Origin of the sequence: Bacillus cereus group sp. N12, from assembly GCF_016483575.1 — a bacterium.
In the GTDB taxonomy this organism is placed as follows: Bacteria; Bacillota; Bacilli; order Bacillales; family Bacillaceae_G; genus Bacillus_A; species Bacillus_A toyonensis.
Genome location: NZ_JAEHBO010000022.1, coordinates 1 through 57,671 on the forward strand (window position 1 = coordinate 1; position 57,671 = coordinate 57,671).

Here is a 57,671-nt window from a genome sequence, read left to right on the forward strand (position 1 = left end):
CCATTAGCTCAGTTGGTAGAGCATCTGACTTTTAATCAGAGGGTCGAAGGTTCGAATCCTTCATGGCTCACCATTTTCGCGGAAGTAGTTCAGTGGTAGAATACAACCTTGCCAAGGTTGGGGTCGCGGGTTCGAATCCCGTCTTCCGCTTTATTACTACGGGGCCTTAGCTCAGCTGGGAGAGCGCCTGCCTTGCACGCAGGAGGTCAGCGGTTCGATCCCGCTAGGCTCCATATAAATAGAGAAAGCGTACATCATATGATGTACGCTTTTTTTTTGTTTAAAAAGACAACTTTCATATTTGTCGTTTAAAATGAAGAAAACGTAAAAATAAAGGATGGGGGATAATTGTGAAAGTTGTCATTGCATCTGATTCATACAAAGAAAGTCTAAAGGCTATAGAAGTATGTGAAGCTATTGAAAGAGGTTTTGGAGCAATTTTTCCTAAAGCAGAGTATGTAAAAATACCAATTGGAGATGGTGGTGAAGGAACTGTTGATTCACTTGTTGATGCCACAGGAGGAAGCGTTGTATCACTTTATGTGACAGGACCGCTTAGAGGAGGCGTACAAGCTTTTTATGGCATTTCTACAGATAAAAAGACAGCGTTTATTGAAATGGCATCGGCATCTGGATTACAACACGTTCCGGTTGAAAAGCGAAATCCATTCATTACAACGTCAAAAGGAACAGGAGAGCTTATATTACATGCGCTAGACCAAGGAGTTAAGCATATTATTTTGGGGCTTGGAGGAAGCGCTACAAATGATGGTGGGGCAGGTATGTTATCGGCTTTAGGAGTAAGGTTTATAGATGAAAAGGGTGAAGTAATAGATCCATCTGGAGGAACATTACATTCGATTGTCACGATTGATTTTTCACGAATGGATTCACGCCTAAAGGAGATAACGATAGAAGCGGCGTGTGATGTAAATAATCCATTAGTCGGAATGAGAGGGGCATCTTTCGTATTTGGTGCTCAAAAGGGTGCGGATGTAGAGATGCTGAAAAGGCTAGATGAGAATTTAAAGCATTATGCGACTATTCTTAAACGATATGTATCTTTGGATGTATCTGAAATACCTGGTGCAGGAGCGGCAGGAGGTATGGGAGCAGCTGTTATTGCGGTGTTAAAGGGAAGCTTACGAAAGGGTATTGAAATTGTATTGGATCATACAAATTTTGATAAGCATATAGAAGATGCGGATTTAATTATAACTGGTGAAGGTAGAATAGATGAACAAACAGCATATGGAAAGGCTCCTGTTGGTGTCGCGGGGCGAGCGAAACGTCTTCATATTCCTGTGATTGCTATAGGAGGATCGGTATCTCCAAATTATCCAGTTGTTTACGAAAAGGGAATCGATGCAGTATTTAGTATTACGCCTTTTCCAATGGCACTAGAAGAGGCATATAAGATGGCAAAAGAGAATATTGAAATGACAGCAAGAAATATTGCAGCAGTATGGAAAATTGCATCGAAAAAACACTTCTAAATGTAGAAGTGTTTTTTATTATTATCTAATAATAATGATAGCAGTTGTTTCATTAAGTTAACTTTATACATAAAATGGTCTTAAAATTTGGATTTCAACATAAATATAAGTGAATAAATTGTATATCCATACAGAAAAATGTCGAGTTGAGTCAGAGTATATAAAAGATTTAAAATATTTAGTGAAGGCATAAAAGGGGGATACTATCTATGAAAAAAGAAATCTCAGTTATTGGAGTTCCAATGGATTTAGGACAGATGCGTCGTGGAGTTGATATGGGCCCGAGCGCGATCCGTTATGCAGGGGTAATTGAAAGAATTGAAGAAATTGGATATAACGTTAAAGATATGGGAGATATATGTATAGAGAGAGAAAAAGAAGTTGATGAAAATACAAAATTAAGAAACCTTACACAAGTTGCGACTGTATGTAATGAATTGGCAAGTAAGGTGGATCATATTATAGAAGAAGGTCGTTTTCCACTTGTATTAGGTGGTGACCATAGTATCGCAATTGGTACACTAGCTGGCGTGGCAAAACATTATAAAAATTTAGGTGTTATTTGGTATGATGCACATGGAGATTTAAATACGGAGGAAACTTCACCATCTGGTAATATTCATGGAATGTCACTTGCAGCAAGTTTAGGCTATGGACATCCCACGCTTGTAGACTTATACGGGGCATATCCAAAGGTGAAAAAAGAGAACGTTGTAATTATCGGTGCACGTGCATTGGATGAAGGAGAAAAAGACTTTATTCGCAATGAAGGTATTAAAGTATTCTCGATGCATGAAATTGATCGTATGGGTATGACGGCTGTTATGGAAGAAACAATTGCTTATTTATCTCATACTGATGGTGTACATCTATCATTAGATTTAGATGGTCTTGATCCTCATGATGCACCAGGAGTTGGAACGCCTGTAATTGGTGGTCTATCGTATCGTGAAAGTCATTTAGCGATGGAAATGTTAGCGGAAGCTGATATTGTTACATCTGCTGAGTTTGTTGAAGTAAATACGATTTTAGATGAGAGAAATAGAACGGCAACAACCGCGGTTGCTTTAATGGGTTCTTTATTCGGTGAAAAACTAAAATAAATGTAAGAAAAGCAACTGAGAAGTTGCTTTTTTTATTTGAAAATAGGCGTATAATAATGATTTATATTATACTGTACGATAAGATTGTTTGACATCTTACCAATTTGATCTAAAGGGGGTTGTTTGTAATTGTCGTTTGTTTCATGTATGGTATAATTAACTAGTTGTTGGAAATACATACAGATAGAGCATAAAACAATATTTCAATATATGGATAGAATTGCTCGTAAGTAGGAGGAAGGGTTAGCATGCCTTTTGAAGATACGACCATTTTGAAATATCTTAGTACGGTATTAGATATTGCCGTTGTATGGTTTATTATATATAAGCTAATTCTTATAATCCGAGGGACAAAAGCTGTTCAACTTTTAAAGGGGATTACAGTTATTATTGTCGTTCGGATGATTAGTATTTTCCTTGAATTGCATACGCTTTATTGGCTAACGGAACAAGTATTAACGTGGGGATTTTTAGCCGTTATTATTATCTTCCAGCCAGAATTGCGAAGAGCACTTGAGCAGCTAGGACGCGGAAGTTTATTTTCGCGTGTTGGAACTCAGGAGGATGATGAACCTGAAATTGTTGCAACATCGATAGCAAAAGCAACGGAATATATGGGAAAACGTAGAATTGGTGCATTAATTACGTTGTCAAAAGAGACCGGAATGGGTGATTATGTGGAAACGGGTATTCCGTTAAATGCAAATGTATCATCGGAGTTACTCATTAATATTTTCATTCCAAATACGCCTCTTCACGACGGAGCCGTAATTATGCAAGGAAGTACAATTAAAGCAGCGGCTTGTTATCTTCCATTATCAGAAAGTCCCTTTATTTCTAAGGAGTTAGGAACAAGGCATCGTGCTGCAATGGGAGTTAGTGAAGTCACTGATAGTATTACAGTAGTTGTATCTGAAGAAACAGGCCAAATTTCTTTAACGAAAAATGGTAAGTTGCATCGTGATTTGAAGACGGAACAACTGAAGGATATGTTATTAGCAGAATTTAGTGGGAACGAAAAAACGACTTCTTCGTCTTTATGGAATTGGAGGAGAAAGCGTCATGGATAAGTTAATGGAGAATCATTGGTTTTTAAAAGGAATCTCATTACTATTGGCGTGTATGCTTTTTATGTCCGCAACATTAACTGAAAAGAATACGACATCGGGTATATTACCTTTCGCAAATGATACGAAAGAAACATTAACTAATCATGCTATTAACCTTAAGTATGATGAAGATAAATATATTGTAAGTGGTATTCCGGCAGAGGGCGTTAAGGTGAAGTTAGAAGGTCCAAAAGCAGCAGTTGCTACAGCAAAAGCAAAAAAACAATTTGATATAACGGTTGATTTGCGAGATAGTCCAAAAGGGACTTATGAAGTTTCTTTGAAAACGAACGGGCTTCCAGATGATGTGAAGGGAACAGTTCAGCCATCAACAATTAAAGTTACTCTTCATGAAAAAGCGAGAAAATATGTTCATGTAGACTTAAAGTTATCAAATGAGGATCAGATGCCAGCGGGTGCTACTCTCGAAAAATCAAACATTAAACCTGATACTGTTGAGGTAGTTGGGACGAAAGAAGAAATCGAAAGTATTTCATCTGCTAAGGCGTATATTGATTTAAAAGGTGTTAATAAAACTGTTACAAAAACAGCTGAAGTTACATTATACAATAAAGAAGGAAAACGTTTAAATGTAAGAACAAGTCCATCTAAAATTAGTGTAACGTTGAATGTGGCGACGCAAGCTACGGCCAATAATACGGAAAAAACTGTTCCTGTAACGTATACGAAAAAGGGGAGTTTACCAGAAGGATTGGCCGTTACAAATATTAGCGTTGAACCGAGAGAAGTAACGATAGCGGGTCCAAAAGATATTTTGGATAATATACAATCAATAGAGGGGGTCGAAGTAGATCTTAGCCAATTGACTGAGTCTACAACATTCGATACCTCTGTTTTATTGCCAAAGGGTGTAACGAGTTCTAAACCAAATCAAGTGAAGGTTTCCGTAGGGGTACAAAAAGTAAAACAAACGAAAACTAGAACAATTGAAGGTGTCTCGATTCAAAAAAATGGAGTTTCTAAAGATGTCACTGCTCAGTTACTTTCGCCACAGGATGGAAAGATAAGCGTTGATATTTCAGGAGAAGCAAGTATAGTAGATAAAATAACAGCTGCTCAAATAACAGCGGTAATTAATTTGCAAAATGTATCGCCAGGGACGAAGGATGTTTCGATTCAAGTGAGCGGTCCTGGTAATATTTCAATAGAGCCAAAACAAAAAAGTGCTAAAGTTACTATTGTGAAGAAAGAAAAGCCAGATCAAGAAGTACAGGGTAATGGTGAACAACCAAATTCAAATAATAATCAAGATAATCAAACTGAAAAACCAAAAGATCCTGAAACTAATCCAGAAAAAGACCAGGAAAAAGAAAAAGACAAAGACAAAGATAAAGATAAAGAACTTAGTCAAGAACCAACAGTAGATAATCAAAAAGAGCAAGAAAAAGGAGCGAATCATAATGGGTAAATATTTTGGTACAGATGGAGTACGTGGAGTTGCGAATGAGGAATTAACACCTGAATTAGCTTTCAAAATTGGACGTTTTGGTGGTTATGTATTAACAAAAGATACAGATCGTCCAAAAGTAATTATCGGTCGTGATACACGTGTATCTGGTCATATGTTAGAAGGAGCTTTAGTAGCAGGTCTATTATCAACTGGAGCAGAAGTAATGCGCCTTGGTGTTATTTCTACACCGGGTGTTGCTTATTTAACAAAGGCGTTAGGTGCACAAGCAGGTGTGATGATTTCTGCATCTCATAATCCGGTACAAGATAACGGAATTAAATTCTTCGGTTCAGACGGTTTTAAATTAACAGATGAGCAAGAAGCAGAAATCGAAGCTTTATTAGACAAAGAAGTTGATGAATTGCCACGTCCAACAGGTACTAACCTTGGACAAGTGAGCGATTACTTTGAAGGTGGACAAAAATATTTACAATACATTAAACAAACTGTAGAAGAAGATTTCTCTGGTTTACATATCGCTTTAGATTGTGCACATGGTGCAACGTCTTCTTTAGCGCCGTACTTATTTGCGGATTTAGAAGCTGATATTTCAACAATGGGAACTTCACCGAATGGTATGAATATTAACGCTGGAGTAGGTTCTACGCATCCTGAAGGCCTAGCAGAATTAGTGAAAGAAAAAGGTGCTGATATCGGTCTTGCTTTTGATGGTGATGGTGACCGTTTAATCGCTGTAGATGAAAAAGGAAACATCGTTGATGGCGATCAAATTATGTTTATTTGTGCGAAGTACATGAAAGAAACTGGCCAACTAAAGCACAATACAGTTGTTTCAACTGTTATGAGTAACTTAGGTTTCTACAAAGCACTTGAAGCAAACAATATTACAAGTGACAAAACTGCAGTTGGTGATCGCTACGTAATGGAAGAAATGAAACGCGGTGGTTACAACTTAGGCGGAGAACAATCAGGTCACATCATCTTACTTGATTACATTACAACTGGTGATGGAATGTTAAGTGCACTTCAACTTGTAAACATCATGAAAATGACGAAAAAGCCATTATCTGAGCTTGCAGGAGAAATGACGAAATTCCCACAATTACTAGTAAATGTTCGTGTAACAGATAAAAAATTAGCATTAGAAAATGAAAAAATTAAAGAAATTATTCGTGTTGTAGAAGAAGAAATGAACGGTGATGGCCGCATTCTTGTTCGTCCATCTGGAACAGAACCGCTTATTCGTGTAATGGCAGAAGCACCGACACAAGAAGTTTGTAATGCATATGTACATCGTATTGTAGAAGTTGTTAAAGCTGAAGTTGGCGCTTAATAATTTGTTGAATTTATTTTAAAAGGAGCACAAGAAGTGCTCCTTTTTCATATGTTTTAAAGACGATGAAAAAAATTTCATTGACGGTTTATAATGTTTGTTATAAGATTGTCTTGTTCTTTTTCTCAAAGTAAATGTTGTAAATTATAAAAGCGCCAGAACTACAAGTAGTGTAGTTGACGAGGTGGAGTTTTATCGAGATTTCGGCGGATGACTCCCGGTTGTTCATCATAACCGCAAGCTTTTACTTAAATCATTAAGGTGACTTAATGGACAAAGGTGAAAGTGTGATGAGAGAAAAGGAACGGATGAAAACTAGCTGTATAAGTATATACGGACTTAAACCCAATCGAGAGGAAGGTGAAAGCCGTTACAAGCTTACAGGGCTAGCAATATGTAATCCGTTTTTTAGTATAAATAAAAATGGTATCGGACTATGTCGTTACATGTTCGCAGAGCAGTGTAAGCATTTGTAACGGCGACTAAACATGTGTGGAATCGTAGGATTTATTGGAGAACAAGATGCAAAGGAAATTTTATTAAAAGGTTTAGAAAAACTAGAATATCGTGGATATGATTCAGCAGGTATTGCAGTACAAGCAGAGAACGGTGTTGTTGTGTACAAAGAAAAAGGCCGTATTGCAAAACTTCGCGAAATCGTAGATGAGAACGTAGCAGCAAGCGTAGGTATCGGACATACACGCTGGGCTACACACGGTGTTCCAAGTAAGGTAAACGCGCATCCGCATCAAAGTACATCAAAGCGCTTTACACTAGTTCATAACGGTGTAATTGAAAACTATGAATTAGTGAAAAAGGAATATTTACAAGATGTAACGTTCGTAAGTGAAACAGATACAGAAATTATCGTACAGCTTATGGAACAACAAGTGAGCACAGGATTAAGTGTAGAAGAAGCGTTCCGTAATACGCTATCTCTTTTACATGGCTCTTATGCAATCGGATTACTTGATGCTGAAAATCCAAACATGATTTATGTTGCTAAAAACAAAAGCCCGCTATTAGTAGGTGTTGGTGACAACTTTAATGTTGTGGCGAGCGACGCTATGGCGATGTTACAAGTTACAGATCAATTTATTGAGTTAATGGATAAAGAAATCGTAATCGTAACGAAAGAAAGCATTACAATTAAAAACTTACAAGGTGAAACGATTGAACGTGCACCGTTTACAGCGGAATTAGATGCAAGTGACATTGAAAAGGGAACATACCCTCATTTCATGCTTAAAGAAATTGATGAGCAACCACTTGTAATCCGTAATATTATTCAAAAGTATCAAGATGAAAATGGCGAAATTGAATTAGATCAAGATATCCGCAACGCGATTTTAGATAGCGATCGTATTTACATCATTGCATGTGGAACGAGTTATCATGCAGGTCTTGTTGGAAAACAATTTATCGAGAAGTTTGCAAAAACACCAGTTGAAGTACACGTAGCAAGTGAATTCTCTTACAACATGCCATTATTAACAGAAAGACCATTCTTCATTTACATTTCACAAAGTGGTGAAACAGCTGATAGCCGTGCAGTACTTGTGCAAACAAATGAAATGGGTCATAAAGCATTAACAATTACAAACGTACCTGGTTCTACGCTTTCTCGTGAAGCTGACTATACACTTCCACTATACGCTGGACCAGAAATTGCGGTTGCATCAACGAAAGCTTACACAGCACAGCTTGCAGTACTTTCAATCTTAGCGGCTGACATTGCTAAAGCAAAAGGTGAAGTTCTTGATTTCGACTTAACACACGAACTAGGAATTGTAGCAAATGCAATGATAGAACTTTGTGATCAAAAAGAAGAAATGGACGCATTAGCAAAACAATTTTTAGCAACAACGCGTAACTGTTTCTTCATCGGACGTAGCGTAGACTTCTACGTAGGATTAGAAGGTGCGTTAAAACTAAAAGAAATCTCTTACATCCAAGCAGAAGGATTTGCTGGAGGAGAATTAAAACACGGTACAATCGCTTTAATCGAAAATGGTACACCAGTTATCGCACTTGCTACACAAGAGCACGTAAACCTTGGAATTCGCGGTAACGTGAAAGAAGTAGTAGCACGCGGAGCTAACCCATGTATCATCTCAATGAAAGGCTTAGAAATGGAAGGAGACAGCTTCGTATTACCAGCTGTACACGAAGCACTAGCACCGCTAGTAGCAGTTATTCCATTACAACTTATCTCATACTACGCAGCACTTCACCGCGAGTGTGACGTTGATAAGCCACGTAACTTAGCTAAGTCTGTTACGGTTGAGTAGAAGATTGGTAGATTTGAAATAAATTTGTGAAGCCTCACCCCTTTGGATATTTTTATCTAAAGGGGTGTTTTTGTGTCCAAAAGAAAAAGAACATTTAAAATCGATAAGTGGACTGGACTAAAGAGGAGTGAGGAACTAGCAGTGGGGATGGGCAGAACCCTACTAATTAAAGGTTCACTTTATCGAGTTTGGAACGAAACTACTTTTGTTTATCTGAATTTTCTAGTAATATTTTAAGTATTCATGAACAGTTTTCTTTATTACTACAAGAAAAGACGATTGTTATTGCTGAAGGGCTTGGGATGAAACACCTAGCTGATCCAATTGAACGGGAATCTTGGGAGTGTAGATGCATTAATTGACTAGACATGACGAGGGGTGTTTATTAATGAAAGTGAAAGAAAAAACATATTTAAGTATAGAAGAGATTATTTCATTACCGGCCTTATCAAGTACAAATATAAGTGATGATGGCAAAAATGTAGCGTTTGTTAAAAAGAAAGCTAACTGGAAAGACAATACATATAGAAATCATGTATGGATATATGAAAAGGAAAAAGGGAAGAGTTACCCATTAACAATTGGAGATATAGATAGTACATATCCATTATGGTCTCCAGATTCTAAGGGTATCGCATATCTTAGCCCTGTTGGAGATGGGAAAAATCAGATCTTTTTTAAGTCAATAGACGGCTATAGTGAGGTTCAAATTACTGATGAGAAAGAAGGAGTCAGTAATTTCAAATGGGAGCCTACTGGTAAAGGTTTTTATTATATTGCACAGTCAAAAGAATGTGAGGAGATAAAGAAACGTAAGGAACGATATGGAGATTTCCATCATGTAGGTAAGGAACATCAGAATAATTGTTTATACTACATTGAAATAGAAAAAGTGAAACAAAATGATAAACAGGAACGGAAGGTTAGCGGTGTTTATCAACTAACGGACGGTAAGGATTTTTATATACATAACTTTGATATTTCAAATGATGGGAAAAAGGTTGTATGTATGGCTACACCAAGCCTAAACGATTATATGAATGGTGATCTATATATATTAGATGTTGAAGCTGGGGAACTACAAAAGATGAGTATAGATACGTTGTTAGGAGCGAGCATCTGCTTTTCTCCTGAGGGCGATAAAATATGTTACTCAGCAAGCATAAGAGAGAAGGATTACTATAGAAATCATATACAAGATAATACATTAGAGATATATGATATGAATACTGGAGAGGTAATTCAGCCTCTAACAAACTTTGATAGTACGGTTACGCCATTACAGTGGACAGCTAAAGGGATTTTAATTAGATGGCAGGATAAAACGAATTATCGTATTGGATTACTAGCTGAAGATGGCACTGTGGAAGCATTAAGCGACAAGGTAGATGGCTTTATAATGGATGCCTCTATAACAAAGGATGGAAATCATATAACCTATAATAAGGCTATAACAAATGAAACCTTTGAAATCTATTTGGATGATAAAAAAATAACGAATGAAAATAGCTTTTTCGAAGACAAGCTTAAAAGTAATAGGGAAATCATCTCATGGAAAAGTAGTGATGGCCTTGAAATTGAGGGTGTGTTATCAACCCCAGCAGAGTTTGACTCAAATAAAAAATATCCTTTATTAGTAGTAATTCATGGTGGCCCGGCTTGGGCATCCTTTCCGATATTTTCAGACTGCTTCAATGAGAAATATCCGATTGAACAGTTTATCGAAAAAGGCTTTATCGTTTTAGAGCCAAACTACAGAGGAAGCTCAGGTTATGGTAATGAATTCTTAAAAGCAAACTACAGAAAACAGGGAATCGCTGACTATGATGATGTTATATCAGGGGTGGATAAACTAGTTGATCAAGGGATTGTAGATAAAGATACAGTAGGAGTTATGGGATGGAGTAACGGAGGATATATATCAGCTTTCTGTTCTACATTTAGTAGTAGATTTAAAGCTATTTCAGTTGGGGGCGGAATTACGAACTGGGGTACCCATTATGTAAATACAGATATCCCTTACTTTATTAGAATGTATTTAGGAAATACTCCATGGAATGATCCGGAGATCTATACGAAGACATCACCAATGACATATATTAAATCAGCTTGTACGCCTACCTTAATTCAACATGGGGAAAAGGATGCAAGAATTCCAACTACAAATGCATATGAGCTATATGAAGGATTAAGAGATATGGAAGTTGATACAGAATTAATTATATTTAAAGGAATGGCATATAGTTCTGATCAGCCGGGAATGAGAGTAGCTATTATGAAGCAGAACTTGATGTGGTTTTCACATTATATTCTTGGAGAAAGTATGGAGGGCTTTCGTACTATATAATGGATATTCGTACAGGGATTTTTCGTTGTACAATCGGGTCATATTGTTGAAAAAGAGATACAACAAATTATATAATTTGTTGTAAACTGCATGCAAACCATTATGATTATAAGGAAATGTAATTCGGAGGACTAATATGACAGAAAATAAAAATGTGTTACCAGTAGAACAGCGTGAAGAATTATTCAAAGTATTGAAAGCTCGTTTTGAGAAGAATATGAATCGTCATGAAGGTCTTGAATGGGCTAAAGTTGAAGCGAAGCTGGATGTTAATGCTGAGAAATTATGGTCACTTAATGAAATGGAAGTAACTGGCGGTGAGCCGGATGTTGTTGGTTATGATAAAGAGAAGGACGAGTATACTTTCTATGATTGTTCAAAGGAGAGTCCTAAAGGCCGCAGAAGTCTTTGTTATGATCTTGAAGCGTTAGAGTCAAGAAAAAAACATAAACCAGAAAATAATGTCATTGATGTGGCAACTGCTATGGGCATTGAATTATTAACTGAAGAACAATATCGAGATTTGCAACAAATTGGGGATTTCGATATGAAATCATCAAGCTGGGTACAAACGCCTTCAGATATTCGCGAACTCGGTGGCGCTCTATTTTGCGATTATCGCTTTGGACACGTTTTTGTGTACCACAATGGAGCAGATTCCTATTATGCTGCTAGAGGGTTTCGCGGTTCGTTAAGAGTTTAAATTTGGAGTAAGTAAGAAAAGAGCCTATACTTAGGCTCTTTTCTTACTTATATTTTAAAAGTAAACTGTTACTACGCAGTTTTACTTAATTTATATGTTTCGTGGTTGTTTTTCCGGAAAAGTTTAGGGAAAACATAACCGTCTAATCCAATACGTCCAGCATTATGACCTGCAATTAAAATGAACATAGTTAAAACAAGCATGTTTGGGTTTACACTAACAGTTCCACTTAATAAGAATGAAAGATTCATTATGATTCCAAAGAATGCAGCAGTTTTTGTTAATCCACCTAAAATTAAACCTAAACCTACTAAGATTTCTCCCCATTGTACGAAAAAGCTAAATAAGTCTGCGTGCGGAAGAACAAAGTTTTGAAGGAAATCCGCCCACCAGCCTTGTACTGCGGGGTGATCGCCTGATGCTTGGGCGATGGCGCCTTTGAGGAAACCGCTGGCATCAAAAGATTGTCCTAAAACTTTCCCTATTCCAGCAGTGATCCAAGAATATCCTATGTAAAGACGTAAAAGTAATAATATGAAAGTAGCACGTTTATCAGTTCTTAAAAAATTGATAACCATTGAAATCCCTCCAATATTGTATTTACATGTTTATTATATATCCATTGTGAATAAATTCACAATGAAGGAAATGTGAACGAATATATGTTGTGAGTAATTGTTTTATTTTTTGTAACATTTCATCTTTTTTGATAGACTAATAATAGAGATATATCAAAAGGAGGCAAAGACTAGATATGTGGATGAACTTGTAATGATTAGCAATTGGATAGATTATTTTTCTCTCATAAGTGAGGGTTTATTTAGCTATCTGTAAATCATTCAAGGACTGCATATTTGGCGTAGTCATTCCTTCGGTAAGGGTAGGCCTATTATGTATCTATCTTTTTTGTGGGGAAATTTATATCTCTCATATAAAATATGCGTCCTTTAAAATTGGAGGAGTATATGATGAATCAATTAAAAAATAAAGTAGCAGTTGTTACAGGTGTAAGTCGTCTAGACGGTATAGGAGCAGCTATTTGCACAGAGTTAGCAGAGGCTGGATACGATATATTTTTTACGTATTGGACAGCTTACGATAAAGAGATGCCTTGGGGCGTTGAGCAAAATGAACAAATACAATTAAAAGAAGAGCTAATACAAAAAGGTGTTAAAGTATCGAGCATGGAGTTAGATTTAACTCAAAATGATGCACCGAAAGAGCTTATAAATAGGGTTACTGAACAACTAGGCTACCCTCATATATTAATTAATAATGCAGCGTATTCTACGAATAATGATTTCTCTAATTTGTCTGCTGAAGAGCTGGATAAGCATTACATGGTAAATGTTCGTGCGACTACATTGTTAAGTAGTCAATTTGCCCGAGGATTTGATAAGAAATTTGGTGGTAGAATTGTGAATATGACTTCGGGGCAATTTCAAGGGCCTATGGCAGGAGAACTGGCGTATGCAACAACGAAAGGAGCTATTGATGCTCTTACTAGTACGTTGTCAGCAGAAGTAGCCCATTTAGGAATAACAGTGAATGCAATTAACCCAGGTCCAACTAGTACAGGATGGATGACTGAAGAGATAAAGCAAGGATTAAAGCCGATGTTTCCTTTGGGCAGGATTGGTGAGCCAAAGGATGCAGCTAGACTCATAAAGTTTTTAGTAAGTGAAGAAGCAGAGTGGATTACGGGACAAGTGATTCATTCGGAAGGTGGATTTAAAAGGTAAAAAGAAGGCATCTCCTTCCGGTGAGATGCCTTCTTTCTAATCTTTCTTCAATCTTCGTGCAACACCATTCCCTAAAGATTGTAATCCTTGAACGAGGATAATTAAAATAAAGACGGTTGCATACATTACTTCAGGTTCATAGCGTAAATGTCCGAAGCGATATGCCAAGTCCCCTAGCCCGCCAGCGCCTACAAGACCAGCCATCGCTGTTGCGCCAATTAAGCCGATTGTTGCGATCGTTAATCCGAGCACAAGAGATGGACGTGCTTCTTTAACCATGACGTGCCAAATGATTTTTATAGTAGAGACTCCCATTGCTTGGTAAGCTTCAATAACACCACGATCCACTTCTAGTAAAGCTGTCTCCATTAAGCGTGCAATATAAGGAGCTGTGAAGACGACAAGTGGTACGATAACACCTTGCACGCCAATGGATGTTCCCATTAGAAACTTCGTAAAAGGTAAAATGAAGAATAATAGAATGATAAATGGAAGAGAGCGAATGACATTAATAACTGTATTAAGAATAGGATAGATAAGTTTATTTTCTCGCTGTCCACCAGGTCTCGTCAAAACAAGTGTAACGCCGAGCGGTAATGCGATAAGGATAGAGATAAGTAATGAAATAGATGTCATTTGAAATGTTTGAATTGTTGCTTCCCATATGACTTCACCCCATTCATCCAAAAAGGACTTGTTTTCCATAGTCTGTTTTCCCTCCCTCTACGATGATACCTTTCTCTTGTAAGAATGCTAAAGCACGGTTTACTTCATTTTTTTCACCTTGCATATGAACGACAAGTTTCCCATATGCCTCATGCTTTAACTGCGTAATATTACCGGATAAAATATTTGGATATACTTGGTAACGTTTTGTAGCGACAGCTAGTGCTGGTTCTCCTGAAGAACTTCCTATAAAAGAAAGTGTTACAATTTCACCAGTAGTTTGTAGTTCTTTTTGTACTTCTTCTGGAATTTTAGCTGCAAATGCGCTATTTACAAACTTCTTCGTTGTTACATGTTGTGGATTTGTAAAAATGTCTTTCACAGTCCCGCTTTCGACTACAGATCCATGCTCCATAACGGCAACCTGGTCACAAATACGCTGGATGACATTCATTTCATGTGTAATGAGTAAAATCGTAATTCCAATTTCTTCATTAATTTTTAGTAATAAATCAAGAATAGAATCAGTTGTTTCTGGATCTAATGCGCTCGTTGCTTCATCACTTAATAAAACCTCTGGTTCATGTGATAGTGCACGAGCGATGGCAACACGTTGTTTCTGGCCGCCAGAAAGTTCGCTTGGATAAGCATCTTTACGGTTAAAAAGATCCACGATGCATAAATATTTTTCTACTCTTTTTTCAATTTCCTCTTTTGGAATGCCAGCAAGGCGTAACGGCAATGCGATATTTTCATAAACGGTAACAGTTTTAAGTAAATTGAATCCTTGAAAAATCATTCCGATTTTTTGCCTCGCTTTTGCTAGTTCTTTTGTTGATAAAGTGGTTAAGTCTTGGTTGTTTACGATGATGTTTCCTGTCGTTGGTTTTTCTAATAAATTTACACAGCGAATTAATGTGCTTTTACCAGCGCCGCTATACCCAATGATTCCAAATACCTCGCCTTTTTCTACTTTAAGGGAAGTAGACTTAAGAGCCTCAACAGTCCCTTTTTTTGTTGTAAATACTTTGGAGACGTTTTTTAATTCAATCATTATCGTCAGCTCCTACCAAGATGGTAAAATTGAACCATCAAATTTTTTCTCGATAAATTCTTTTACTTCTTTAGATTGATAAGCTTTCTTTAATTTACTTACAACAGCATCATCTTTATTTTCAGTACGAACAACGACCCAGTTCACGTATGGTGAATCTTTTCCTTCGCGGAAAATGGAATCTTTCGCTGGATTTAGTTTTGCACCTAATGCAAAGTTTGTGTTAATTGCAGCTGCTTTCACTTCACTTAATTGCGTTGGTAATTGAGAAGCTTCTAATTCAACAATTTTTAAATTTTTTGGGTTTTCAATTACATCCTTTGCAGTCGCTTTTTCTGTAGCCTTTGGATCAACTTTTAAAACCCCCGCTTTTTCAAATAATTTTAAAGCTCGAAGTTCATTCGTTGGGTCATTTGGTACAGCGATTGCATCGCCCTCTTTTAATTCTTTTAATTCTTTTACATCTTTTAAGCTTTTAGAATATACGCCCATTGGGAATGTTACTGTTGAAAATACTTCAGTTAATTTCATATTGCGTTCGGCTTTAAATACATCTAAATATGATTTCGTTTGATAGCTATTTACATCAAGACTTTTTTCATCTAACGAAACGTTTGGTGCTACGTAATCATTAAATATTTTTATATCAATGTCGAGACCGTCTTTTGCCGCAACTTCTTTAACCTTCTCAAAAATTTGTTCATGTGGTCCACCTGTTACACCGACAGTAATCTTTTTCTCGTCTAATATTTTTACATCTTTATCTGAATTTGCGCCACATGCGCCTAATAATAGTACCGCTCCGCTTACAATGCTCAATAATACTTTCTTCATCTATAATTCCCCCTTAATATACGTTCCAAAATAAAAAGCACCTCTCAAAATAAGAGAGGTGCCGAATAGACGAAATAGGTTCCTCTCTTATCTTCCAAAACGAAAACTCGTTTTGCAGGAATTAGCACCTTAGCTTATACGTTATAAGCTCGGTTGCCGGGCATCATCGGGCCAGTCCCTCCGCCACTCTTGATAAGAGTATGTATATGTAGTTTTTAAATATGGTACTAATAGTAAATCTAACAAAAGGAATTGTCAATGTTATTTTCTGAATATATTTTATTTTAAGGTAATCGAAACGTTTCCTTTCTTATGGCCCATTTCTACATACGTATGGGCTTCTGCAACTTCTTCTAATCGGTAAGTTCTATCAATAACAGGTTTTAGCTTTTCTGTTTCAACTAGTTGTTTTAGTAGGTTCATATCTTCTTTACTGACCTTTGCCATCATTCCGTTAACAGATACATATTTTCCATTAGGCATTAATGCGTCTGTACAAAGAGACTTTTTATACTTTCCAACTGCATCAAATATAATATCGTAGTGCTCGCCCTGCTTAGCAAAATCTTCTTTCGTATAATCAATTACTTTATCAGCCCCTAAAGATTGCACTAGTTCAAAATTTGAATTACTACAAACAGCTGTAACGGTCGCGCCGAAATATTTAGCAAGTTGTACAGCAGCTGTTCCTACTGATCCAGAGGCGCCGTATATGAGCACTTGTTGTCCTTTTTTTATACGGCCCTTCCTCAGAAAATGCAATGCTGAAGTTCCGCCAAAAGGAATAACGGCAGCTTCTTCATATGTCATATTGGTAGGTTTTAATGCTATTAATCCACTTTCATGCACGCATGTGTATTCGGCATAACCACCAAGGTTTAGTTCTGTTAATGCAAAAACTGGGTCTCCTTTTTTAAATTGAGTTACATCTGTTCCAATTTCTTCGATTTCACCGGATAACTCTACGCCGAGTATAGGTTTTCTCGGTTTTCTAAAACCTAATATGATCCGCATAGGAACCCAAAATAAGAGGGGACTATTAAAGCCACGTATTCTACAATCTCCAGTCGATACACTTGTTGCACGAATTTTAACTAATACTTCGTTCTTTTTAGGTTTAGGTTTTTCTACATTTTGAAGCTGGAGAACGTTTGGTGGTCCATATTGTGTACAAATAATCGCCTTCATAATAACCTCCTGAAATGAGTTGTTATTATTTACATCATATTTAAGATCTTCATTAAACATGTCGCTATATAGAGAATATAGATTAAAAATTATATAGATTTCATAGGAAAAGAGGTGATATTATTTTGGGAAAGGGGGCGACAATATGAAAAAAATTATTTTTGTTTCAAGTTTAGTACTTGCAATCAGTCTAGGGGTAGGGTGTAGTAATGAGAAAACAGCAAAGACGGATGAGCCGAAAAAAGAATCAGTTCAAAAAGAAAAGGAATTAGCAGCGAAGGATGTTTTCAAGAAAACGAACGAAGCTTTTAAAAATGAAGAGCATGTAACGATGACATATGGTGTAGGGGTAAAAGCTGAGGGAACAGAGATGGACATATTAAAGGCTAAGATGCAATTAGAGCCAAAGACAAAGAATTCTCGTTCTGAAATGAATATTTCCGGTACAGATGTTGTAGTGTATACTGTGGATGGTAAAGTTGCTGGTGAGGTAAAAAACCCTAATACAGGAGAAGTTATGACCGTATCAGAGGAGCAATTAAACGCTGGTGGAATGAAAGCGACTCAAGATATTATAGATAAGTTAGAAGTACCGGAAGTAGTTTTAGATAAAATGAAGATGGAGAAAAGCGGAGATAAATATAAACTGAAATTTACATTAAAAGGGCAAGAAACAGAAAGTATGTTAACTAGCATGGATGAAACGCAGAAGAAAATGTTACAAGCACAAAATGCGAAGATAGAAGAAGTGGATGCAGAATATATCATTACAAAAGATTTTAAATATGAATCAGCAAAGATAGACATGATTATGAGTAGTAATGGCAAGGATAAAGCACACATTATTACGAACGCAAAATATACGTCGTACGAAAAGTTTGACCCAATAAAATTGCCAGCAGCAAAGTAACAGTTTTGATGAGGGGGACCTAAAATAAGGACCCTCTTTTTTGTATACTTTCTTCATAGGAAAATAGGTACAATATGAAGAGGAAAAGATGTAGAAGAGGAGAGTGTCATTTGAAAAAAAGAAAGATGATGGTGGTCATTGTAGCTTATACAGTGTTGCTTGCAACATCTGTAAATACATATAAAGAGCAACTAATTCATCCCATTATGAGCGATGTAGGAAAGTTACTTCCAACGAAAATTAAACGTGTTGAACATGCTGAGGATGAAAGTTCATTAAAACAGGTCGTGCAAGATGCAAATGTTTCTGGAGAGAAGATTTCTATTGCAGGTATGCAACATAGCCAAGGCGGACAGACGTACTATCCGAACGGTACGATGCTTGATATGAAAGAGTATAATAAAATATTAGCATTCGATCCAGAGAAGAAGCGGATTACAGTTCAAAGTGGTGTCACGTGGAATGATATCCAGAAGAAAATTAATCCATACGGTCTTGCAGTTCAAGTGATGCAATCTCAAAACATTTTTACTGTTGGTGGTTCATTAAGTGTAAATGTACATGGGCGTGATATTCGTCATGAAGCATTGATTGATACAGTAGAGTCATTTAGATTGTTAATGGCAGATGGCACGGTACGTAATATAAGTAGAGAAGAAAATGCAGAGTTATTTCCATATGTCATCGGTGGTTACGGGTTATTTGGTGTCATTTTAGATGTGACATTAAAGCTAACTGATGATGAATTATATGAAATGCATACGAGAATGATAGACTATAAAGAATACACGTCTTACTTCAAAGAGAAAGTGAAAAAAGAAGAAAATGTTCGTATGCACTTAGCACGTATTTCTGTTGCTCCAAACTCATTTTTAAAAGAGATGTATGTGACGAATTATACATTGACACAAAATCAAAATATGAGAGAAGAGTACAGTGAATTAAAAGAAGAAAATATTATAGCTGCGCCGAAATTTTTGCTTGGATTATCACGTTATAGTGATTGGGGAAAGAATACATTTTGGGATATACAAAGAAGTTATTTTGAACGTACAGATGGACAGTTTGAGACGCGGAATAATGTTATGAGATCAGATAGTGCTTTTATGGAATATGAAAATCCGAACCTTACAGAAGTGCTACAAGAATACTTTGTGCCTATAGATTCCTTCACGGAATATATAGATGATTTACGTGCCGTATTAAGTGAAGAAGAACTGAACTTGCTCAATATTACGATTCGTTACGTGGAAAAGAATGAAAATGCAGTTTTATCCTATGCAAAAGATGATATGTTTGCACTGGTGCTTTTAATTAACCAAGGACGCTCCGAGAGTGAGGTGAAGAAAACAGAGGATGTCATTCGGAAGATGATTGATGTTACTTTAAAACATAACGGTAGTTATTATTTACCGTATTATTCTTATCCAACGAAAGAACAGCTAAAGAAAGCATATCCTCGTATAGAAGAATTTCTTCAGAAGAAGAAGGAAGTGGATCCAGAAGAGAGATTTGTGAATTTATTTTATAGGGAGTATACGAAATGACATATAGAAGATTTGTAGCCTCACAAAGCATCATTATGATGGCAGGAAGTATGGTATTTCCTTTTTACATTTTATTGCTTCGGAATGTTGGAAATAGCTTCTCACAGTTTGGGTGGGCTTATGGCTTATTTGCATTAACTTCAGCACTTGTATATCCGTTAGTAGGGAAGGCGTCTGATAGAGTAGGTGATCAAAAATTATTAATAATATACGCTTGGTCCATGGCGATATTAATGCTTTGTTTTCCAATTGCAACGGAAGTCTGGCATGTGTATATTCTTCAAGTTGTAATGGGAGTTTTAGGTGCTGTGCAGCGTAATACTGAGAAAACGTCGTTAGCACGAAAGGTTGTGCAGGAAAAGGCTGGTTATGAGATTGGAAAATACCATGTGTGGACATCAATTGGAGGCGCAGTAGCGATTATTGTAACGGGGTATTTAGTAGATTTCTTTACGATTGGTACGATTTTTTATATTGCATCTATCTTATATGTAGTAAGTGGAGTTGTATTAAGTAGTAAAAAAATATAACCATTCCTATTTTTACCTAAATACCCTTTGTTTGTTATACTAAAAGGGAAGACAAAAGAAAAGGGGACATTGCCTTTGATGAAATTTTTAGTTTTAGCTATTCTCACTTTGTTTTTGATTCCATGGACAAGAAGCGGTAGTAAACTTCGAGCAGTGGATAAGAAGGGGGATGAGAAGGTTGTAAAGGGTAAGAAATCATTCATTTTAGTTATTCCTGTTTTATTTTGGATAGGTATTGCAATCTATGAATATTTTTGGCTAATTGATGATCGAGCAGATTCGATTCTTACTCATTATTCTGTTGCAGTAGCAATTTTAATTGGGCTTGTTTTATTTTCACAAGATCAGATAGGGAAATTAGAAGGTACATTAAAAGGTCTTCTAATGTTTGTTTTACTTGCAAGTTACGGCTATTTTGGTTATTTGCACGATATAGTAATCACGCAAAAGAAATATGATTCTGTTGTTAAGGTAGAGAAAGATATTTCAGAGCCATTTACTGAAAATGATCAGCCGTTTACAGTGCCGCCAAAGACAGCGGAGAATAAGATGAAAAAAGTATTTGGGGATATTCCGAAAGTAGCTTATTTTGAGCTAGGAGAATTAACGCCACAAATGGTAAACGGTGAGGCTTTATATGTAGCGCCGATTGAAGTTTCAGGGTTTTTTAAAGCACGTAAAGCTGAAACAATTCCAGGGTACGTAACGATGTCAGGTACGAACCCTGATGCCGAAGCGAAACTGCATCTCGGTTATAAGATGAAATACGTGCCAAGCATGTTTTTCGGGAATAATTTAGAGCGTGTCGTACGAAAATCCGAACCAAATTTAATCTTTAAGGGGAAACCTAAATTTGAAGTTGATGATAAAGGGAAACCGTATTATACAATGACATATGGTGAATTTATTTCAGGGAGATCTGGATTTGAGGTAGAGGGTGTTGTTGTAGTAGATGCACAAACAGGTGAAGTGAAAAGATATGATAAAGGAAAGGCACCTAAATTTGTTGATGGTGTATTGAATCATGAGACCGCATCTACATTAAATACGTATTTCGGTAAATATATTCACGGATTTTGGAATACAAAATTCTCGCAAACTGATATGAAGATTCCGACTGAGTGGGGGACGAAAGAAGGAGTGACACCAATCTTCGGTAAGGATGGAACGCTATATTACTTTACTGATTTCACCTCTCCAAAAGAAGGAGTAGATTCTGCGTTAGGTTATTCACTTATTGATGCACGTACAGGTAAGTTGTATTACTATAACGGAAAAGAAGTAAAGGGAATTATGGATGGTTCAGCTGCTTCAGAAGTGGTGGATAATTCCTTTAAAAGAGAGAAATGGCATGGAACGATGCCGGTTATTTATAACGTGTACGGTAAACCTTCTTGGATTGTACCTGTTATTGATGACGGGGGATTAGTACGTGCCCATACTGTCATCTATGCTTCTAATGCGAAAATATTTGCAACAGGTTCGACGCAAAAAGAAGCTCTTGAGAATTATAAAAATGCGCTAAGCGGGAGTGGAGATTCATTTAGACCAACTTCGAGTGGAAAAGAAGCGCAAAAAGAAGGTATTGTACAGCGAGTATATAAAGAAAAATCAGGTGAAAATACAATTGTGTACGTACTGTTAGAAAATGAACAAAAAGTATTTATGATACCTGCGAAAAAATTCCCATATGCTATGTTTACAGAAGTGGGAGATCCAATTCAAATCACATACTTAGATACAGGAGAAGCGATGTCTTCCGTATCTAAATTTACAAATAGCAACTTGAAAAAGTAAAGCGATAGAATTTCTATCGCTTTTTTTACATTATGAAAGAGGAAAATGCGCTATACTTGACGTATGTTTATGTTGTAACTATAATTGTTACGATTCATTATGTATACGAAAGGGTGAATGGAAAAAGTGAATGAAGTTAATCACGAAATATATAAACCTGTAAGGATGAACAGGTTATGGATGATTCTTGTATTAGGAACACTTACGGCAATTGGGCCGTTATCTATTGATATGTATTTGCCTTCGTTACCGAAATTAACGGATGATTTACAAACGGGTGCATCCCTTGCGCAGCTTACGTTGACAGCATGTTTACTTGGGCTTTCAGTAGGACAATTATTTGTCGGTTCAATTAGTGATATTTACGGAAGGCGCAAACCTCTTATTATTGCTCTTATTATTTATGTTGCTTCTTCATTACTTTGTGCTGTAGCACCGTCTATTTGGACTTTAGTGCTTTTACGTTTCTTACAAGGCGCTTCGGGCTCTGCTGGTATCGTTATATCCCGTGCAATGGTAAGAGATATGTACTCAGGTTCTGAAATGACGAAGTTTTTCTCACTACTTATGTTAGTAAACGGAGCAGCACCTATTTTGGCCCCGATTATCGGGGGGCAATTATTACAGTTTACAACGTGGCGTGGTGTCTTTATCGTTCTTGGAGCAATTAGTGTATTTATGTTAATCTCGGCTACTTTCGTATTACGTGAAACATTACCTCCTGAAGAAAGAGAGACAGGTGGTTTGTCAGGAACATTGGCGACATACGGAAAGCTTCTGAAAGATCGCTTGTTTATGGGATATGCATTGTCACAAGGATTAGTAACAGCGGCAATGTTTGCCTACATTTCGGGATCACCATTTGTGTTGCAAAATATATACGGGGCATCACCACAGCAGTTTAGTTTATTCTTTGCGATTAACGGTATCGGTATTATTATTGCCAGCCAAGTTACTGGTCGTTTAGCAGGAAAAGTGAATGAGAAAACATTATTTGTTTCCGGTATTATTATCGCCGCTGTTGGTGGCTTATCTCTACTACTTACAATCGTATTAGGAATAGGTTTCATTGGTGTTTTATGCTCGTTATTCCTTGTTGTATCAAGTGTTGGGGTTGTATCGACAACCGGCTTCTCGTTAGCAATGAGAAATCAAAAACAAGCGGCAGGAACAGCATCAGCTTTACTAGGCTTATTACAGTTTATTTCAGGGGCACTTGTTGCACCATTAGTAGGTATTGGTGGAAGTAATACGGCATTGCCGATGGGTATTGTGATAGCTCTTTGTGAAATTGGTGCTGTATTATGTTATGTATTTATGGCCAGAAGAAGTGAAAAGCAGTTTGAACTGCAACAAAGACAAAATTTAGAAGCTTAAATTATAAAAAAGAGTTGATTCAAATATTTTTGAATCAACTCTTTTTTCATTTCTTTGAAATAACTCATACAGCTTTGTAAGGTGATGCAAAAGTTATTTGCATAAAGTGACGATACTGTGACAAAAATGTTGGTATATATATTAAGGTATCCTCTTAAGTGTAAAAAGTAGGGCGTTCTCGGTATAATAACAAGTGGAGATAAAAGAAACTATAGATAGAAGTAGATGTAGATAAAAGGAGAAAAAGAGATGAAGAAGGTTTTGGGTATTGCTGTAATGGGAAGTATGATTCTGCTAGCGGGATGTAATGGAAATAAAGATACGAAAGAACCGAAAGAGAAGGTAGAGCAATCTACAGAACAAACAGAAGAGATGAAAGAATACCTTGCAGTACATGAAAAATATGATATAAAAATGAATAAAGAAATCAATAAAGCACTGCAGTTATTTGAAGTGGCAAAGGAAAAGGGCGGTAAGGAAATAACGAATGCTACATATAAAGAAGATGTGCAAAAAGTAACAATGAGCATGTTAGAAGATATTGATAATATACGTAAAGAAATTCATGTTCCGAAGTCGAAAGAGCAAGAACATGAGGTATATGTTGGTTTCTTGAATGAATCGGAACAAGCGATGAAAAAATTACAGAAGTTAGCTAAAGAAGAAGATTCATCATTAATTCGTGATATAGAAATTAATTTTGCAACAGCATCGACATACTATAAACGTTTTCAAACAGAAACGAAAAAATAACCTTGCACATGCAAGGTTATTTTTTCTTCTTACCATCACCATCTTCATCTTCGTATACTAACACTTTCTGCTCTTCGTGAAATTCGGAAATAGTTTGTCCGGTAATATTATCGAAGGGTGTGTAAAAAGAAGTAACGCTTTTCTTTTTAATGAAAAGTTTATAAAATCCAATGATAACAAGTATGACAATTGTTAATGGCAGTCCTATAGTTGCTAGAAGTAAGGGATCCATCATATAGCTCCTTTAATATCATTTCTTTATATTATAAACAAAAAACTGCGATTTAGATAAATGGCCTCATTAAAAACTGATTTTTCTAAATATATCCAATTTGATTGACTTTTCATTTTTTCAGAATTATAATTCGAAATATACAATTTGAACCAAATAATAATATAGCAATTTACTTATCCAGAGAGGTAGAGGGACTGGCCCTATGACACCTCAGCAGCGGGTTCTGTAATAGGAACACCGTGCTAATTCCAGCAAGCAAGTCTTGAAAGATAAGTGATGGGCCTTTGTTTATTAAGCCTTGATCTTATTTTTTAAGATCAAGGCTTTTTGTATTCTAAAAAGAGAAAAGGGAGTAATGGAAAAAGTACGTTCATAAAACTAAGTAAATATATATGTTTAGGGGGTTATTGAAGTGTATGTAATTAAAAAATTATCAGTTATGGTGTTCACGCTATGGGTTATTACGACAGTGACATTTCTAATTATGCATATTATTCCGGGGGATCCATTTTCATCAGATGCAAAAATCTTTCCTGAAGAAGTGATTCAAAACATGAGAGCGAAGTATCACCTTGATGAACCGTTATGGAATCAATATGTTGCTTATTTAGACGGTGTAGTTCATTTTGATTTTGGTGAATCTGTTCAATCAACCGGGCAAGGTGTATCAGAAATTATAACAACTGGCTTTGGTCCATCAGCAATTATTGGTCTACAAGCACTTGTTATTTCGTTGTTAGTCGGAATTGCTGCAGGTACATTTGCTGCTCTATATCATGGGAAAGTAATTGACTATAGTGTGAGTTTGCTCGCAATTCTCGGTATTTCTATTCCAAGTTTTATTTTAGCACCGCTATTTATACAAGTATTCGCTATTCAATTTGAGCTTTTACCAGTAGCGTCTTGGGGAACATTCGAACATACCGTATTACCATCTTTCGCATTGGCGTTAGGTCCAATTGCGGTTATTACAAGGTTTGTTCGTTCTAATATGATCGAAGTATTGCAGAGTGATTATATTAAGCTAGCAAGAGCGAAAGGCATACCAATTAAGAAGATTATTATAAGACATGCTCTTCGAAATGCGATTGTTCCAGTACTTACATTTGTTGGACCATTAATGGCTGGACTTTTAACAGGGACTTTCGTTATTGAAAAAATCTTTTCAATTCCTGGCCTAGGAAAATATTTTGTAGATAGTATTTTTAACCGAGACTATCCGGTGATTATGGGAACAACAATTTTCTATAGTGCATTATTAATTACTTGTATTTTCATTACAGATATTATTCACCGCATTGTTGATCCACGTATTCGTTCTATTACATAAGGAGGGGGGATATTTAAATGGGAGCTTATGAAATTAATGAACAGTTATTAACGAAAGAAGAGAAAAAAGAATTAACGATAAATAAAAATCAGCAAACGATTAGCAGAAAGAAAGAATTGTTTCGTAAGTTTATATCGAATCCAATCGCAGTTTTAGGAACAGTGACGTTATTGCTAATTATTGTTTTCTCGCTTATTGGCGAAAGTTTAACGCCATTTACTGCGAGTGAACAAGTAAAAGAGGCAACAAATTTACCGCCGAGTAGTGAACATTGGTTTGGAACAGATGATCTAGGGAGAGATATTTGGGCACGTACTTGGGCTGGTGGGAAGATTTCACTAACAGTTGGATTAGTAGCAGCTGCCCTCGATATAGGGCTTGGTGTACTGATTGGTGGATTTAGTGGATATGTGAGAGGGCGTAATCGCCTTGGAACGTTAATTGATGAGTGGATTATAAGAGGAATTGAAGTATTATACGGCATCCCATATTTACTAATTGTTATTTTACTATTAATTGTTATGAAACCAGGTCTTTTCACCATTATTATCGCCCTTGCATTAACGGGATGGATTGGAATGGCTCGTCTCATTCGAGCACAAGTATTGTCTTTAAAACAACGAGAGTTTGTTATTGCAGCAGAGCGATTAGGTACATCCCATATGAAAATTATATATGGGCATTTAATTCCGAATTTAACAGGGATTATTATCGTCAATTTATCATTTACAATTCCAGCAGCTATTTTTTCAGAATCATTTTTAAGCTTTATAGGACTTGGGGTACAATCACCAGCGGCAAGTTGGGGGACGATGACGAATGATGCACTCGGGACATTATTGAGCGGAGAATGGTGGCAGCTATTTTTCCCGGCAATCATGATTGCACTCATTATGTTCGCATTTAATGCAATTGGTGATGGTTTGCAAGATGCAATTGATCCAAAAATCGTAAAACGGAATCGAAAGGAGAAAAAACATGGGACAGCTCTTATCTTTAGAAAACGTAACGTTAGCCGTTGAAAAAGAGAATAGTAAGCAAGCAATTGTGAAACATGTTTCCTTTTCTATTAACGAAGGTGAAATAGTTGCACTTGTAGGAGAAAGTGGTTCAGGAAAAAGTGTTACAGCACAATCCATTATCGGCTTGAATCAAGAATCAATTCATATCGATGATGGAAATGTATCTTTCCAATCAAAGGAATTAACGGATTTACAAGAATTAGAATGGAATCAAATTCGCGGAAAAGATATTTCCTTTATATTTCAAGATCCGCTTTCATCTTTAAACCCAACGATGAAGGTAGGCAAACAAATTACAGAAGTAATTTTGCAACATGGGGAAAAATCGAAAAGAGAAGCAAAGGGAATTGCGATTAACTTGCTAAAAGATTTAGGGATACATGAAGCAGAGAAACGCTTTGAGCAATACCCACATCAATTAAGTGGGGGGATGAGGCAACGTATTTGCTTAGCAATTGCATTTGCTTGTCATCCAAAGCTTGTAATTGCAGACGAGCCGACAACAGCGTTAGATGTAACGATTCAGAAACAAATTATGGGGCTATTAAAAGAAAGAAAAGAAAAACAAAATACGAGTATTTTATTAATTACACATGATTTGGCACTTGTACGTGAAGTAGCTGATCGAGTAGTTGTTATGTACGGGGGACGTGTCGTTGAAAAAGGAACGATACAGGAGGTAATAGGTTCTCCTAAACATCCATATACGAAAAGCTTATTACAAGCAATTCCGAATATGGATGACTCCGAAAAGGTATTACGTGCTATAGAAGGAACGACACCTTCCATTGAAACATTAAATAGCTTTGGTTGTCCTTTTGTAAATCGTTGCCCAGTAGCGATAAAAGAATGTATTCATCGTTTCCCAGAGAGAACAACATATTCTAAGGAGCATAGTTCACATTGTTGGCAGCATGTTCTAGAGCATAATAAAGCGAAATCAAAAGAGAAGGTGAATGCCTCATGACGACAGATTTAATTACTGTAAAGCAAGTAACGAAAACATATGGAAGTAAAAGTAAAGAAATCACAGCGTTAAAAGACATATCACTTTCTATCCCGAAAGGAACAACACTTGGCATTATTGGTGAAAGTGGTTCAGGAAAAACAACACTTGGAAAGCTCATAGCGGGGATTGAGAGTCCAACGTCTGGTGAAATTAATTATAACGGTCAAGTTGTTCACACGCTGAAGTCAGCTCATAAGCGAGATTTTTTACAGAAAGTACAGTTCATTTTTCAAGATTCCACAGCTGCATTAAATCCGCGCTGGAAAGTACGCGATAGTGTAACGGAAGGTTATATTTCATTCGGTTTAGGTGATAAAGGGCTGAAGGATAAAGTAGCAGGTGATGCGCTAGAGCGTGTTGGATTAGATAGAAGATATATTGATCGATATCCGCATGAATTTAGCGGAGGACAACGTCAACGTATCGCTATTGCAAGAGCGTTATTGTGTGAGCCAGAAGCATTGATTCTTGATGAACCAATTTCAGCATTAGACGTTTCATTGCAAATTCAAATTGTACATCTGTTGCAAAAAATTCAAAAGGAACAAGGCTATACATATTTGTTTATCGCACATGATTTACCGATGGTTCACTATTTATGTGAAAAAGTGGCTGTTTTATATAAAGGAGAACTTGTTGAATTTGGAAATACGGACGAAGTATTCCGTAATCCACAACATTCTTATACAAAAACATTATTAGCATCAACACCAAAAATTTTAGGCTAAAGGAGAATGTAGGATGAAGAAGTTTTTACTGTTTGTCATTATGACCGTTTTAGCAATTACTTCTGTCGCATGCGGTAAGAAAGAGACGCAAAAGGCGAGTGCTGGTAAGGGAGAAGGAGATCGATTAGTAACGAATATTAGTAGTGATCCGTATACCCTTGATTCTGCCATTGCGACAGATAGCACGTCAGGTTATGTAATTGGACAGTTGTTTTCAAGTTTATATACACAAGATAGTGATGGGAAATATCAAAATGAATTAGCGGAGAAAGAAGAAGTAAATGCTGATGGAACTGAGTATACAATTCATTTAAAGAAAGATATTAAATGGTCAGATGGTTCTCCTATTATAGCAAATGATTTTGAATTTGCATGGAAGCGATTATTAAATCCGAAAACGGGTTCTATGAATGCGACAGAAATGTATTTTATTAAAGGGGCAGAGGCATACAATACTGGAAAAGGTGAAGAGGGACAAGTTGGTATTCAAGTCGTTGATCCTCAAACATTAAAGGTAACTCTTGAACATCCAGTTGCTTCTATTAAACAAAAATTAGCAAGCTCACTATTTATTCCATTATCTAAAAATTCAATTGATGATAATAATAAATTAAAAACAGATCCAAAAGAGTTAATTACGAATGGGCCATTCACGTTAAAAGAGTGGAAGCATAACCAGGCAATTACAGTACAAAAAAATAAAGAATTCTACGATAAAAAGGTAACTCTAAAAGAAATTGAGTTTCGTATTATTCCAGACTCTAAAACAGCGTATCAATTATTTAAATCAAAAGAATTAGATTTACTAAGTAGCTTACCACAAGAGATGATTGAAAAAGAAAAAGGAAATAAAGAATATAAGCGTGTTGCAGGATTCTCATCTTATATTTACTCGTTTAACGTAGAAAAAGAGCCGTTTACAAATGCGAAGGTACGTAAAGCATTTTCATTAGCGGTTGATCGCAAATTTATCGTTGAAAAATTGTATAAAAATAATGCGCAAGAAGCATATGCATTCGTTCCAGAAGGAGCAAAAACACAAAGTGGCCGTGATTTCCGTAAAGAAAAAGGTGATTACGTTAAATTTGATCCAGCAGAAGCGAAAAAATTATTAGAAGAAGGTATGAAAGAACAAGGATGGTCTACAATACCTGAAGTAACATTAAAATTCACTACAGATACACAACATAAAAAAGTAGCAGAAGCAATGCAAGAAATGTTTAAGAAAAATCTTGGAGTAGATATTAAATTAGAAAATAAAGAGTGGAAGAGTTACATCGACACATACAAGCAAAGTGATTTCCAATTAGCTTATATGGGATGGGGCGGCTCTTTATTAGATCCAATTACTAAACTAGATTTATATGCAGGTGATGGTCCGAATAACTATGCAAAATGGCATAATAAAGAATTTGACGCTTTAATAAAAGAAGCAAAAGTTGAACAAAACGAAGATAAGCGTTTTGAATTATTGCATAAAGCGGAAGATATTATGTTTACAGATTCACCATTAATCCCAATTATTTTCCCAAGTTCCTCATATTTACAAAAACCATCAGTATCCGGTGTCCAATTCATTATCGGTTCTAGTCCAGAACTAAGGTACGCAAAAATTAAAAAATAAAGAAGTAGGCAACCGCCTACTTCTTTATTTTATTTCTCTTTTATATTCTTTTTTCGTTCCATCAGAGAAGACAACTTCTAAATCGAATTTTTGATAGTCTTTATCAAGTTTGAACACGTTCACTACTTGATCGATTACTTCTTGGTCAGCAGTATCTTTATCAAATTTTAATTCTTGTAGAAGTGGGCTTAATTTTGTGATAGCCTCGTCTCCTGTTAATTTTACATCTGCTTTATGATCTTCAATTTTTGCTTCCATTTTCTTATCAGCTGCTACATTTTTATAGTCTGCTTCGTAGTCTTTCTTTGTATCTTGGTAGTCTGCCTTTAAATCGAATTCATTGAAGTTTAGTTTTAAATCTGCAGGAGCCTCATTTTTTGCTTCTTCAGTCGTCTTTTTATTAGAAGTTGTGTCTTCTTTTGCAGGAGCTTTACATCCTGTTAATGCAGGTACTAGCATAAGAGCTAATAAAACTGATAGTAGAATTCTCATTATAAATTCCTCCTTATGTAAATTCGTTCTATACAAGTTTTTCCCAAAAACATGTAATTATGTATGTGTTGAAAATAAATTATTATCCTGCAGTCATAAGGGCTAATCCGCAATTTAAATCAAAAACGATTTGTATGTATATGGTAAATTGAAGTTGTGAGGGAGGGACTAAAATGCATGAAGAATATAAAGAGATAATAAAAAAATCAATTGAATATATAGAGAATCACTTACATGAGGAGCTTACAACAGAAAGAGTGGCATCTCACAGTGCAGTATCGATGTACCATTTTCATCGCATCTTTCAAAGATATGTTGGGATGAGTGTAACGGATTATGTTCGTAAGAGAAGATTAACTCATGCTGCACAAGATTTGGTATCGACTGAAAGAGCAGTCATTAATATTGCAGTGCAATACGGTTTTTCCTCACAAGAGGCATTTACTAGAGCTTTTAAAAGAATGTTTCAATTACCACCAAAAAAATATCGAAAGTATTTCCAGTCATTTTATATAGAAAGAGAGGGGATTTCAATGGAAAAAGGTATACCGAAAGGATGGGTATTAAGTGGAAGTCATCCCGCTGAATATGAGATGGGTTTAGATTACGAAATTGCCCATCAAGGAAAAGTATCTGCATATATAAAAGCAAAAGAGAACGTTACGCACGGAGGATTTTCAACATTAATGCAAATGTTTCGAGCGGATAACTATGTAGGTAAGAGATTACGTTTAACAGCATTTATTAAGAGTGAGAATGTAAAAGATTGGGCAGGATTGTGGATGCGAGTAGATGGAAAAAATACGGAGCCGATTGCTATGGATAACATGCAAAATCGTCCAATTAAAAATACGAATAACTGGCAATCGTACTCGGTTGTACTAGATATAAAAGAAGAAGCACTTGGTATTGCATTTGGTGTTTTATTATCAGGAGAAGGTTGTGTCTGGCTAGATAGTATTCGATTTGATGAGGTGGATGGAAAATTTCCTGTAACGGATTTGGCAGAAAGTTTTTATGAAACTCTTCTAGAAGAGCCAATGAACCTGCAATTTGAAGAAATGGAAAAAGAATGAGGTAAGGAGAAAATGTATGCTCCAATATGTAAAACTAATAAGTATTAGTTTAGTAGCGTCATCTTGTATTATGGGAATTAACTATTTAATTAGCTATCTTTGGTCAGGGCATATACCTTCTTTGACGTGGAAAACATATTTGATATTTGCATTTATATTTATTATGAGTTTTAGTTCAATACAAAAAGATGGGAAAGAGGATTGTTGACAATAGTCTTCTTCGCATTTCTTTAACACAAATGTTTATTCCTGTATGTGGGATTATTTCCCGCAACATGCATAGCGAATGGCTATTACAAAATAATATTTGCCGGAGTTAATTTAGAGAAAATATTATCTCATTATTATTTATTAGACTAGTTACACAATTAGTAGCGGGGCTCACTATAGGTATAAAAGAAATGATAAAGGGAAGAGACCTTGTAATTAATGAAGTACACAGTAAAAAGGTATCCTTCAATTGGATACCTTTTTATTAGTACTTATTATTTTGCAACTTCTGCCCACTTGTAGTTAAATTCACCGCCGAAGTCAGTTGTTACAAGTCCTTTAATGAAAGAGCGTTGTAAGTAAGAGCGACCTTGTTGGTACAAAGGAGCGACAGCGCCATCTTGTAATAAGATTTTTTCAGCTTGTTTCATTGCTTCCCAGCGTGCTTTTTCATCGCCAGCTAAATCTGTTTTCACTTTATGAATTAGCTCGTCGTACTCTTTGTTAGAGTATTTATCAAAGTTATAAGCACTATCTGTTGTGAATAAATCTAAGAATGTAATAGGATCAGCGAAGTCAGGACCCCAGCCATCAATTCCGATTTCATAATCACCACTTAATAGTAATTTCAACTGTTGTTTACGTGGTTGTGGCTTTAAATTCACTGTTAATCCATCTAGATTCTTTTCCAGTTCACCTTTTAAATATTCGCCAGTCTTTTTAGCTAAAGCATTATCACTTGTTAGTAGTTCAAGTGTTACTTTGTCAGTACTAAGTTCTTGCTTCGCTTTTTTCCAGTTTTCTTTCGCTGATTTCACATCATCCTTGACTAGATTTCCATTTTCTTTACGGAAGTCATTGCCTTCTGGACTCTTTGCAAATTTCGCAGGAACCATTCCTTCAGCTGGAACAGCGCCGTTATTTAAAATTGTTTCTACGTATGCCTTTTTATTCATTGCTCCGTTAATAGCAAGGCGTACATGTTGATTTTTTAATGTTTCATTTTTTTGATTTAGTCGTAAAAACTGAATACCAACTTCAGCGCGTTCTTTGAAGTTTGGATCGCCCTTATATTTATCAACAAACTCTGCAGTTAAAGCAACACGATCAATTTGTCCTGAATCATATAAGTTAACTTCTGTAGACTTATCTTTAACGACATTGAAGTTGATTTCTTCTAATTTTACAGTTTTAGCATCCCAATAGTTAGGATTCTTCTTCAATTGGAAGCTTTGTTCATGCTTCCAGTTATCTAATGTGAAAGCACCGTTGTAAATTAAATGATTTGTTTCTAAACCGTATTTATCGCCTTGAGACTTTAAGTACTCTTCATTAATTGGTAAGAATGTTGAGAATGTCGTTAAGCTTAAGAAGTAGGGAACAGGACGGTCTAGTTGTACTTCTAAAGTTTTGTCATCAACAGCTTTAATACCTAATTGATCAACCGGTAATTGTTTTTGGTTTATTTGTTTCGCATTCTGTATATCGAAGAATAAGAATGCATATTCAGCAGCTGTTTCAGGATTTACGGCACGTTGCCAAGCGAAGGCGAAGTCTTTTGCTGTAACAGGAGTACCGTTTGACCATTTCGAATCACGAAGATGGAATGTATATTTTGTTTTATCAGGACTAACGTCAACCGACTCAGCGACACCAGGAATTGGTTTATTATCTTCGCCCATTGCATATAAACCTTCAAAAACATTTCGCATTACGTTCATGGATTCCCCATCCGTTGCTTTTGCAACATCCATTGTTGGAATTTCTGAAGCAAATGATAAGTTAATTGCTTGTTTATCAGGTGCTTTATCGTTTGCTTTTGCACCGCTTGCATTATTTTTATTTCCCGCACAAGCAGTTAGTAGTAGACTTGCCCCTAAAACAGATGCCACAACAGGTACAACTTTTTTCTTCATTGTTCGTTCCTCCCTAAATGTGTTGTTCATAACGTCATAATGTCCATGTCTTGAAGTAGCTATAGAAAGAGGTAAAACCTAGTATAAATATTTGTTTATAGGTAATCATGTGTTCTATATGTATATACATGTTGAATTATAATGTATCGTTATATGTTTCAACGTAGTAGACATTATATTTTGATGGTTAAATATTTCGTTTCTTTGATTATTTAGAATATTAACACCAGAAAGAACTATATGTCAATAATAAAAACAAAGTGTTAATTTCTTGGAATAATATATCAAAAAAGTAGATTCACTCATATTAAGGAATCTACTTTTAATATATTTTGTCAAAAAAACAATGGGAGTTGGTGGAAATACGTTGTTTAAAGTTTCACTTTATTTTTCAATTTTTGCCCATTTGAAGTTTAATTGACCTGCAAAGTCTACTTGTACAATGCCTTTCACATAAGATTTCTCTAAATAAGATTCGCCTTTTTGGTAAAGAGGAGCAATAACAGAGTCTTTAAATAATATTTTCTCTGATGCTAGTAATGCATCAAAGCGGGCTTTTTCATCACCAGCTAAAGTAGTTTTCACCTTTTCAATTGCTTCGTCGAACTCTTTATTAGAGTAATGATCTAAGTTGTAAGGGTTATTCGTTGTAAACAATTCAAGGAATGTAATTGGATCAGCAAAGTCAGGGCTCCAACCATCAATTCCGATTTCGTAGTCACCTTTTAATAAGAGTGAAACTTGTTGTTTACGTGGTTGCGGTTTTATATTTACTGTTAAGCCCTCTAAATTCTTTTCTAATTGACCTTTTAGAAACTCACCAGTCTTCTTCTCAAGGTCACCGTCACTTGTTAATAATTCTAATGTTATCTTTTCAGAACCTAGTTCTTTTTTTGCTTTTTTCCATAATTCTTGTGCAGATTTCGTATCAACTTTTGTTAAATCGCCGTTTGTAGCACGGAAGTCTTTTCCATCAGGACCTTTTGCAAAGTTTTTTGGCACAAGACCAAAGGTTGGTGTAGAGCCATCATTTAATAACGTATTGACAAAGGACTTTCGATCAATCGTTTGATCAATTGCTTGGCGTGCAGAAACGTTTTGAAGTACTTTGTTTTGTTGATTCATACGTAAAAATTGTACCCCTACGTTCGGACGTTCTTTAAAATTAGCATCCTTTTTATATTTATCAACGAAGTCAGATGTTAGTTTTATACGGTCTAATTGTTTAGATTCGAATAAATTTACTTCTGTTGATTTTTCTTTTACGATGTTGAAATTGATTTCTTCGATTTTGACAGTATCTTTATCCCAGTAGGTAGGGTTTTTCTTAAATTTAAAGCTTTGTTCATGCTTCCAATCACTTAGTGTAAAAGCTCCGTTATACAAAATTGTATTATCTTCTAAAGCGTACTTATCACCTTGTGTTTTAAAGAATTCCTCGCTAATTGGTAGAAATGTTGGGAACGCCGTTAAGCTAATAAAGTACGGAACAGGACGCTCTAATTCTACCTCAAACGTATGGTCATCAACTGCTTTTACACCAAGTTGATCGGCTGGAAGCTCTTTGTTGTTAATTTGTTTTGCGTTTTTAATATCAAAGAATAAAAATGCATATTCAGAGGCTGTTGCTGGGTCAACAGCTCTTTGCCAAGCGAAGACGAAATCTTTCGCTGTAACAGGAGTACCGTTTGACCATTTTGAATCTCGCAGGTGGAATGTGTACTTCGTTTTATCGCCACTTACTTCATGGGATTTTGCAACGCCAGGGACAGGTTTGTTACCTTCACCAAGATTATACAAACCTTCAAATACGTTTCTCATTACTTGACCGGAATCAGTATCTGTAGCACGAGCTGTATCCATTGTTCGTATTTCAGAAGGTGAAGATAAGTTTAAAACCTGTTTACTAGGTGCCTCGTCTTTTGCATTTGCTCCGCTAGCTTCGTTTTTATAACTACCGCAACCAGTTAATAAAATACTTACTCCTACAACTGATGCGATACCGGGTACAAACTTCTTTTTCATTCGATTTTCCTCCTAAATAATTAATAAGATTGGATGATGATGAGGGAAATGAAAAATAAAAAATCCCTCTTTTCTGATTGAGAAAGAGGGATTTTCACATACAAGTTATGTACCCGTATATAAACGAAGTCCCTCATTCTATCTTTCAAGCATAAAGCTTGCAGGAAGTGGCACAGTATTCAAAATGAACCTGCTGCCGAGGTTTCAAAGGGCCAGTCCCTCCACCTCTCTTGATACAATGAGTAAACGAATAAATTTTATTAATTTTTGTGTTTCTTTGATAATTCAAAATCTTACACCTTGGATAATGAAGTGTCAATCAAATGGAATATAGTTTAAATTTTCAGTTTTTTTAAAGTGAAAAAAACCACTGCACATGGCAGTGGTTTTTCTACTAGAAGTTAAAGTTATCTGGATCTGGACCGACGCGATGATTTTCATTCAAAGCTTGAATTGCTTTCATATCATCCGATCTTAATTCAAAATCGAAGATGTTTGCATTTTCAATAATGCGGTGCTCTTTAATTGATTTAGGAATCGTTACAACTTCATTTTGTAAATCCCAGCGTAAAATAACTTGTGCAGTTGATTTACTATATTTTGTCGCAATTTCTTGTAATGTTGGATGATCCAGTAGTTGCCCTTGCATTAATGGTGACCAAGCCTCGAGCTGGATGTTATGTTCTTTACAGAAAGCATGTAATTCTTCTTGTGCTAAACGAGGGTGGTATTCCACTTGGTTGACCATTGGCTTAATTTCAGCAATTTCAAATACGTCTTGTAAGTGGTGAATGTGGAAATTACTCACACCGATAGCACGAACGCGACCATCTTTATAAAGCTTTTCTAACGCTTTCCATGATTCAGTATATTTCTCTTTTACAGGCCAATGTACTAAATATAAATCTAAATATTCTAGGCCTAATTTCTCTAATGTAGTTTCAAATGCTTGAAGTGTTGTTTCATAACCTTGATCGCTATTCCATACTTTTGAAGTGATAAATAGCTCTTCACGAGGAATACCAGATTCGCGAATTGCTTGACCAACGCCTTCTTCATTTTGATAGATTGCTGCAGTATCGATGCTGCGGTATCCGTTTTTAATAGCTGCTTTTACAGAATCAATTACTTCTGATCCGTCCTCTACTTTAAACACACCTAAACCGAACCAAGGCATTTTTACACCATTATGTAATGTTGTATAGTCTTTTAAACTTGTTAAATTCATATTATTTCCCCCTAGCTTTTTTATTTGTTGCTTCAACTGCTTGTTGAATGACTTCTGAAAAATTATTTTCATATAGAACTTTTAAGCCTTCAGCAGTTGAACCTCCTGGTGTTGTTACTTGTTCTCGGAGCATAGCTGGATCTTCGTTTTGTTGGAGCATAGCGGCAGAACCAGCAATCATTTGAATGACAAGGTGGTTTGCCGTTTTCTCATCAATTCCATAGTTTTTCGTCGCTTCAATTAAACCTTCAGCAAAGTGATAGAGAAAAGCAGGTGCACTACCAGTAATGGCGGTAAGTTGATGAACTTCCTCTTCAGTACAAAACTGTGAGGTACCAATACCTTTTAAAAGGAGTTGTAGCGTTTCTTGATGCGTTTCACCTACGGAATGTCCCGTCGTATATAAGGAGATGGACTTTCCGATTTCGGCAGCTGTATTTGGCATAATCCAGGCAACAGGTGTCCCTTTAGGAAGCCTTTTTTCTAAATAAGATGGTCCAATCCCGGCAGCAACGGTCACAACGAATTGCTCAGTTAGAAGAGGAGATAACTCCTGTAATAACTGTTCATGTGCAGCTGGTGGCATTGCTAAAACAATCGTATCAACGGATGTAATATGCTGCTTCCAGTCTGTAGTGATGGACACATTATATCGCCCTTGTAATTGTTCTAGTTTTTCTATGTTGCTTCGGTTGGAAACGATAATTTCTTCGATATATTCTTTACTCGTTTTAAGTAACCCGGAGAAGATAGCTTCTGCCATACGACCGGCACCAATAAATAAAATTCGATGTTTAGTAAGCATATCCTTTATTCCCTTCTAGTAGAGATATGTTATAAAAAACGATACCATTTTTAAGAGAATTTTGTAAAAAGAAAAGACTTACCGTATATGGAATAGATAATGAGGGGGTTTTTGAATAAGGGAATTCATGATAAAAATAAGAGGAGTTCCTTATACTGGTGATATGGAATTTATTACACATCTGGGGAGAGATAAATATGGTTAGAAGTCCACTTTTTTTACTCATTTCTAGTATTATTTGCGTATTGGTTGGATTTTACATTCAATCGAGTTATATTGAAATTTTCGCATCGGTTATGGGGATTGTTAATGTTTGGTTATTAGCAAAAGAAAAAGTATCCAACTTTTTATTTGGTATGATTACCGTTACGTTATTTCTGTATATTTTCATTATACAAGGTTTATATGCAATGGCAGTATTAGCAGTCTTTCAATTTATATTTAATGTATATGGTTGGTATTATTGGATTGCACGTAGTGGGGAAGAAGAGGTAAAAGCAACTGTTCATTTAGATTTAAAGGGGTGGACCTTTTATATAATTTTTATTTTAGTTGCTTGGGTTGGTTGGGGCTATTATCAAGTCCGTTATTTAGAATCAACAAGTCCATATTTAGACGCTTTAAATGCTGTATTAGGATTAGTAGCTCAATTTATGCTAAGTCGAAAAATCTTAGAGAACTGGCATTTATGGATTTTGTATAACGTAGTTAGCATTGTAATTTATATTTCCACTGGTTTATATGTCATGCTAATACTAGCTGTTATTAATCTCTTTATATGTGTAGCTGGTTTGCTAGAGTGGAAGAAGAACTATAAAGGACAAGTGCGTGTAAATAATTATATTTAGAAAATAATTAAAATCGAAAAAACCCCTGGGACACATATGCCTCAGGGGTTTTTAATAGAATATAAGTTTATGCTTTTGTTAGACCAAGTAATACAGCGCCGCCGATAATTAAAACACTACCTAGTGCAATAAAGATCAATTGACGTTTTGTTTTCTTTTCACCTAAGAAGACAATCGCACCGAATGTTGAGATAACGATTCCAGTTTGAGATAATGGGAAGCTTGTCGCTACTCCGACACGTGGTAATGAAAGAAGTAAGAATAAGTTTCCTGTTCCCCAAAGTAAACCAGATAAAGCATTACGAATTGCATATTTGTTAAATGGCTTATGTTTAGATGTCAGTACAACCGCACCGACAAACATACCAACTGCTTGTGGTAAAATAGCAGACCAACCATCAATGTTATACCAACGAATAATAATTACATATACAAGATAGCCGAAAGTAGAAACAATTAGAGTAAGAAGTCCTTTTTTCAATTGTCCTGGTGGCTGTGCATTTTCTTTATCATCTAATGATGTGAATACAACACCAACTACGATTAATAGGATTGCAATCGTTCCCATAATGATCGTTGTTGTAGTAGTCCACTCGCGGAAAGCGATAACTCCAAAGATAGAAGTTGCAACAAGTTGCATACCAGTAGAAATCGTTACAGTAGTAGAAACACCTAACTTTTCAACTGTTTTTAATTGGTTTACTTGTCCTAAAGCCCAGAATAAACCTGAAATAAAACCAACAATCAAGATTGTCATTGTTAAAGCTGGTTGAGTAAATACATACATAACTGTTGCGAAGAATAGAGCACCGATTGTCATACCTACCGTTTGGCTATATGCACCACCGCCCATTTTTACGCTTACTAATAAGATGTTTCCCCATGCAATTGCAGGAAGAAGCGCTAATAAAATGTCCATTACAAGACTCCCTTCGGTTTGATATACCAATATAATTACATATCGTTCTAACGATCGGTAATGCCCCACTAATAGAGTAGAAGATTACCGATAGCTAAAACAGGATGAAGAATTCACGATATAAATGCGTTTTCATTTCTTCATTTTTTCAAACACCTCCATATAATAACAGGAAATTGCCTATTTTAGAAAGTAAATTCAAATAGAATGTATATTTAAATAAAAGGTAAAATTCAGTCACTTTATATAGTATTTTTTATTTCCTAAGAAATAAAAAAGCAGCTTTTGTCGAAAGCTGCTTTAAGAATTAGTAATTCTTTTATTAATGAGCTGAATACATAGGAGAAATATGAGTGACATACTGATAGTGATAATTACAAGTGTCCAAGCGAGTTGCATATTACTTGCATCAATGGCCATATAAATTGCTGTTGGGATTGTCTGTGTTTTGCCAGGAATATTCCCAGCAAACATGAGTGTAGCACCAAATTCTCCTAGTGCACGAACAAAGCTTAAGATCATACCGCTTAGTAATGCAGGAAATGCAAGCGGTAGTGTAACGTGTAGAAAAACTTGATATTCACTGGCGCCGAGATCGCGAGCGCCCTCTTCAATTTGTACATTTGCGATCGAAAATCCTGTTTTTGCTGATTGATACATGAGCGGAAATGCGACAACTGTAGAAGCAATGATAGCAGCAGTAGATGTGAACATAATGGACTGCTGAAATAACGATTCTATCCACTTTCCAATGGGGCTGTTATTTCCAAAAATAATAATGAGAAAAAAGCCGATTACAGTTGGCGGAAGTACCATTGGTAATAAGAAAATAGTTTCTAGTATTACTTTATATCTCCATGAGGAGCGTGCTAGTGACCGACCGATAATCGTTCCTAAAATTGTGACGATAATGGTGGCGTATGCAGCTACTCGTAAAGATAAAAAGACAGGTGACAAAATATCATCAAAGTTCATGGCAATTATGATAGGACTGTAAATCCATATTTCTTAAAGATAGATTGTGCATCTGTTGACTGCAAATATTCATAAAATAAAGTCGCCTCTTTCTTATGCTTCGATTCTTTTATAACGCCTAAAGGATAGTGGATTGGCTCATGAGAAGTAGCTGCTGCCGTCTCGCCAATTTTTACTTTGTCTGAAATGAGAGCATCTGTTTTGTATACAATACCAGCATCGACATTACCTGTTTCTACATATGTTAACACTTGGCGAACATCTTTTGTAAATACGATTTTATTTTGAATGTCATTCCAAAGATTTTCATGTGTGAGAGAAGCCTTTGCATATTTCCCAGCGGGTACAGATTCAGGTGTACCAAGTGCGATTTTTTTGATTTTCTCACCTTTTAAATCTTGAATTTTTGTAAGAGAGCTATCTTTTGGGACGACTAGAACTAGTTCATTTCCAAGAAGGTTTTTTCCTTCTTTTTCATTAATGAATCCTTTTTTAACAAGTGTTTGGAATTTATCTTCTGCTGCAGAGAAGAATAAATCAGCAGGCGCACCTTGTTCGATTTGTTGTTGAAGTGCACCAGAAGCACCGAAGTTAAAAGAAAGTTTAATATTAGGCTTTTTCTCTTTATATTGTTTTTCAATTTCTTTTAATGCATCTTGTAAGCTTGTAGCAGCTGATATAGTCAGTTCGACTGTTTTTCCCTCTTTAGCAACTGACTTCTCTTTCTTTTCCCCGCTTGTACAAGCAGCACTAAATATAAGAAGGAAAGAAAGTATAAGTGCCCCAATAGATCGTAATGTGAATTTGTTCATAAAAAAATCCCCTTTCGTTTTGACATAATTAATTATAACTAAATATAATTAATTATAATTAGTTATAATTGAATATAATTTGAACAATATGGTTGTTTTTAAAAAATAGGAGAAATATTCTTTTCTTTGTTACAATGAAGGAAGAAAGTGAGGAATCGTCTATGGATCATCATTCCTACACAACGGAAGAAGTAGCGAAGCGATTAAAAGTATCAAAACTAACTGTATACGACTTAATTAAAAAAGGAGAACTTCCTTCTTATAGAGTTGGTAGACAGATGCGCATTGATACAGCGGATTTAGAACAATATATAAAGCAAATGAAAACAGGAAAGATACAAGTTACTTCTGTAAAGAATGACGATGGTAGTATCTTGAATACATGCATCATTAGCGGGCAAGAACTAACGTTAGATATGTTGGCAAAACGTATAGAAAATCGATTGCTAAATTCTAATGTATTAAGAGCGTATCAAGGTAGTTTAACAAGTTTAGTGAAGATGTACCAAGGAGAAGGAAGTGTAGTTAGTTTACACTTATTTGATGGTGAAACGGGTACATATAATGTTCCTTACGTAAAACGTATTTTAGTTGGACAACCATGTATTATGATCAATTTATTGGCAAGAAATGTGGGGTTTTATGTTCAAAAAGGAAACCCAAAGAAAATAAAGACATGGGCTGACATATCCGGGTCCTCTATAAAATTTGTAAATCGAGAAAAAGGCTCTGGTATTAGGGTGCTAGTGGATGAACAATTACGAATTCAAAAGTTAAATAAAGAACATATTAGTGGATATGAATGGGAAGAATCGAGTCATCTTGGTGTTGCCACGCAAGTTGCGAACGGAAAAGCTGATGTTGGGGTAGGGTCGGAAAAGGTTTCGCAAATTGTAAATGTAGACTTTATTCCGATAATGAAAGAACAGTATGATTTAGTAATTTTGAAGAATAAAGACAATGAAGAACTTATTGAAGTTATGAAAGACATTCTGCAATCGGAAGAATTTCATAATGAGTTAAAAGCGATTGGCGGATACGATATTATGAAAACAGGCCAAATTATATATGAAACAAACTAAAAAGCTGCTTGTCTATAAGACGAGCAGCTTTTTCTATATATAAAGGGGTTTGGGGAAACGAATTGTTAAATAAGACTTTGAGCAAGTGTGTAAATGAAAGCTGTAAGAAGAGTCGCTCCACTTGCAAGTCCGATAAAGTCTGATTTGTTGAAAGTAATGTTGTTCATTATAATCTCTCCTTATTTGTTTAATGTAGTTGCAACTGCTTTTGCATCGACAAGTGCGGATAGCACCATGCCCATTGTGTTAAAAAAATTGTTTGATTTCATTTTGTTCATCATGCGTATCCGCTCCTTTTCGAATTGTTGTTGCCCTGCTTTATGTCTTAATTATAGGGAAAATGATGAACTACAACTAACGAATTATCTTACGGGAGACTTACACTTTTGTAAGAAAAAAAGACATTCGTGTAAGAATGTCTTTTAAAGCATATTGATGTGATGATGCTCTTCAATTGTTTTTAAAAAGCTACGCATTGAATTGGTCATGTAGCTATCTTTGCGGCGTATGAAAACAGTTGAAATACTACCGTATTTCTCAGGAATCGGATGACAGTGTACTTTACCTGCTGTAGAAAGATGTTGTACCGCGGACTGGGGCACGAGTGTAATCCCAAGACCGAGTGCTACACTATTTAATATTGTTTCTAATATGTTAAATTCCATAATTCTTTTTGGTAGCAAACCTTCATCTTTAAGCCATCGTTCTAGTTTGGAACGGTATCCACACCCTTGATTAAAAACAAGTAAGGGCGTCGTAGTAAATTCTTCTATATGAAAAGCTTTATTTTGTGTCACGAGCATTAATTTTTCTGTACTAACATCGTATTGTTCAATTAGTGGATGCTTAATAGGACCTGATATAAAGGCGCCATCTAATTGATGGTCAAGGACTTCTCTAATAAGTTCTTCAGTTAGACCAGCTTGTAATGATAAATCAACGTTTGGATAGCTTTTATAGTAAGAAGACAAAATGGTAGGCAATGTACTTACTGTTTCGACTGTACCGATTTTTAATATACCAGATGGTGTTTCACTATCTAGAAAAACTTGTTTTAGCTCCTCAACATCTTGCAAAATTTTATTAACATAAACGAGCATTTTTCTTCCTTCAGCTGTTAAAGTCATGCCTCGTTTATGACGGTAAAAGAGCGGTGTTTTTAGCTCGTTTTCTAATTGTTTAATACGTGCGGTTACATTTGATTGTACATAATTTAATTCCTTTGCTGCGCCGCTTACACTACCGCGATCGGCAACGCTTTGGAAGATTTGTAAGTCTCGTAATTCCATTGTATGCTCCCCCTTGATGTTAACTATCATTATAAATGATAGTTAACATCATTTTGAATCGTTTTACGTGATATGTTTTTTCTTTTACAATTCTCTTTGTGCAAATAGAAAGAAGCGGGGGATTATGGTGAGAAGAGGTCAAATAGTAATAGGAGCTTTGGCATGTTTAATTGCAAGTATGTCATGGGGAGCGATGTTTCCGGTTGCTGATCATGCGCTAGAATACATAGATCCATTTTATTTTTCACTTATTCGTTATGGAGCAGTGGCGATAGTACTGATTATATTATTGTTAATGAAAGAAGGAAAACAGGCATTTCGTTTAGAAGGAAGGGGAAAGTTACTCGTCTTTTTTGGAACGATGGCGTTTACTGTATATAATGTACTCATATTTTTAGGTCAAATGTTAATGGGAAAATCAGGTGTAATGGTAGCCTCCATTATGGAAGCACTCATGCCGATGATTTCCATTTGTACTTTATGGGGATATAAGCATATAAAACCGAAAAAATATATGATAACGAGCATGATTATCGCTTTTGTAGGAGCTGTGTTTGTTATTACGAAAGGTGATATGAGTTTCTTTTTAACATTGAAAGATAACATGTTTTCACTAGCGTTTATATTTATTGGTGTTGTAGGTTGGGTTATTTATACGATGGGTGGTCAAACGTGTAGCGATTGGTCAACATTACGCTATTCTACATTGACGTGTGTATTTGGTACGACTGTCACAGGAATTATAACTGTAATGATTACGGTGCTTGGGTATGTTCCAGTCCCAAATATGGGAACGATTTCTATCGTGAAGTATGATTTGTTATTTATGATGACATTACCAGGAATCATAGCGCTACTCGCTTGGAATTACGGTGTGAAAATCTTATCATCGATTAACGGCATTTTATTTATTAATTTTGTACCCATTACGACTTTGATTATTATGATGATACAAGGGTATCAAATAACAATGTTTGATATTGTAGGAACTTTACTTGTTATTGCAGCACTTATTCGCAATAACGTTTGTCAGAGAAAAGAAGAAAATATAAATAAGCAAGTTTTACAAGAAGAGCAATTACGCCAAGCGGTTTAATAGGCAATTGGAGGATTTAACATGTTAGAAAGTTTATTGTTTTTCTTCGCCGTCGGAGTTGCGTGCGAGCTTGCAGCAATTAATCGAAATGGTCGTAAGAAGGTAAAACAACAAGCTGAACTGATACAGCTTTTAAAAGAGTTAAAAGAAAGAAAAATTTAAAAAGACGACCGGACATAGACGGTCGTCTTTTTCTATATATAAAGGGGAAAGGGGACACAAAGTTTATATAAGCGTAGCAGCGTAAATAAAAGCAGTAAGAAGAAGAGAGCCGCTAGCTAGTCCTAAAAAATCTAATTTGTTAAAGGTGATGTTTTGCATAATATATTCTCCTTACTTGTTTAATGTAGAAGCAACAGATTTTGCATCGATAAGAGCGGACAATACCATGCCCATTGTATTCGTAAATTTGTTGTTCTTCATTTTGTTCATCATATCGATCCGCTCCCTTTCAAATGGTTGCCCTGTTTCTGAATTAATTGTATAAGATATTGGGGAGAGTCACTATCGAATTAGCTTACAAGAAAATTACACTTTTGTAAGAATTGAAATTTAACAATAAATACTTATTTTTATTACCAACTCCTAAAACTTAGTGTTATAATCATTGTAAGAAAATGATTATACTTCGGATATTTAGAAAGGAACGAAACAAATGTATAAACCAATTACATTTTCGTTGAAATATATATTTAAAATGGCTGGGAAAGTAGAAGTACAAGGGAGAGAGAAATTACCAGAAGGCGGCCCTTACGTTGTTGCGTGTACACATACGAGTTTTATGGACGTTTTAATGTTAGCAACTGGGATGTATCCAACCCAAATTCATTACATGGCCAAAAAAGAATTATTTGAAGGGAAATTCAAAAACTGGTTCTTTAAAAATGTAAATGCATTTCCGGTAGATCGTGCGAATCCAGGGCCGAGCACATTAAAAATTCCATCGCGTTTATTAAAAGAGGGAAAAGTAGTAGGGATTTTCCCAAGTGGAACGAGATCAACAGAAGACGTTTCATTAAAAGCGGGGGCTGTTACGATTGCACTGCGTTCTAACGTTCCATTAGTGCCGGCAGCTTATATTGGTCCATCAAGTGTAAAAGAATTAATAAAAGGAAAAAAAGCGCAATTAGTTTTTGGAGATCCGATTCAAATTGATGCCGGAGAACAAATAGATCGAAAAACGGCTATGAAAATGATGACGGATCAATTAAACGAAAAATTTGAAGAACTAAAGGAAACTTTGCAATCGAAACAAAAGTAAAAAAGACGACCGGGCATAGACGGTCGTCTTTTTCTATATATAAAGGGGAAAGGGGACACAAAGTTTATATAAGCGTAGCAGCGTAAATAAAAGCAGTAAGAAGAAGAGAGCCGCTAGCTAGTCCTAAAAAATCTAATTTGTTAAAAGTGATGTTATTCATAATACACTCTCCTTACTTGTTTAATGTAGAAGCAACAGATTTTGCATCGATAAGAGCGGACAATACCATGCCCATTGTATTCGTAAATTTGTTGTTCTTCATTTTGTTCATCATATTGATCCGCTCCTTTTCGAATAGTTGTTGCCCTGTTTCTGACTTAATTGTATAAGATATTGGGAAGAGTCACTATCGAATTAGCTTACAGGAAAATTACACTTTTGTAAGAAAAACGAATGAAAGTGTAATGATGAGAAGATTTGACATATGTTCATGGAATTCATTAAGTTAAAAGGAGAGGTGAGTGTATGGCTAATATTAAAGATATCGCAAAGATGGCCGGAGTTTCAGTTACGACCGTTTCGAGGGTGCTAAATGATCACCCATATGTAAGTGAAGAAAAAAGGAAAGCGGTTATTGAGATAGTTGAGAAGTTGAATTACTCACAAAACGCAAACGCTGTTCATTTATCCAAAGGGAAGACGAATATTGTTGGTGTAATTTTACCTTACATTAATCATCCGTGTTTTGATGCGATGGTAGGTGGAATGATGGAGGTGGCGTTAGCTCATAATTACAGGGTGTTACTTTGCCAAACGAATTACAATAAAAAAGAAGAAATGAAAAGTTTACATATGCTAAAAACAAAACAATTGGACGGCCTTATTATTTGCTCGCGTGCGAATGATTGGGAAACGATAGAACCGTATGCTTCTTACGGCACAATAATTGCTTGTGAAGATAATGATATTTCAAATATCTCAAGTGTATATACAAATCATTCGGCAGCCTTTCAGTTAGGAATGAATTATCTTATTGAAAAAGGTTATAAAAAAATTGGTTATTGTACGGGAAGGAAGTTAGGGCCGAGTAGTCAAAAACGTTTTGATGTTTATAAACATCAATTACAATCCATAGATGAAGAAGTTAATGAAGAGTGGATTTTTACAGAATGTTTTACATTAGAAGATGGTGTGAGAGCGGCTCATAAGTTAAAGGAGATGCAGGTCCTCCCAGAAGCGTTAATAGTAGCAGGAGATGAAGTTGCGATTGGGATTATGACAGAAGTTGAAAAGTTAGGTATTCAAGTTCCTGAGGATTTGGCGATTATTGGTTTTGATAATCAACCTATTTCACAAGTGTTACAGTTGACAACGATTGATCAAAATTTAAAGGAGATAGGCAAAAACGCTTTTGAAATGTTTTATAGGCAAGTGAGCAACGAGAGTTATAAACAAGAAAAGGTGGAGATTCCGTATGAACTTGTGGAACGCTCTACAGTTTAGTCTTAATCCGTTATGTGTATAATCGCATAACGGATTATTTTTTGAAATGTCTTTGACAGGAAACGCGTTTCATACTTTATAAAAGAGTTAAACCGGTCTGTAATAATCCATGGATTCTTTTCAAGTGTTAAAACAATGAATAGAATTTGGAGGAATATGCATGAATGAACTTTTATCGAGTATGAAAAAATATGTAGAGGATGACGAAAAGATTTTAGCTGTTGTGGTAGGGATATTTGAGAAGGATGATTTTACCGTAGCTTACCGGCATGGGATTTTCGCTGCTACTACTAGACGTCTCCTTTTTTACGGGAAATTTTCGGGCTACCCTGCAATATTTGAAGAGTATCCGTATTTGCATATAGATGACATAGATCTCTGTCCATATTTTGAATTTACTTGTAATCATGAAAGGGTTAGAGCTAGGTATCTTCAGAAAGGGAATGTGGAGCGATTTGTTCGTGCAGTTAGAGAAAATATGAATAATTAATCAACCCTTTGTTTAAACATAATATCTCGATCTTTAAGAGGTAAAATGCGGAATAAAAACCACTTCTAAACCTCTAGGAGATAGTGATACAATGTCAAATGGGGGAGGGTATGAATTATGGTTAATCAACGTATAAAGGAAATAACACTAATTACAATTGGTTCATTATTATTCGCAATTGGTATTAATTACTTTGCAATTCCAAACCGTTTATCGGAAGGTGGAATTATTGGTTTAACGGTTGTTACGTACTACTTATTTGATTGGTCACCAGGGATTGTGAACTTTGCTATAAATGCAGTTTTACTAGCTGTTGGTTATAAGTTTTTTGATAAAAAAACGATGGTTTATACGATTTTAGGAATTGTAGAAACATCCTTGTTTTTATATGTTACAGAACATATTGAGTATCATGTAAATAGTGATACGCTATTAGCAGCTTTATTTGCTGGTTTGTTTGTAGGTATCGGATTAGGCTGTATGTTCAAAGCTGGAGGTACATCAGGAGGATCGGCAATTTTAGCACAGTTAGCAAATCAATATTTAGGGTGGAGCGTTGGTAAAGGCGTACTTATTATTGATATCGTTGTAATTGCTGGTTCTGTATTTATAATAGGACAAGAAAAAGCGATGTACACACTTGTTGCAGTATTCATCGGTGCGAAAGTGATTGATTTCATTGTAGAAGGAATGGATACAAAAACGGCTGTTACAATCATTTCAAATCAACCAGATTTAATACGTGAGGCTATTACGAAAAACATGACACGCGGTGTCACTGTATTAGAAGGACGCGGCGGATATACTGGAAAAAATAAAGAAGTTTTATATGTTGTTATTAATAAACAAGAGCTTGTTAAGTTAAAGCAAGTTATTAGCCGAGTAGATGAAGATGCTTTCGTTGTTATTCATGATGTGCGTGATGTGCTTGGTGGGGGCTTTAAAGCGAGCTAAAAGGTGAACGAGTAAAATCGTTCACCTTTTTTTATTCTTACAAAAATGTAAGTGTAATGTAATGAGATTCAATAGTAGATTTTATTGCTTCTTTTTAAAATGGATGTATATATATCCTGCAGAGGAGGAATGTTTATTGTGAAGAAAAAAATGATCACTACTATAATAGCGATGCTAGTGATAGTAGTAATGTTACTGCCTACGAAACTTGGACCAGTTATTGATAAATATAATCCGCTTTATAAGACGAAAGAATACTATACGGTTGTGAATACAATTGGTCAGCATGTTGGTGATGAGTGGTATGAATATGAATTTATTGCATTTGACGAACGTGGAAGAGAACAAAAAATAAAGAAGACTGTTAAGCATATGTTAAAGAGAGATGAAGCATTAAAAGTGTACGCAAAAGGACGATACGGCGAGTCAATTGAAGAAATTGAAGCTGTAAATATTCCTATTAATGCGAAGAGTAAACTTTTAGCGATGAGATAGCGGAATATACCCCTGCCTATTTTTTGTCGAAAATCAAAATACTAGGTAGGGGTATTTTTAGGTTCATAAAAAAGCCTTAGTCCATATGGGCTAAGGCTTTTTTTATTATATAAAGGGGAAGGGGGTACATTGTAGTAGTATGAGTGAAAGGTATAAGAAGAGTAGCTACTAGCAATGTAATTTGGTTATATGAGCGTTCTTCTTATTTGGCTTACTTTCTAACTGTATTGTACGAAATATAGATATGGAAAACTATCGAATTACATTACGCATAGCTTACAAACATGTAAGCCTTCTGTAATGTAATTCGATAGTTAAAAGATAGTAAATTTAATATAGTATAAGTAGAAAGTCTAATGTATTACTTTCTGTTTGTAATGTAAGGAAGAATGAAAAACCAACTACTTTTTAATAACCCTCATCTGTATGTAGATGGGGCTCTTTTTATAAACCTTACAACATTGTAAGGTTTACGTAAGTTAATTCGATAGTAAATTTGTCATATTTTTTGCATAATAGATACAAATAGATGAAAATAATTAGGGATTTAGTAAGAAGGGAGAAAAATGGGATGCGTAAAGAAGAAGTAGTGAGGTTTCCAATTAAAGATTTCTGTAGCTACTTTACTGTTGCCGTAGTATGTATTGGATTATTTGATATCATAACAAACTTAATTGTTAAATAATATAGATGATAAAACAAGAAGGGGGTTCCTTTCTTGTTTTTTTTATGGAGGAATAAAGATGAAGTGGATTGATAGCCATATACATGTTGATCAATATAAGGATGAAGAGAAAAGTAGATTACTTAAAGATTTGGAAAATAGTAAAGAGGTAAAGGGGCTTATTGCGGTATCTATGAATTATCAATCATGTAAGGAAACTTTATCTTTAGGAAAGAAATTCCCTTTCATACACCCAGCAATAGGATTTCATCCGGAGCAACCGATTCATAAAGAAGAATGTGAGCGCATATTCAAATTAATTGAAGCTCATGCTGAGGAAGTCATTGCGATTGGTGAAGTGGGCTTGCCGTATTATTTAACGAAAGAAGATGAAGGGGTTACTATAGATTCATACGTGGCGATATTGAGACGATTTATAGAACTAGCTAGTGAATATGATTTGCCCATTGTATTACACGCAGTTTATGAAGATGCTGATATTGTATGTGATTTACTTGAAGAATATAAAATTTCACGTGCACACTTCCATTGGTTTAAAGGAAATGAAGCGACAATGGGACGGATGGTGAGGAATGGTTATTATATTTCTATCACACCAGATGTTTTACATAAGGAGAAAATTAGAAAGATCGTTTCGTATTATCCACTGGAATATATGATGGTAGAAACGGATGGACCGTGGGAATTTCAAGAGAATACTATAACACACCCTTGTATGATTAAAGATGTATTAGAAGAAGTTAGTGTAATAAAAAAAATTCCAGTAGAGAAAGTTGCAGAACAAATATATAAGAATACAGTTCGCTTTTATCGATTGACTGAATCCTAAAAAACACCAAGCAGCTCGCTTAGTGTTTTTTATTAGGATTCTAATTTTTTCGCACGTCTTAATAATAATAGAAAGACAATGATAACGAACCCAAGTATAAGGAAGAATCCATATTGTTTTATATAATCAATTACGTCATTTGCACTAGTTGGTTTTTCAACGTGGATACCGTCTTTATTAGTAGTAATATGAATATCTTTCATTTTTACTTCATTCGTTTCTTTTTGTAAATCAATCCACTCTATGTTTGGAATACTCTCTAGATCTTTTAATACTTCTTTTAATGGTTTCACACCTAAGTAAGGATGATAGAATGCACCAATAACTCCATCGGATAATTTAGCAACAGATAAAGCACGCTCTTTCATTTGGGCAATAGCTCGTGGTTTATCTTCTTCAATAAATCCAACTGTTTCAGGCATTAATTTCATTCCATGTAGAAATGATGGTGTACTTCTATACGCTGGAGAGTGCATGGATTTCCAAGTTGTATCACTTAACTGCAGCTGACCTACATAAGTTGAAAAGTACTTTGATAAAATTTCATAACCTTTTTGAGACATTGTGTAATGAGGTGCTTCAAATGCGACAGGATATAGTTTAGCATCTACAAGTTCTTGGATACCTTTTTCAATATGATCTGTCGTATATTTTTCTTCAAATGCTTCACCTTTTTTTACATATTGGTTATATGCCTCTATATTTGGGAAATTATCTTTTGTTTTTGGCTTTTCATGCTTCGGTTGACGAATGGGTTGATCAGTTTTTACGTCCCAAAATTCAAACCCTTCACCAGTTTCACTGTCATAAAATTGGTGAGTATAACCATGCATAATAATTGCTGCGCCATCATCTTGCATAGAGCGTAAAAGATCGACTAGTTCGGGTTTATCTTTTAAATGTAGTGTTTTACCTGTATTTGGATCTGTATATACAGGAATAACAGTTATCATGTAAGGAATCTTTTTCTTCTTTAATAAGTCGGCAATATCCTGTAATTGATTTATATCTGCAGCTGGGTGAACATCCTCAAGGCGTAAATAGGCTAATTTTTTATTAGTTTCAGGTTTTTGTTGAAAATAAGAAAATAAGCTTTCGCCAATATAATAAGATATCCAATCAAAGAGGTTGGAAGTTGCAACGTAATACGAATTGTTTTGCTGTACAATTAATGGATAAGTATTATTGTCTCTTAAGGCATGGGCAAGAATTGTTCCATTTGTATCAAGTTGTTTAATTGATCTCTCTTCCTCTAATGTATTCTTTAGCTTACGTGTTGGATATTCAATTTTATCAGAGTTTATATCTTCGTTTTTAAGTGTGATGAACGAAAAACGATTAGATAACTGTTCTATGTTTTGACCTAAAATTAGTAGTGGTCCGGGGAAGCTTTCTAGAAATTCTTTTGCTTCAGTAGAAAGTTTTTCTTGTTTTTCACCCATGTAAATAACGTGTGTATACGAAGATTTATCAGTTACTTCAGATAACTGTTTTATATTTTTAATTGTTATATCATTAGTGAAATGTCCTACTTGTGTATTAAGTATTTGGATATCACTTGTAATTTGATCATCATTTGAACTGTATAAAATAAGGACTTTCGACTTTTCGGTTTTTTGTGCGGAAATAGGGACAGGAATTAATAGTAGTAAACTGAATAAGAGTAATAGCCATTTTTTCATATTATTATTCTCCTAGTTTATATTTAGAATTCAATTTACAATTATATACAAAAAATAAGTTATAGTCTATGAAAGTTACATTTTTGCACGTATTTACCAAATGTTTTTTCACAAAATAGGCCTAAAGCATGATGATAATATGTATAGTTATTTGCTATGATAAAAGAGTAAGAGAATGATAGAACATAGGTAATTGTAAAGGGAAGGCTGAAAGGGGACAAATTTCAGCGGAGAAAGAGGTAGAGGTAGTGAAGAAATTCTTTGTAGGATTTTTAGTCGTTCTTGGGGTGTATTTATATTTCCAAGGAAAGTCTGAAGGAATGGATAAGCTAGTGAAAGAGACAAGCTATGTTGATTCAGAAGAAGCAAAACAGATGAAACAAATTATTATAGAGGAAGCAAAGAAAGTAAATCTTCCAGAATGGATACCTCTTACAATTGCCGAACATGAAAGTCGATTGAATCCAAGAAGTATTGGAGACAACGGAACTTCATTCGGATTGTTTCAATTGCACCGTGGTGGTGGACTTGCGCCAGATCATTTAACTGATGAAGAGTTGAAAGACCCACGTACAAATGCACAAATTGCAATGCCGCATTTGGTGAAGGGATATAAGCGCGGGGTGCAAAGAGGTTTGACTGATTTTGCATTATTGAAATATGTAGCGAATACATCGGGATGGCCAGGGAATTTAGGACCAGAGTGGACGGATAATAATATGAAGTATAACGTTGGATTAGAGAACGTATACTATCGAAATAAAGGTGTACTAAAAGAGTAGGTTTTCGATACCTACTCTATTTTTTTATGGATATTTTTGTCTTCCTGCCTTGTGAAGTACTGCGCTAGTTGTATGTTCACTTCTTCTAGTTTTGTAGAAACTTGTGGTATTTTATATCCTACATACAACGGTGAAACGACAAACCTAGGAACAACTTTACAAATAATTTTTCCGTTTAAGTGATAGAAGAATAAGTTATAACTGCTACACCCTTTATGGAAATCTGTCAGTATGTAACGTACAGTTTGCTGAATGTAATTTGCCATTTCATCTATACATGCAATATCATCAATGATTATATTGAATTCAGTAAAACCGATAATAGGACGCTCTGAAATATTGAGTTCAATACATTCATTTTTTTGAACAATTATCCCTTGGAAATTTTCCTCTTCAATATTCTCGAGATAGTCTACATGTTTCATTCCGATAATTTGCATGTGTGCATGATGCAAACTTCCGCCTGAAAATGGACCATGATTTTTGTATAAAATTACAGATGAAAAGTCTTCGTTTTCCTGTAACTTTAACCAATGTTGAATAGAGAAATGAATTAGTTTTCGCATATGCTCTTCTGTATATGTTGCGATATGATCTTCACAATTATCCGTTTCGATTAACACGGTTTGAAATGTATCTTTTAATGTAGGGAATTTATTTTTCAACCAAATAATTGAGCCCTCAGTTTCTAAAATATCCGTTAAATTTTCTCTATCGCAAAATGGACATGCAGCGCTTCTGTTCCGAATGCTTTCTGGTTTTTGTTTACCGATATCGTTTAAAAAATATAGTTGTTGTGTATCCATTTGTATATACCCCTTTAAAATATGTGTGAAAATCCCGCTTAATACATTCGGGGAAAGGAGAAGGAAATCCTTTAAAGTGAATAGGGAAAAATAAAAGACAAGATATCCTCATTACGATAGGGTATCTTGTCTTTTATTTTTTCTTTAATAATGTGTATGGATAATATAGAGTATTTTCACTATGTTTCGTTTTTCTATTTTTTATTGTGTATAAGGCGATTGCTGTACTTGTGATTATAATAATGGCTTTCTTCATATTCATATACCCCTTTTTATTGTTGGTTTAATTCTTGGCTAACTGCCTTTGCATCGACTAAAGCGTGTAAGATCATTTTCACCATGTTCATCATATTTCTTCACTCCTTTTTATAGTTCATTTAGTTCTTTTACAACTGCTTGTCCGTTCACTAATACCTCAAAGATTGCTTTTACGATTTCTTTCATCATGATTGTTTCCTCCTTTTGTTTGTCTCTCTTGTTTACATCTTTATTGTATAGGGAGGCATCTTTTCGTACTATCGCTTTCCATTACGTGAACATAACAGTTTTGTAAGATTTGATGTCACTTATTGAAATGTTTAGTCTATCTTCATTATTTTCAGAAAAATGACTATTCAAACATAAAATAGGGAAGTATAATAAAGAAGTAAGTATTAAATTCCGTACGAAAGGGGTGAATGAGATGAAACGTTCTTTAGCTGCGCGTGCCAAATTTTTAGATTTTATCTATTTTTGTCGTGCGATTTTTCATGATGTAATTGTTAACGGGATACGTCTGCCCTTTTTTAACAATTGCATAGTAGCTATTGAACGATAGAAATCTCTTCACCCATTTTTAATAAACGTGTGAAAAGGGAGCTATTTGGCTTCCTTTTTCTATGTCGAAAATCATGGGGAATGTTTCTTTCCCATGATTTTTTTATATTGAAAGGAGTACGGAAAATGACAATTTGTAGTGTAAATAATGTAACGAAATCTTTTGGTGGAAACATCATATTTGAAAATATATCGCTTGAAATAAAGAATGGTGAACGTGTTGGTTTAGTTGGCCGTAACGGTAGTGGGAAGACAACAATCTTTGGTCTTCTAACAGGAATGGAGAATGTGGATGCAGGAGCCGTTCATATGAAGAAAGGTACACGTATTGGTCATGTCGCACAAATTCCAAAGTTTGATGAGGGCATGACTGTATACGATGTATTGGGTTCCGCCTTTAAAGTAGAAAAGGAATTAGAAAAAGAAATGCGTGTTTTAGAAAAAAATATGACGGAGGAACGGGAAGCGTCTGCTTTGCAAAAACTGATGGAGAGGTACGGTGTAATTCAAGAAAAATTTACGTTTCTTGGTGGTTATGAAATAGAGGCAAATATTATGAAGGTAGCAAATGGTCTACAAGTGACGGAACTATTCCTCCGATCATTTCTAGAATTAAGCGGAGGAGAACAGACGAAGGTAAGCCTTGCGTATATGCTATTGCAGAAACCAGATTTACTTCTATTAGATGAACCGACAAATCATTTGGATTTATTTGCAGTCGAATGGTTAGAGCAATTTTTAAAAGAATACACCGGAACAGTTATGGTTATTTCACATGATCGCTATTTCCTTGATGAAGTTGTAACGAAAGTTTTTGATTTAGAAGATGGAGAAATTCACGTGTATCATACGAATTATTCTCAGTTTGTTGAGGAGAAGGAAGAAAGGTTGCTTCATGAGTTTCAGGCTTATCAAGAACAGCAAAAGAAAATAAAGAAAATGAAAGAAGCAATTAAGCGTCTACGTGAATGGGCAAATCAAGCGAATCCGCCGAATGAAGGACTCCATAAGAGAGCGAGAAATATGGAACGTGCGTTAGAACGTATGGAGAAGTTAAAGAGACCGATTTTAGAACGAAAACAGATGGGACTTCAGTTTGAAGGGCAAGAGAGAAGCGGGAAAGATGTTGTTGTAATGAAAGAAGTGAGTAAAGTTTTTTCTGACAAACCTTTATTTGAACAAGCGAATTTACATGTTCGTTTTCAGGAGCGTGCGGCTATCGTTGGTCGTAATGGCACAGGGAAGACTACGCTACTAAAATTACTATTAGAAGAAATAGAGCCAGATGCTGGTGAAATTCGGATGGGTAGTAGTGTCAAAATTGGTTATTTATCGCAGCATGCGTACGGAAATATGAAGAGTAATGTATTGGAAGCTTTCAGAGAGTATGTAGCTGTAACAGAGGGAGAAGCAAGACATATATTAGCTAAGTTTTTATTTTATGGTCCAGCTGTGTTTAAGAATGTAACGCAACTGAGCGGTGGAGAAAAAATGAGGCTAAGACTGGCGCAACTTATGTATCAAGACATCAATTTTTTAATTTTAGATGAGCCGACAAACCATCTTGATATTGAATCAAGGGAAGTTTTAGAGGAAGCTCTTGAGCAATATAATGGAACGATTTTAGCTGTTTCACATGATCGTTATTTTTTAAATAAGTTATTTGAAAAGACGTATTGGATTGATGAACGCAAATTATTTGAGTTTGCAGGGAACTATGCATGGGCTCGTCAAAAGTGGGAGGAAAGGATTGAGAAGCAAGTAATAAAGCAGAAACCTCAAGGGAGAAAAAGTATTGAAACAGTCCCTGTAAAAAAGAAAGAAGCTAGGAATATTGAGGGGATTGAAACCGAGTTAATGCGTGTAGAAGAAGATATATATGCACTTGAATGTAAAATGGAACATGTAGCTGATGTTGAAATGCTTGAACAATTGTATGAAGAAAAAACGAAAAAAGAGTTGTTACGAGCGGAGTTATATAATGAGTTAGATAATATTGTGGGGTAAAAAAAAGAAAGCTAATTCCTTTCAGTTTTGCTGAAGGGATTAGCTTTCTTTTTTTTTATAACTATATTTTACTGTAAGAGATAAATGAAAAAGTGTGTTTCACGTGAAACAGTAACTTGGGTAAATCTTTGTTACGCATCTTGCATAGGTTGTGAAACATATGCAATGGTGAGGCAAAATATATATGTTATTAGTAGATTTTCGATAGGATTAATTACGAAAGTAAAGGCTAATTATTTCCCGAGACATAAGTATGTATGATGGAAATCTGAGATTGAAAATAAAAAAGAAAGCAGAGTCACAGCTTTACGCGCTGAACTCTGCTTTCTTTTTGTGTGGTATCTTCTTTTGTTGAAATGATAATAGCGGTCCCGAGCATAATAAAAAAAGCTAAAAAGAGGACGAATTTTGGGAAGAAAGGGAATAGTAATAGCGCCCCGACTATCATAATTGTTAATAATACGTAGTGCAGGACATATTGGAATAGG

The 57,671-nt window shown here is 35.5% G+C and carries 58 protein-coding genes, 2 tRNA genes, 1 pseudogene and 3 riboswitches (1 of these 64 running past the window's edge); of the genes and pseudogenes, 39 read left to right on the forward strand and 22 right to left on the reverse strand.

Annotated features, from left to right (window positions below; translation table 11 throughout):
- The first annotated feature begins 78 nt into the window (after positions 1-78).
- From JDS92_RS12930 to JDS92_RS12980, 11 genes are all read left to right on the forward strand, one after another.
- Positions 79-150, forward strand: a tRNA-Gly gene (locus JDS92_RS12930).
- 10 nt (positions 151-160) lie between these two features.
- Positions 161-233: transfer RNA gene (locus tag JDS92_RS12935), tRNA-Ala, on the forward strand.
- Between the two features lie 117 nt (positions 234-350).
- A complete protein-coding gene (locus JDS92_RS12940; RefSeq protein WP_199632012.1) occupies positions 351-1,496 on the forward strand; it encodes a glycerate kinase in 1,146 nt (381 codons plus the stop codon).
- A 209-nt stretch (positions 1,497-1,705) separates the two neighbouring features.
- Positions 1,706-2,599, forward strand: coding sequence for an arginase (gene rocF, locus JDS92_RS12945; RefSeq protein ID WP_000711579.1), 894 nt, complete (start codon positions 1,706-1,708; stop codon positions 2,597-2,599).
- Positions 2,600-2,847: 248 nt separating this feature from the next.
- Complete coding sequence (cdaA, locus tag JDS92_RS12950) at positions 2,848-3,669, forward strand: diadenylate cyclase CdaA (RefSeq protein ID WP_001115710.1); 822 nt, start codon at positions 2,848-2,850, stop codon at positions 3,667-3,669.
- Positions 3,662-5,137 carry a CdaR family protein gene (locus JDS92_RS12955; RefSeq protein WP_097958073.1) on the forward strand — a complete coding sequence of 492 codons (1,476 nt, stop codon included), beginning with the start codon at positions 3,662-3,664 and terminating at the stop codon, positions 5,135-5,137. Before cdaA ends, JDS92_RS12955 begins: the two co-directional genes overlap by 8 nt.
- Complete coding sequence (gene glmM, locus JDS92_RS12960; protein WP_000521472.1) at positions 5,130-6,473, forward strand: phosphoglucosamine mutase; 1,344 nt, start codon at positions 5,130-5,132, stop codon at positions 6,471-6,473. Before JDS92_RS12955 ends, glmM begins: the two co-directional genes overlap by 8 nt.
- Before the next feature lie 290 nt (positions 6,474-6,763).
- On the forward strand, positions 6,764-6,949 hold the full coding sequence (locus JDS92_RS12965; RefSeq protein WP_033659100.1) for a hypothetical protein: 186 nt from the start codon (positions 6,764-6,766) through the stop codon (positions 6,947-6,949).
- Positions 6,950-6,961: 12 nt separating this feature from the next.
- Entirely contained in the window at positions 6,962-8,764 is a 1,803-nt protein-coding gene (gene glmS, locus JDS92_RS12970; protein ID WP_000334150.1) for a glutamine--fructose-6-phosphate transaminase (isomerizing), read from the forward strand.
- Positions 8,765-9,152: 388 nt separating this feature from the next.
- A complete protein-coding gene (locus JDS92_RS12975; protein WP_098711729.1) occupies positions 9,153-11,111 on the forward strand; it encodes a S9 family peptidase in 1,959 nt (652 codons plus the stop codon).
- A 136-nt stretch (positions 11,112-11,247) separates the two neighbouring features.
- Entirely contained in the window at positions 11,248-11,814 is a 567-nt protein-coding gene (locus tag JDS92_RS12980; RefSeq protein WP_000138392.1) for a DUF4256 domain-containing protein, read from the forward strand.
- Between the two features lie 71 nt (positions 11,815-11,885).
- Here the strand turns inward: JDS92_RS12980 and JDS92_RS12985 are convergent, their stop codons facing one another.
- A complete protein-coding gene (locus JDS92_RS12985) occupies positions 11,886-12,392 on the reverse strand; it encodes a DoxX family membrane protein (protein ID WP_000236354.1) in 507 nt (168 codons plus the stop codon).
- Between the two features lie 387 nt (positions 12,393-12,779).
- On the opposite strand from JDS92_RS12985, the gene JDS92_RS12990 reads away from it, so the two are divergent.
- Positions 12,780-13,556 carry an SDR family oxidoreductase gene (locus JDS92_RS12990; protein ID WP_002105638.1) on the forward strand — a complete coding sequence of 259 codons (777 nt, stop codon included), beginning with the start codon at positions 12,780-12,782 and terminating at the stop codon, positions 13,554-13,556.
- Between the two features lie 36 nt (positions 13,557-13,592).
- Here JDS92_RS12990 and JDS92_RS12995 read toward each other — a convergent pair whose 3' ends face one another.
- The 4 genes from JDS92_RS12995 to JDS92_RS13010 all read right to left on the reverse strand — a co-directional run bounded on the left by JDS92_RS12995 (position 13,593) and on the right by JDS92_RS13010 (position 17,298).
- Positions 13,593-14,261 (reverse strand): methionine ABC transporter permease, encoded by a 669-nt coding sequence (locus tag JDS92_RS12995; RefSeq protein WP_000428866.1) that lies wholly within the window; start codon positions 14,259-14,261, stop codon positions 13,593-13,595.
- Positions 14,236-15,276 carry a methionine ABC transporter ATP-binding protein gene (locus tag JDS92_RS13000; RefSeq protein WP_000571369.1) on the reverse strand — a complete coding sequence of 347 codons (1,041 nt, stop codon included), beginning with the start codon at positions 15,274-15,276 and terminating at the stop codon, positions 14,236-14,238. The genes JDS92_RS12995 and JDS92_RS13000 overlap by 26 nt, the downstream gene beginning before the upstream one ends.
- A gap of 12 nt (positions 15,277-15,288) precedes the next feature.
- Positions 15,289-16,110 (reverse strand): MetQ/NlpA family ABC transporter substrate-binding protein, encoded by an 822-nt coding sequence (locus tag JDS92_RS13005; RefSeq protein WP_199632013.1) that lies wholly within the window; start codon positions 16,108-16,110, stop codon positions 15,289-15,291.
- An 84-nt stretch (positions 16,111-16,194) separates the two neighbouring features.
- Positions 16,195-16,309: riboswitch (SAM riboswitch) on the reverse strand.
- A gap of 80 nt (positions 16,310-16,389) precedes the next feature.
- Positions 16,390-17,298: an NAD(P)-dependent alcohol dehydrogenase gene (locus JDS92_RS13010; RefSeq protein ID WP_000643898.1), complete on the reverse strand. Its 909-nt coding sequence runs from the start codon at positions 17,296-17,298 to the stop codon at positions 16,390-16,392.
- A 145-nt stretch (positions 17,299-17,443) separates the two neighbouring features.
- Here JDS92_RS13010 and JDS92_RS13015 point away from each other — a divergent pair, with 145 nt between their 5' ends.
- From JDS92_RS13015 to JDS92_RS13040, 6 genes are all read left to right on the forward strand, one after another.
- Positions 17,444-18,208 carry a DUF6612 family protein gene (locus JDS92_RS13015; RefSeq protein ID WP_097958069.1) on the forward strand — a complete coding sequence of 255 codons (765 nt, stop codon included), beginning with the start codon at positions 17,444-17,446 and terminating at the stop codon, positions 18,206-18,208.
- Positions 18,209-18,318: 110 nt separating this feature from the next.
- On the forward strand, positions 18,319-19,755 hold the full coding sequence (locus tag JDS92_RS13020; protein ID WP_141546091.1) for an FAD-binding oxidoreductase: 1,437 nt from the start codon (positions 18,319-18,321) through the stop codon (positions 19,753-19,755).
- Positions 19,752-20,285 carry an MFS transporter gene (locus JDS92_RS13025; protein WP_000222357.1) on the forward strand — a complete coding sequence of 178 codons (534 nt, stop codon included), beginning with the start codon at positions 19,752-19,754 and terminating at the stop codon, positions 20,283-20,285. Before JDS92_RS13020 ends, JDS92_RS13025 begins: the two co-directional genes overlap by 4 nt.
- Positions 20,286-20,363: 78 nt before the next feature.
- Positions 20,364-22,082 (forward strand): DUF3981 domain-containing protein, encoded by a 1,719-nt coding sequence (locus JDS92_RS13030; RefSeq protein ID WP_199632029.1) that lies wholly within the window; start codon positions 20,364-20,366, stop codon positions 22,080-22,082.
- A 117-nt stretch (positions 22,083-22,199) separates the two neighbouring features.
- On the forward strand, positions 22,200-23,459 hold the full coding sequence (locus JDS92_RS13035; protein ID WP_199632014.1) for a multidrug effflux MFS transporter: 1,260 nt from the start codon (positions 22,200-22,202) through the stop codon (positions 23,457-23,459).
- A 249-nt stretch (positions 23,460-23,708) separates the two neighbouring features.
- Positions 23,709-24,212, forward strand: a complete 504-nt coding sequence (locus JDS92_RS13040; RefSeq protein WP_097958067.1) for a hypothetical protein — start codon at positions 23,709-23,711, stop codon at positions 24,210-24,212.
- A gap of 16 nt (positions 24,213-24,228) precedes the next feature.
- Here JDS92_RS13040 and JDS92_RS13045 read toward each other — a convergent pair whose 3' ends face one another.
- Entirely contained in the window at positions 24,229-24,444 is a 216-nt protein-coding gene (locus tag JDS92_RS13045) for a DUF3951 domain-containing protein (protein WP_000371394.1), read from the reverse strand.
- 173 nt (positions 24,445-24,617) lie between these two features.
- Positions 24,618-24,723: riboswitch (SAM riboswitch) on the forward strand.
- 136 nt (positions 24,724-24,859) lie between these two features.
- On the opposite strand from JDS92_RS13045, the gene JDS92_RS13050 reads away from it, so the two are divergent.
- From JDS92_RS13050 to JDS92_RS13070, 5 genes are read left to right on the forward strand one after another with little or no spacing between them, the layout of a single operon-like run.
- Positions 24,860-25,777 (forward strand): ABC transporter permease, encoded by a 918-nt coding sequence (locus tag JDS92_RS13050; protein WP_000289322.1) that lies wholly within the window; start codon positions 24,860-24,862, stop codon positions 25,775-25,777.
- A gap of 17 nt (positions 25,778-25,794) precedes the next feature.
- Positions 25,795-26,799 (forward strand): ABC transporter permease, encoded by a 1,005-nt coding sequence (locus JDS92_RS13055; protein ID WP_199632015.1) that lies wholly within the window; start codon positions 25,795-25,797, stop codon positions 26,797-26,799.
- Entirely contained in the window at positions 26,756-27,766 is a 1,011-nt protein-coding gene (locus JDS92_RS13060; protein ID WP_199632016.1) for an ABC transporter ATP-binding protein, read from the forward strand. The genes JDS92_RS13055 and JDS92_RS13060 overlap by 44 nt, the downstream gene beginning before the upstream one ends.
- Positions 27,763-28,536: an ABC transporter ATP-binding protein gene (locus JDS92_RS13065; RefSeq protein WP_097958063.1), complete on the forward strand. Its 774-nt coding sequence runs from the start codon at positions 27,763-27,765 to the stop codon at positions 28,534-28,536. Before JDS92_RS13060 ends, JDS92_RS13065 begins: the two co-directional genes overlap by 4 nt.
- 13 nt (positions 28,537-28,549) lie before the next feature.
- Positions 28,550-30,160, forward strand: a complete 1,611-nt coding sequence (locus JDS92_RS13070) for a peptide ABC transporter substrate-binding protein (protein ID WP_199632017.1) — start codon at positions 28,550-28,552, stop codon at positions 30,158-30,160.
- Between the two features lie 24 nt (positions 30,161-30,184).
- On the opposite strand, the gene JDS92_RS13075 is transcribed toward JDS92_RS13070, so the two are convergent.
- Positions 30,185-30,652, reverse strand: a complete 468-nt coding sequence (locus tag JDS92_RS13075; protein WP_001221551.1) for a YusW family protein — start codon at positions 30,650-30,652, stop codon at positions 30,185-30,187.
- Between the two features lie 173 nt (positions 30,653-30,825).
- On the opposite strand from JDS92_RS13075, the gene JDS92_RS13080 reads away from it, so the two are divergent.
- The 3 genes and pseudogenes from JDS92_RS13080 to JDS92_RS31400 all read left to right on the forward strand — a co-directional run bounded on the left by JDS92_RS13080 (position 30,826) and on the right by JDS92_RS31400 (position 32,207).
- Entirely contained in the window at positions 30,826-31,728 is a 903-nt protein-coding gene (locus JDS92_RS13080) for a helix-turn-helix transcriptional regulator (RefSeq protein ID WP_199632018.1), read from the forward strand.
- A gap of 16 nt (positions 31,729-31,744) precedes the next feature.
- Positions 31,745-31,936 carry a hypothetical protein gene (locus tag JDS92_RS13085; RefSeq protein WP_000942528.1) on the forward strand — a complete coding sequence of 64 codons (192 nt, stop codon included), beginning with the start codon at positions 31,745-31,747 and terminating at the stop codon, positions 31,934-31,936.
- Positions 31,930-32,207, forward strand: a pseudogene (locus JDS92_RS31400) (hypothetical protein). Before JDS92_RS13085 ends, JDS92_RS31400 begins: the two are co-directional and overlap by 7 nt.
- Positions 32,208-32,213: 6 nt before the next feature.
- On the opposite strand, the gene JDS92_RS13090 reads toward JDS92_RS31400, so the two are convergent.
- The 4 genes from JDS92_RS13090 to proC form a co-directional block, all read right to left on the reverse strand.
- The gene (locus JDS92_RS13090) at positions 32,214-33,854 is read right to left on the reverse strand and encodes a peptide ABC transporter substrate-binding protein (protein ID WP_199632019.1); all 1,641 of its coding nucleotides are present in this window, start codon (positions 33,852-33,854) and stop codon (positions 32,214-32,216) included.
- Between the two features lie 384 nt (positions 33,855-34,238).
- The gene (locus JDS92_RS13095) at positions 34,239-35,879 is read right to left on the reverse strand and encodes a peptide ABC transporter substrate-binding protein (protein WP_000726441.1); all 1,641 of its coding nucleotides are present in this window, start codon (positions 35,877-35,879) and stop codon (positions 34,239-34,241) included.
- A 135-nt stretch (positions 35,880-36,014) separates the two neighbouring features.
- Positions 36,015-36,119, reverse strand: a riboswitch (SAM riboswitch).
- Between the two features lie 154 nt (positions 36,120-36,273).
- Positions 36,274-37,107 carry an aldo/keto reductase gene (locus tag JDS92_RS13100; RefSeq protein WP_199632020.1) on the reverse strand — a complete coding sequence of 278 codons (834 nt, stop codon included), beginning with the start codon at positions 37,105-37,107 and terminating at the stop codon, positions 36,274-36,276.
- Position 37,108: 1 nt separating this feature from the next.
- Positions 37,109-37,912, reverse strand: coding sequence for a pyrroline-5-carboxylate reductase (proC, locus tag JDS92_RS13105; protein ID WP_199632021.1), 804 nt, complete (start codon positions 37,910-37,912; stop codon positions 37,109-37,111).
- A gap of 197 nt (positions 37,913-38,109) precedes the next feature.
- Between proC and pnuC the strand changes: the two genes are divergently transcribed.
- Positions 38,110-38,760 (forward strand): nicotinamide riboside transporter PnuC, encoded by a 651-nt coding sequence (pnuC, locus tag JDS92_RS13110; RefSeq protein WP_199632022.1) that lies wholly within the window; start codon positions 38,110-38,112, stop codon positions 38,758-38,760.
- 67 nt (positions 38,761-38,827) lie between these two features.
- On the opposite strand, the gene JDS92_RS13115 is transcribed toward pnuC, so the two are convergent.
- The 3 genes from JDS92_RS13115 to modA form a co-directional block, all read right to left on the reverse strand.
- A complete protein-coding gene (locus tag JDS92_RS13115; protein ID WP_000353551.1) occupies positions 38,828-39,679 on the reverse strand; it encodes a GRP family sugar transporter in 852 nt (283 codons plus the stop codon).
- Positions 39,680-39,979: 300 nt separating this feature from the next.
- Positions 39,980-40,654 (reverse strand): molybdate ABC transporter permease subunit, encoded by a 675-nt coding sequence (gene modB / locus JDS92_RS13120; protein WP_002059169.1) that lies wholly within the window; start codon positions 40,652-40,654, stop codon positions 39,980-39,982.
- Between the two features lie 5 nt (positions 40,655-40,659).
- A complete protein-coding gene (gene modA, locus JDS92_RS13125; protein ID WP_199632023.1) occupies positions 40,660-41,466 on the reverse strand; it encodes a molybdate ABC transporter substrate-binding protein in 807 nt (268 codons plus the stop codon).
- Between the two features lie 134 nt (positions 41,467-41,600).
- Here modA and JDS92_RS13130 point away from each other — a divergent pair, with 134 nt between their 5' ends.
- Positions 41,601-42,548: a substrate-binding domain-containing protein gene (locus JDS92_RS13130; protein ID WP_199632024.1), complete on the forward strand. Its 948-nt coding sequence runs from the start codon at positions 41,601-41,603 to the stop codon at positions 42,546-42,548.
- Between the two features lie 65 nt (positions 42,549-42,613).
- Here the strand turns inward: JDS92_RS13130 and JDS92_RS13135 are convergent, their stop codons facing one another.
- Together JDS92_RS13135 and JDS92_RS13140 are read right to left on the reverse strand one after the other, a co-directional pair.
- Positions 42,614-42,715, reverse strand: coding sequence for a DUF3948 family protein (locus JDS92_RS13135; RefSeq protein ID WP_001060019.1), 102 nt, complete (start codon positions 42,713-42,715; stop codon positions 42,614-42,616).
- A gap of 255 nt (positions 42,716-42,970) precedes the next feature.
- Entirely contained in the window at positions 42,971-43,837 is an 867-nt protein-coding gene (locus tag JDS92_RS13140) for a LysR family transcriptional regulator (protein WP_000423063.1), read from the reverse strand.
- 127 nt (positions 43,838-43,964) lie between these two features.
- On the opposite strand from JDS92_RS13140, the gene JDS92_RS13145 reads away from it, so the two are divergent.
- Together JDS92_RS13145 and JDS92_RS13150 are read left to right on the forward strand one after the other, a co-directional pair.
- On the forward strand, positions 43,965-44,933 hold the full coding sequence (locus JDS92_RS13145; RefSeq protein WP_098711736.1) for a DMT family transporter: 969 nt from the start codon (positions 43,965-43,967) through the stop codon (positions 44,931-44,933).
- Positions 44,934-44,954: 21 nt separating this feature from the next.
- Positions 44,955-45,095, forward strand: a complete 141-nt coding sequence (locus JDS92_RS13150; protein WP_000894071.1) for a YrzO family protein — start codon at positions 44,955-44,957, stop codon at positions 45,093-45,095.
- A gap of 63 nt (positions 45,096-45,158) precedes the next feature.
- Here the strand turns inward: JDS92_RS13150 and JDS92_RS13155 are convergent, their stop codons facing one another.
- The gene (locus tag JDS92_RS13155) at positions 45,159-45,254 is read right to left on the reverse strand and encodes a DUF3948 family protein (RefSeq protein WP_001179702.1); all 96 of its coding nucleotides are present in this window, start codon (positions 45,252-45,254) and stop codon (positions 45,159-45,161) included.
- A gap of 334 nt (positions 45,255-45,588) precedes the next feature.
- On the opposite strand from JDS92_RS13155, the gene JDS92_RS13160 reads away from it, so the two are divergent.
- Positions 45,589-46,194 carry a lysophospholipid acyltransferase family protein gene (locus JDS92_RS13160; RefSeq protein ID WP_000277795.1) on the forward strand — a complete coding sequence of 202 codons (606 nt, stop codon included), beginning with the start codon at positions 45,589-45,591 and terminating at the stop codon, positions 46,192-46,194.
- Between the two features lie 64 nt (positions 46,195-46,258).
- Here JDS92_RS13160 and JDS92_RS13165 read toward each other — a convergent pair whose 3' ends face one another.
- The gene (locus tag JDS92_RS13165) at positions 46,259-46,354 is read right to left on the reverse strand and encodes a DUF3948 family protein (RefSeq protein ID WP_001060006.1); all 96 of its coding nucleotides are present in this window, start codon (positions 46,352-46,354) and stop codon (positions 46,259-46,261) included.
- 305 nt (positions 46,355-46,659) lie between these two features.
- Between JDS92_RS13165 and JDS92_RS13170 the strand changes: the two genes are divergently transcribed.
- From JDS92_RS13170 to JDS92_RS13190, 5 genes are all read left to right on the forward strand, one after another.
- Entirely contained in the window at positions 46,660-47,637 is a 978-nt protein-coding gene (locus tag JDS92_RS13170) for a LacI family DNA-binding transcriptional regulator (RefSeq protein ID WP_001273894.1), read from the forward strand.
- A gap of 160 nt (positions 47,638-47,797) precedes the next feature.
- Positions 47,798-48,127, forward strand: coding sequence for a PH domain-containing protein (locus JDS92_RS13175; protein ID WP_098711803.1), 330 nt, complete (start codon positions 47,798-47,800; stop codon positions 48,125-48,127).
- A gap of 117 nt (positions 48,128-48,244) precedes the next feature.
- Positions 48,245-49,081 carry a YitT family protein gene (locus JDS92_RS13180; RefSeq protein ID WP_199632025.1) on the forward strand — a complete coding sequence of 279 codons (837 nt, stop codon included), beginning with the start codon at positions 48,245-48,247 and terminating at the stop codon, positions 49,079-49,081.
- Between the two features lie 138 nt (positions 49,082-49,219).
- On the forward strand, positions 49,220-49,576 hold the full coding sequence (locus tag JDS92_RS13185; RefSeq protein ID WP_000728436.1) for a YxeA family protein: 357 nt from the start codon (positions 49,220-49,222) through the stop codon (positions 49,574-49,576).
- A gap of 743 nt (positions 49,577-50,319) precedes the next feature.
- Positions 50,320-51,090 carry a TatD family hydrolase gene (locus JDS92_RS13190; RefSeq protein ID WP_098711802.1) on the forward strand — a complete coding sequence of 257 codons (771 nt, stop codon included), beginning with the start codon at positions 50,320-50,322 and terminating at the stop codon, positions 51,088-51,090.
- A gap of 32 nt (positions 51,091-51,122) precedes the next feature.
- Here JDS92_RS13190 and JDS92_RS13195 read toward each other — a convergent pair whose 3' ends face one another.
- A complete protein-coding gene (locus JDS92_RS13195) occupies positions 51,123-52,772 on the reverse strand; it encodes a DUF2334 domain-containing protein (RefSeq protein ID WP_199632026.1) in 1,650 nt (549 codons plus the stop codon).
- A gap of 248 nt (positions 52,773-53,020) precedes the next feature.
- Here JDS92_RS13195 and JDS92_RS13200 point away from each other — a divergent pair, with 248 nt between their 5' ends.
- Complete coding sequence (locus tag JDS92_RS13200; protein ID WP_000713241.1) at positions 53,021-53,554, forward strand: transglycosylase SLT domain-containing protein; 534 nt, start codon at positions 53,021-53,023, stop codon at positions 53,552-53,554.
- Between the two features lie 11 nt (positions 53,555-53,565).
- On the opposite strand, the gene JDS92_RS13205 is transcribed toward JDS92_RS13200, so the two are convergent.
- Together JDS92_RS13205 and JDS92_RS13210 are read right to left on the reverse strand one after the other, a co-directional pair.
- Complete coding sequence (locus JDS92_RS13205) at positions 53,566-54,360, reverse strand: DUF4931 domain-containing protein (protein WP_199632027.1); 795 nt, start codon at positions 54,358-54,360, stop codon at positions 53,566-53,568.
- A gap of 133 nt (positions 54,361-54,493) precedes the next feature.
- A complete protein-coding gene (locus JDS92_RS13210; protein ID WP_002037821.1) occupies positions 54,494-54,622 on the reverse strand; it encodes a hypothetical protein in 129 nt (42 codons plus the stop codon).
- A 420-nt stretch (positions 54,623-55,042) separates the two neighbouring features.
- Between JDS92_RS13210 and JDS92_RS31240 the strand changes: the two genes are divergently transcribed.
- Entirely contained in the window at positions 55,043-55,177 is a 135-nt protein-coding gene (locus JDS92_RS31240) for an RAxF-45 family protein (RefSeq protein ID WP_000830640.1), read from the forward strand.
- 125 nt (positions 55,178-55,302) lie between these two features.
- On the forward strand, positions 55,303-57,183 hold the full coding sequence (gene abc-f, locus JDS92_RS13215; protein WP_199632028.1) for a ribosomal protection-like ABC-F family protein: 1,881 nt from the start codon (positions 55,303-55,305) through the stop codon (positions 57,181-57,183).
- A gap of 298 nt (positions 57,184-57,481) precedes the next feature.
- Here the strand turns inward: abc-f and JDS92_RS13220 are convergent, their stop codons facing one another.
- Positions 57,482-57,671, reverse strand: partial view of a hypothetical protein gene (locus JDS92_RS13220; RefSeq protein ID WP_141555943.1) — the 3' portion only. It continues 8 nt past the right edge of the window; only the last 190 of its 198 coding nucleotides appear in the window; its start codon lies beyond the right edge, outside the window; the stop codon is at positions 57,482-57,484.

Bases quoted from the DNA above. Each gene is read 5' to 3' on its own strand.
- rocF (WP_000711579.1), top strand. From the start codon at position 1,706: ATGAAAAAAGAAATCTCAGTTATTGGAGTTCCAATGGATTTAGGACAG.
- cdaA (WP_001115710.1), top strand. From the start codon at position 2,848: ATGCCTTTTGAAGATACGACCATTTTGAAATATCTTAGTACGGTATTA.
- JDS92_RS12955 (WP_097958073.1), top strand. From the start codon at position 3,662: ATGGATAAGTTAATGGAGAATCATTGGTTTTTAAAAGGAATCTCATTA.
- glmM (WP_000521472.1), top strand. From the start codon at position 5,130: ATGGGTAAATATTTTGGTACAGATGGAGTACGTGGAGTTGCGAATGAG.
- JDS92_RS12965 (WP_033659100.1), top strand. From the start codon at position 6,764: ATGAGAGAAAAGGAACGGATGAAAACTAGCTGTATAAGTATATACGGA.
- glmS (WP_000334150.1), top strand. From the start codon at position 6,962: ATGTGTGGAATCGTAGGATTTATTGGAGAACAAGATGCAAAGGAAATT.
- JDS92_RS12975 (WP_098711729.1), top strand. From the start codon at position 9,153: ATGAAAGTGAAAGAAAAAACATATTTAAGTATAGAAGAGATTATTTCA.
- JDS92_RS12980 (WP_000138392.1), top strand. From the start codon at position 11,248: ATGACAGAAAATAAAAATGTGTTACCAGTAGAACAGCGTGAAGAATTA.
- JDS92_RS12985 (WP_000236354.1), bottom strand. From the start codon at position 12,392: ATGGTTATCAATTTTTTAAGAACTGATAAACGTGCTACTTTCATATTA.
- JDS92_RS12990 (WP_002105638.1), top strand. From the start codon at position 12,780: ATGATGAATCAATTAAAAAATAAAGTAGCAGTTGTTACAGGTGTAAGT.
- JDS92_RS12995 (WP_000428866.1), bottom strand. From the start codon at position 14,261: ATGGAAAACAAGTCCTTTTTGGATGAATGGGGTGAAGTCATATGGGAA.
- JDS92_RS13000 (WP_000571369.1), bottom strand. From the start codon at position 15,276: ATGATTGAATTAAAAAACGTCTCCAAAGTATTTACAACAAAAAAAGGG.
- JDS92_RS13005 (WP_199632013.1), bottom strand. From the start codon at position 16,110: ATGAAGAAAGTATTATTGAGCATTGTAAGCGGAGCGGTACTATTATTA.
- JDS92_RS13010 (WP_000643898.1), bottom strand. From the start codon at position 17,298: ATGAAGGCGATTATTTGTACACAATATGGACCACCAAACGTTCTCCAG.
- JDS92_RS13015 (WP_097958069.1), top strand. From the start codon at position 17,444: ATGAAAAAAATTATTTTTGTTTCAAGTTTAGTACTTGCAATCAGTCTA.
- JDS92_RS13025 (WP_000222357.1), top strand. From the start codon at position 19,752: ATGACATATAGAAGATTTGTAGCCTCACAAAGCATCATTATGATGGCA.
- JDS92_RS13030 (WP_199632029.1), top strand. From the start codon at position 20,364: ATGAAATTTTTAGTTTTAGCTATTCTCACTTTGTTTTTGATTCCATGG.
- JDS92_RS13035 (WP_199632014.1), top strand. From the start codon at position 22,200: ATGGAAAAAGTGAATGAAGTTAATCACGAAATATATAAACCTGTAAGG.
- JDS92_RS13040 (WP_097958067.1), top strand. From the start codon at position 23,709: ATGAAGAAGGTTTTGGGTATTGCTGTAATGGGAAGTATGATTCTGCTA.
- JDS92_RS13045 (WP_000371394.1), bottom strand. From the start codon at position 24,444: ATGGATCCCTTACTTCTAGCAACTATAGGACTGCCATTAACAATTGTC.
- JDS92_RS13055 (WP_199632015.1), top strand. From the start codon at position 25,795: ATGGGAGCTTATGAAATTAATGAACAGTTATTAACGAAAGAAGAGAAA.
- JDS92_RS13060 (WP_199632016.1), top strand. From the start codon at position 26,756: ATGGGACAGCTCTTATCTTTAGAAAACGTAACGTTAGCCGTTGAAAAA.
- JDS92_RS13065 (WP_097958063.1), top strand. From the start codon at position 27,763: ATGACGACAGATTTAATTACTGTAAAGCAAGTAACGAAAACATATGGA.
- JDS92_RS13070 (WP_199632017.1), top strand. From the start codon at position 28,550: ATGAAGAAGTTTTTACTGTTTGTCATTATGACCGTTTTAGCAATTACT.
- JDS92_RS13075 (WP_001221551.1), bottom strand. From the start codon at position 30,652: ATGAGAATTCTACTATCAGTTTTATTAGCTCTTATGCTAGTACCTGCA.
- JDS92_RS13080 (WP_199632018.1), top strand. From the start codon at position 30,826: ATGCATGAAGAATATAAAGAGATAATAAAAAAATCAATTGAATATATA.
- JDS92_RS13085 (WP_000942528.1), top strand. From the start codon at position 31,745: ATGCTCCAATATGTAAAACTAATAAGTATTAGTTTAGTAGCGTCATCT.
- JDS92_RS13090 (WP_199632019.1), bottom strand. From the start codon at position 33,854: ATGAAGAAAAAAGTTGTACCTGTTGTGGCATCTGTTTTAGGGGCAAGT.
- JDS92_RS13095 (WP_000726441.1), bottom strand. From the start codon at position 35,879: ATGAAAAAGAAGTTTGTACCCGGTATCGCATCAGTTGTAGGAGTAAGT.
- JDS92_RS13100 (WP_199632020.1), bottom strand. From the start codon at position 37,107: ATGAATTTAACAAGTTTAAAAGACTATACAACATTACATAATGGTGTA.
- proC (WP_199632021.1), bottom strand. From the start codon at position 37,912: ATGCTTACTAAACATCGAATTTTATTTATTGGTGCCGGTCGTATGGCA.
- pnuC (WP_199632022.1), top strand. From the start codon at position 38,110: ATGGTTAGAAGTCCACTTTTTTTACTCATTTCTAGTATTATTTGCGTA.
- JDS92_RS13115 (WP_000353551.1), bottom strand. From the start codon at position 39,679: ATGGACATTTTATTAGCGCTTCTTCCTGCAATTGCATGGGGAAACATC.
- modB (WP_002059169.1), bottom strand. From the start codon at position 40,654: ATGAACTTTGATGATATTTTGTCACCTGTCTTTTTATCTTTACGAGTA.
- modA (WP_199632023.1), bottom strand. From the start codon at position 41,466: ATGAACAAATTCACATTACGATCTATTGGGGCACTTATACTTTCTTTC.
- JDS92_RS13130 (WP_199632024.1), top strand. From the start codon at position 41,601: ATGAAGGAAGAAAGTGAGGAATCGTCTATGGATCATCATTCCTACACA.
- JDS92_RS13135 (WP_001060019.1), bottom strand. From the start codon at position 42,715: ATGAACAACATTACTTTCAACAAATCAGACTTTATCGGACTTGCAAGT.
- JDS92_RS13140 (WP_000423063.1), bottom strand. From the start codon at position 43,837: ATGGAATTACGAGACTTACAAATCTTCCAAAGCGTTGCCGATCGCGGT.
- JDS92_RS13150 (WP_000894071.1), top strand. From the start codon at position 44,955: ATGTTAGAAAGTTTATTGTTTTTCTTCGCCGTCGGAGTTGCGTGCGAG.
- JDS92_RS13155 (WP_001179702.1), bottom strand. From the start codon at position 45,254: ATGCAAAACATCACCTTTAACAAATTAGATTTTTTAGGACTAGCTAGC.
- JDS92_RS13160 (WP_000277795.1), top strand. From the start codon at position 45,589: ATGTATAAACCAATTACATTTTCGTTGAAATATATATTTAAAATGGCT.
- JDS92_RS13165 (WP_001060006.1), bottom strand. From the start codon at position 46,354: ATGAATAACATCACTTTTAACAAATTAGATTTTTTAGGACTAGCTAGC.
- JDS92_RS13170 (WP_001273894.1), top strand. From the start codon at position 46,660: ATGGCTAATATTAAAGATATCGCAAAGATGGCCGGAGTTTCAGTTACG.
- JDS92_RS13175 (WP_098711803.1), top strand. From the start codon at position 47,798: ATGAATGAACTTTTATCGAGTATGAAAAAATATGTAGAGGATGACGAA.
- JDS92_RS13180 (WP_199632025.1), top strand. From the start codon at position 48,245: ATGGTTAATCAACGTATAAAGGAAATAACACTAATTACAATTGGTTCA.
- JDS92_RS13190 (WP_098711802.1), top strand. From the start codon at position 50,320: ATGAAGTGGATTGATAGCCATATACATGTTGATCAATATAAGGATGAA.
- JDS92_RS13195 (WP_199632026.1), bottom strand. From the start codon at position 52,772: ATGAAAAAATGGCTATTACTCTTATTCAGTTTACTACTATTAATTCCT.
- JDS92_RS13205 (WP_199632027.1), bottom strand. From the start codon at position 54,360: ATGGATACACAACAACTATATTTTTTAAACGATATCGGTAAACAAAAA.
- JDS92_RS13210 (WP_002037821.1), bottom strand. From the start codon at position 54,622: ATGAATATGAAGAAAGCCATTATTATAATCACAAGTACAGCAATCGCC.
- JDS92_RS31240 (WP_000830640.1), top strand. From the start codon at position 55,043: ATGAAACGTTCTTTAGCTGCGCGTGCCAAATTTTTAGATTTTATCTAT.
- abc-f (WP_199632028.1), top strand. From the start codon at position 55,303: ATGACAATTTGTAGTGTAAATAATGTAACGAAATCTTTTGGTGGAAAC.